The organism is Roseibium sp. TrichSKD4, assembly GCF_000148725.1.
Taxonomy (GTDB): Bacteria; Pseudomonadota; Alphaproteobacteria; order Rhizobiales; family Stappiaceae; genus Roseibium.
Window position 1 is genome coordinate 60275 of record NZ_GL476301.1, and the last position, 57671, is coordinate 117945.

50 protein-coding genes and 2 pseudogenes (2 of these 52 running past the window's edge) are annotated in these 57671 nt (G+C 54.0%); 31 read left to right on the top strand and 21 right to left on the bottom strand.

The window, feature by feature from the left end; translation table 11 throughout:
* A protein-coding gene (locus TRICHSKD4_RS01960; protein WP_009465708.1) for a MarR family winged helix-turn-helix transcriptional regulator crosses the window boundary here: on the top strand, window positions 1-72 show its final stretch. The gene continues 405 nt to the left of window position 1, outside the view; only the last 72 of its 477 coding nucleotides appear in the window; the start codon falls outside the window, past its left edge; it ends in the stop codon at window positions 70-72.
* Window positions 73-77: 5 nt separating this feature from the next.
* On the opposite strand, the gene TRICHSKD4_RS01965 is transcribed toward TRICHSKD4_RS01960, so the two are convergent.
* The 6 genes from TRICHSKD4_RS01965 to TRICHSKD4_RS01990 form a co-directional block, all read right to left on the bottom strand.
* Window positions 78-950, bottom strand: a complete 873-nt coding sequence (locus TRICHSKD4_RS01965) for an oxaloacetate decarboxylase (protein ID WP_009465709.1) — start codon at window positions 948-950, stop codon at window positions 78-80.
* Window positions 951-959: 9 nt separating this feature from the next.
* Window positions 960-2234 (bottom strand): TRAP transporter large permease, encoded by a 1275-nt coding sequence (locus TRICHSKD4_RS01970; RefSeq protein WP_009465710.1) that lies wholly within the window; start codon window positions 2232-2234, stop codon window positions 960-962.
* Window positions 2231-2731 carry a TRAP transporter small permease gene (locus TRICHSKD4_RS01975; RefSeq protein ID WP_009465711.1) on the bottom strand — a complete coding sequence of 167 codons (501 nt, stop codon included), beginning with the start codon at window positions 2729-2731 and terminating at the stop codon, window positions 2231-2233. The genes TRICHSKD4_RS01970 and TRICHSKD4_RS01975 overlap by 4 nt, the downstream gene beginning before the upstream one ends.
* Window positions 2732-2843: 112 nt before the next feature.
* Entirely contained in the window at window positions 2844-3836 is a 993-nt protein-coding gene (gene dctP / locus TRICHSKD4_RS01980) for a TRAP transporter substrate-binding protein DctP (RefSeq protein WP_009465712.1), read from the bottom strand.
* Window positions 3837-3927: 91 nt separating this feature from the next.
* Complete coding sequence (locus tag TRICHSKD4_RS01985) at window positions 3928-4221, bottom strand: DUF1330 domain-containing protein (RefSeq protein WP_009465713.1); 294 nt, start codon at window positions 4219-4221, stop codon at window positions 3928-3930.
* Window positions 4222-4356: 135 nt separating this feature from the next.
* Complete coding sequence (locus tag TRICHSKD4_RS01990; protein ID WP_009465714.1) at window positions 4357-4905, bottom strand: PAS and helix-turn-helix domain-containing protein; 549 nt, start codon at window positions 4903-4905, stop codon at window positions 4357-4359.
* Between the two features lie 84 nt (window positions 4906-4989).
* Between TRICHSKD4_RS01990 and TRICHSKD4_RS01995 the strand changes: the two genes are divergently transcribed.
* Genes TRICHSKD4_RS01995 through TRICHSKD4_RS02025 form a run of 7 tightly spaced genes read left to right on the top strand, consistent with a single transcriptional unit; the run spans window position 4990 to window position 13367 of the window.
* Complete coding sequence (locus tag TRICHSKD4_RS01995; RefSeq protein WP_009465715.1) at window positions 4990-6300, top strand: acetylornithine deacetylase/succinyl-diaminopimelate desuccinylase family protein; 1311 nt, start codon at window positions 4990-4992, stop codon at window positions 6298-6300.
* Window positions 6297-7769, top strand: coding sequence for an ABC transporter substrate-binding protein (locus TRICHSKD4_RS02000; protein WP_009465716.1), 1473 nt, complete (start codon window positions 6297-6299; stop codon window positions 7767-7769). Before TRICHSKD4_RS01995 ends, TRICHSKD4_RS02000 begins: the two co-directional genes overlap by 4 nt.
* Window positions 7770-7794: 25 nt before the next feature.
* Complete coding sequence (locus TRICHSKD4_RS02005) at window positions 7795-8742, top strand: ABC transporter permease (RefSeq protein WP_009465717.1); 948 nt, start codon at window positions 7795-7797, stop codon at window positions 8740-8742.
* Window positions 8739-9566: an ABC transporter permease gene (locus TRICHSKD4_RS02010; protein WP_009465718.1), complete on the top strand. Its 828-nt coding sequence runs from the start codon at window positions 8739-8741 to the stop codon at window positions 9564-9566. Before TRICHSKD4_RS02005 ends, TRICHSKD4_RS02010 begins: the two co-directional genes overlap by 4 nt.
* Entirely contained in the window at window positions 9563-11176 is a 1614-nt protein-coding gene (locus TRICHSKD4_RS02015) for an ABC transporter ATP-binding protein (RefSeq protein WP_009465719.1), read from the top strand. Before TRICHSKD4_RS02010 ends, TRICHSKD4_RS02015 begins: the two co-directional genes overlap by 4 nt.
* Window positions 11157-12608: an aldehyde dehydrogenase family protein gene (locus TRICHSKD4_RS02020; protein ID WP_009465720.1), complete on the top strand. Its 1452-nt coding sequence runs from the start codon at window positions 11157-11159 to the stop codon at window positions 12606-12608. The genes TRICHSKD4_RS02015 and TRICHSKD4_RS02020 overlap by 20 nt, the downstream gene beginning before the upstream one ends.
* A gap of 15 nt (window positions 12609-12623) precedes the next feature.
* Entirely contained in the window at window positions 12624-13367 is a 744-nt protein-coding gene (locus tag TRICHSKD4_RS02025; protein ID WP_009465721.1) for a glucose 1-dehydrogenase, read from the top strand.
* A gap of 7 nt (window positions 13368-13374) precedes the next feature.
* On the opposite strand, the gene TRICHSKD4_RS02030 is transcribed toward TRICHSKD4_RS02025, so the two are convergent.
* Window positions 13375-14301 (bottom strand): MurR/RpiR family transcriptional regulator, encoded by a 927-nt coding sequence (locus TRICHSKD4_RS02030; RefSeq protein ID WP_009465722.1) that lies wholly within the window; start codon window positions 14299-14301, stop codon window positions 13375-13377.
* A gap of 176 nt (window positions 14302-14477) precedes the next feature.
* Between TRICHSKD4_RS02030 and TRICHSKD4_RS02035 the strand changes: the two genes are divergently transcribed.
* From TRICHSKD4_RS02035 to TRICHSKD4_RS02045, 3 genes are read left to right on the top strand one after another with little or no spacing between them, the layout of a single operon-like run.
* Entirely contained in the window at window positions 14478-14984 is a 507-nt protein-coding gene (locus TRICHSKD4_RS02035) for a TRAP transporter small permease (protein ID WP_009465723.1), read from the top strand.
* On the top strand, window positions 14984-16264 hold the full coding sequence (locus TRICHSKD4_RS02040) for a TRAP transporter large permease (protein WP_009465724.1): 1281 nt from the start codon (window positions 14984-14986) through the stop codon (window positions 16262-16264). Before TRICHSKD4_RS02035 ends, TRICHSKD4_RS02040 begins: the two co-directional genes overlap by 1 nt.
* A gap of 32 nt (window positions 16265-16296) precedes the next feature.
* Window positions 16297-17334, top strand: coding sequence for a DctP family TRAP transporter solute-binding subunit (locus TRICHSKD4_RS02045; protein ID WP_009465725.1), 1038 nt, complete (start codon window positions 16297-16299; stop codon window positions 17332-17334).
* Window positions 17335-17424: 90 nt separating this feature from the next.
* Here the strand turns inward: TRICHSKD4_RS02045 and TRICHSKD4_RS02050 are convergent, their stop codons facing one another.
* Window positions 17425-18609, bottom strand: coding sequence for a HAMP domain-containing histidine kinase (locus TRICHSKD4_RS02050; RefSeq protein WP_009465726.1), 1185 nt, complete (start codon window positions 18607-18609; stop codon window positions 17425-17427).
* Between the two features lie 603 nt (window positions 18610-19212).
* On the opposite strand from TRICHSKD4_RS02050, the pseudogene TRICHSKD4_RS32135 reads away from it, so the two are divergent.
* Window positions 19213-19446 (top strand): annotated as a pseudogene (locus TRICHSKD4_RS32135) (AbrB family transcriptional regulator); the annotation flags it as partial.
* A gap of 79 nt (window positions 19447-19525) precedes the next feature.
* Window positions 19526-20182, top strand: coding sequence for an AbrB family transcriptional regulator (locus tag TRICHSKD4_RS31475; RefSeq protein ID WP_009465727.1), 657 nt, complete (start codon window positions 19526-19528; stop codon window positions 20180-20182).
* A 59-nt stretch (window positions 20183-20241) separates the two neighbouring features.
* Here TRICHSKD4_RS31475 and TRICHSKD4_RS02060 read toward each other — a convergent pair whose 3' ends face one another.
* Genes TRICHSKD4_RS02060 through TRICHSKD4_RS02070 form a run of 3 tightly spaced genes read right to left on the bottom strand, consistent with a single transcriptional unit; the run spans window position 20242 to window position 24717 of the window.
* Entirely contained in the window at window positions 20242-23661 is a 3420-nt protein-coding gene (locus tag TRICHSKD4_RS02060) for an acyl-[ACP]--phospholipid O-acyltransferase (protein ID WP_009465728.1), read from the bottom strand.
* A gap of 56 nt (window positions 23662-23717) precedes the next feature.
* Complete coding sequence (locus TRICHSKD4_RS02065; protein ID WP_009465729.1) at window positions 23718-23999, bottom strand: YiaA/YiaB family inner membrane protein; 282 nt, start codon at window positions 23997-23999, stop codon at window positions 23718-23720.
* A gap of 13 nt (window positions 24000-24012) precedes the next feature.
* Complete coding sequence (locus tag TRICHSKD4_RS02070) at window positions 24013-24717, bottom strand: PspA/IM30 family protein (protein ID WP_009465730.1); 705 nt, start codon at window positions 24715-24717, stop codon at window positions 24013-24015.
* A gap of 102 nt (window positions 24718-24819) precedes the next feature.
* On the opposite strand from TRICHSKD4_RS02070, the gene TRICHSKD4_RS02075 reads away from it, so the two are divergent.
* A complete protein-coding gene (locus tag TRICHSKD4_RS02075; RefSeq protein ID WP_009465731.1) occupies window positions 24820-25410 on the top strand; it encodes a TetR/AcrR family transcriptional regulator in 591 nt (196 codons plus the stop codon).
* Window positions 25411-25489: 79 nt separating this feature from the next.
* Here TRICHSKD4_RS02075 and TRICHSKD4_RS02080 read toward each other — a convergent pair whose 3' ends face one another.
* The 3 genes from TRICHSKD4_RS02080 to TRICHSKD4_RS02090 form a co-directional block, all read right to left on the bottom strand.
* Window positions 25490-26284, bottom strand: coding sequence for an ATP-binding cassette domain-containing protein (locus TRICHSKD4_RS02080; protein ID WP_009465732.1), 795 nt, complete (start codon window positions 26282-26284; stop codon window positions 25490-25492).
* A 1-nt stretch (window position 26285) separates the two neighbouring features.
* A complete protein-coding gene (locus TRICHSKD4_RS02085) occupies window positions 26286-27398 on the bottom strand; it encodes an ABC transporter permease (protein ID WP_009465733.1) in 1113 nt (370 codons plus the stop codon).
* A gap of 173 nt (window positions 27399-27571) precedes the next feature.
* Complete coding sequence (locus TRICHSKD4_RS02090) at window positions 27572-28522, bottom strand: sugar ABC transporter substrate-binding protein (RefSeq protein ID WP_009465734.1); 951 nt, start codon at window positions 28520-28522, stop codon at window positions 27572-27574.
* Between the two features lie 186 nt (window positions 28523-28708).
* Between TRICHSKD4_RS02090 and TRICHSKD4_RS02095 the strand changes: the two genes are divergently transcribed.
* Window positions 28709-29725 carry a LacI family DNA-binding transcriptional regulator gene (locus TRICHSKD4_RS02095; RefSeq protein ID WP_009465735.1) on the top strand — a complete coding sequence of 339 codons (1017 nt, stop codon included), beginning with the start codon at window positions 28709-28711 and terminating at the stop codon, window positions 29723-29725.
* 6 nt (window positions 29726-29731) lie between these two features.
* Here TRICHSKD4_RS02095 and TRICHSKD4_RS02100 read toward each other — a convergent pair whose 3' ends face one another.
* Genes TRICHSKD4_RS02100 through TRICHSKD4_RS02110 form a run of 3 tightly spaced genes read right to left on the bottom strand, consistent with a single transcriptional unit; the run spans window position 29732 to window position 32932 of the window.
* Window positions 29732-30889, bottom strand: a complete 1158-nt coding sequence (locus TRICHSKD4_RS02100; protein WP_009465736.1) for a Gfo/Idh/MocA family protein — start codon at window positions 30887-30889, stop codon at window positions 29732-29734.
* 11 nt (window positions 30890-30900) lie between these two features.
* Entirely contained in the window at window positions 30901-31794 is an 894-nt protein-coding gene (locus TRICHSKD4_RS02105) for a TIM barrel protein (RefSeq protein ID WP_009465737.1), read from the bottom strand.
* Window positions 31795-31837: 43 nt separating this feature from the next.
* Window positions 31838-32932, bottom strand: a complete 1095-nt coding sequence (locus TRICHSKD4_RS02110) for a Gfo/Idh/MocA family protein (protein ID WP_040616021.1) — start codon at window positions 32930-32932, stop codon at window positions 31838-31840.
* Window positions 32933-33053: 121 nt separating this feature from the next.
* Here TRICHSKD4_RS02110 and iolD point away from each other — a divergent pair, with 121 nt between their 5' ends.
* Genes iolD through iolG form a run of 5 tightly spaced genes read left to right on the top strand, consistent with a single transcriptional unit; the run spans window position 33054 to window position 38576 of the window.
* Window positions 33054-34922 carry a 3D-(3,5/4)-trihydroxycyclohexane-1,2-dione acylhydrolase (decyclizing) gene (gene iolD / locus TRICHSKD4_RS02115; protein WP_009465739.1) on the top strand — a complete coding sequence of 623 codons (1869 nt, stop codon included), beginning with the start codon at window positions 33054-33056 and terminating at the stop codon, window positions 34920-34922.
* Window positions 34922-35896, top strand: a complete 975-nt coding sequence (iolC, locus tag TRICHSKD4_RS02120) for a 5-dehydro-2-deoxygluconokinase (protein WP_009465740.1) — start codon at window positions 34922-34924, stop codon at window positions 35894-35896. Before iolD ends, iolC begins: the two co-directional genes overlap by 1 nt.
* Window positions 35897-35907: 11 nt before the next feature.
* The gene (locus TRICHSKD4_RS02125; protein WP_009465741.1) at window positions 35908-36750 is read left to right on the top strand and encodes a 5-deoxy-glucuronate isomerase; all 843 of its coding nucleotides are present in this window, start codon (window positions 35908-35910) and stop codon (window positions 36748-36750) included.
* Window positions 36747-37586 (top strand): class II fructose-bisphosphate aldolase, encoded by an 840-nt coding sequence (locus TRICHSKD4_RS02130; RefSeq protein ID WP_009465742.1) that lies wholly within the window; start codon window positions 36747-36749, stop codon window positions 37584-37586. Before TRICHSKD4_RS02125 ends, TRICHSKD4_RS02130 begins: the two co-directional genes overlap by 4 nt.
* Before the next feature lie 3 nt (window positions 37587-37589).
* Window positions 37590-38576 (top strand): inositol 2-dehydrogenase, encoded by a 987-nt coding sequence (iolG, locus tag TRICHSKD4_RS02135; RefSeq protein WP_040616023.1) that lies wholly within the window; start codon window positions 37590-37592, stop codon window positions 38574-38576.
* Window positions 38577-38609: 33 nt separating this feature from the next.
* Here the strand turns inward: iolG and TRICHSKD4_RS02140 are convergent, their stop codons facing one another.
* Entirely contained in the window at window positions 38610-38735 is a 126-nt protein-coding gene (locus TRICHSKD4_RS02140) for an Lrp/AsnC ligand binding domain-containing protein (RefSeq protein WP_247642766.1), read from the bottom strand.
* Window positions 38736-38866: 131 nt separating this feature from the next.
* Between TRICHSKD4_RS02140 and TRICHSKD4_RS02145 the strand changes: the two genes are divergently transcribed.
* Window positions 38867-40216, top strand: a complete 1350-nt coding sequence (locus TRICHSKD4_RS02145) for an IS5 family transposase (protein WP_009465529.1) — start codon at window positions 38867-38869, stop codon at window positions 40214-40216.
* On the opposite strand, the gene TRICHSKD4_RS02150 is transcribed toward TRICHSKD4_RS02145, so the two are convergent.
* On the bottom strand, window positions 40205-40561 hold the full coding sequence (locus TRICHSKD4_RS02150) for an Lrp/AsnC family transcriptional regulator (RefSeq protein ID WP_009465745.1): 357 nt from the start codon (window positions 40559-40561) through the stop codon (window positions 40205-40207). The genes TRICHSKD4_RS02145 and TRICHSKD4_RS02150 overlap by 12 nt on opposite strands.
* Before the next feature lie 131 nt (window positions 40562-40692).
* Here TRICHSKD4_RS02150 and TRICHSKD4_RS02155 point away from each other — a divergent pair, with 131 nt between their 5' ends.
* Window positions 40693-43068, top strand: a complete 2376-nt coding sequence (locus tag TRICHSKD4_RS02155) for a 1-deoxy-D-xylulose-5-phosphate synthase N-terminal domain-containing protein (RefSeq protein ID WP_009465746.1) — start codon at window positions 40693-40695, stop codon at window positions 43066-43068.
* 18 nt (window positions 43069-43086) lie between these two features.
* Here TRICHSKD4_RS02155 and TRICHSKD4_RS02160 read toward each other — a convergent pair whose 3' ends face one another.
* Entirely contained in the window at window positions 43087-44127 is a 1041-nt protein-coding gene (locus TRICHSKD4_RS02160) for a hypothetical protein (protein WP_009465747.1), read from the bottom strand.
* A gap of 604 nt (window positions 44128-44731) precedes the next feature.
* Between TRICHSKD4_RS02160 and TRICHSKD4_RS32140 the strand changes: the two are divergent.
* The 9 genes and pseudogenes from TRICHSKD4_RS32140 (at window position 44732) to TRICHSKD4_RS02210 (ending at window position 57144) form a co-directional block, all read left to right on the top strand.
* Window positions 44732-46219, top strand: a pseudogene (locus tag TRICHSKD4_RS32140) (ABC transporter substrate-binding protein).
* Between the two features lies 1 nt (window position 46220).
* Window positions 46221-48155: a bifunctional diguanylate cyclase/phosphodiesterase gene (locus TRICHSKD4_RS32095; RefSeq protein ID WP_009465750.1), complete on the top strand. Its 1935-nt coding sequence runs from the start codon at window positions 46221-46223 to the stop codon at window positions 48153-48155.
* Window positions 48156-48243: 88 nt separating this feature from the next.
* Window positions 48244-49485, top strand: coding sequence for an FAD-binding oxidoreductase (locus tag TRICHSKD4_RS02180; protein ID WP_009465751.1), 1242 nt, complete (start codon window positions 48244-48246; stop codon window positions 49483-49485).
* 43 nt (window positions 49486-49528) lie between these two features.
* On the top strand, window positions 49529-50506 hold the full coding sequence (locus tag TRICHSKD4_RS02185) for a TRAP transporter substrate-binding protein (RefSeq protein ID WP_009465752.1): 978 nt from the start codon (window positions 49529-49531) through the stop codon (window positions 50504-50506).
* Window positions 50507-50577: 71 nt separating this feature from the next.
* The gene (locus tag TRICHSKD4_RS02190) at window positions 50578-51291 is read left to right on the top strand and encodes a TRAP transporter small permease (protein ID WP_009465753.1); all 714 of its coding nucleotides are present in this window, start codon (window positions 50578-50580) and stop codon (window positions 51289-51291) included.
* Window positions 51288-52601 (top strand): TRAP transporter large permease, encoded by a 1314-nt coding sequence (locus TRICHSKD4_RS02195; RefSeq protein WP_009465754.1) that lies wholly within the window; start codon window positions 51288-51290, stop codon window positions 52599-52601. Before TRICHSKD4_RS02190 ends, TRICHSKD4_RS02195 begins: the two co-directional genes overlap by 4 nt.
* A 16-nt stretch (window positions 52602-52617) precedes the next feature.
* On the top strand, window positions 52618-53316 hold the full coding sequence (locus TRICHSKD4_RS02200) for an aspartate/glutamate racemase family protein (RefSeq protein ID WP_009465755.1): 699 nt from the start codon (window positions 52618-52620) through the stop codon (window positions 53314-53316).
* An 83-nt stretch (window positions 53317-53399) separates the two neighbouring features.
* The gene (locus TRICHSKD4_RS27835) at window positions 53400-53849 is read left to right on the top strand and encodes a MarR family winged helix-turn-helix transcriptional regulator (RefSeq protein WP_009465756.1); all 450 of its coding nucleotides are present in this window, start codon (window positions 53400-53402) and stop codon (window positions 53847-53849) included.
* A gap of 85 nt (window positions 53850-53934) precedes the next feature.
* Window positions 53935-57144, top strand: a complete 3210-nt coding sequence (locus TRICHSKD4_RS02210) for a 2Fe-2S iron-sulfur cluster-binding protein (protein WP_040615979.1) — start codon at window positions 53935-53937, stop codon at window positions 57142-57144.
* A 21-nt stretch (window positions 57145-57165) separates the two neighbouring features.
* Here the strand turns inward: TRICHSKD4_RS02210 and TRICHSKD4_RS02215 are convergent, their stop codons facing one another.
* Window positions 57166-57671, bottom strand: the 3' portion of a protein-coding gene (locus TRICHSKD4_RS02215; RefSeq protein ID WP_009465759.1) for a GlxA family transcriptional regulator. The gene runs 472 nt beyond the window's last position; 506 of the gene's 978 nt are visible here — the last part of the coding sequence; the start codon falls outside the window, past its right edge — the gene reads right to left on this strand; the stop codon is at window positions 57166-57168.

Genomic DNA, 57671 nt, shown 5'->3' on the forward strand with positions numbered 1-57671 from the left:
TATTCGCCGGAGGAAGTAGCGCTTCTGAAAAATGTCTTGCGCACGCTTATCAGTCGGCTGGAAAAGGCTTGAGTGTTTCAGTCACGACGGGACGTGTCATATTTGGCCGAGGCCTCATAGTAATCGAAGAAGCCAATCCTCTCGCGCAGTTCCTTGAAATCCATGAGTTGATCGGAGCGGTCAGTGTCGCTCTTGAGCGCTTGAAGGGTTGCCATCATCGCTTTCATGGCGCTTGCCATGAGTGTCAGAGGATAGGCTGCGATGGCATAACCGAGGTCTTCTAACTCCTTGTGGGAGAGGTCCGGGGTTTCTCCACCTTCCACGATGTTTGCCATCTTAGGTCCCGGCAATTCCTTGCAGATGGTCTCCATCTCTTCAACGGATTTGGGGGCTTCAACAAACAGGATGTCTGCGCCGAGCTCTTTGAATTTGGCCGCGCGGTCGATGGCTTCGCTCAAGCCGTGTTCATGACGTGCATCGGTGCGTGCAAGTATGAGAATGTCGGCACCTGCTTGCTTGGCATCGTTCGCAGCGCGGATGCGGTCGAAGGCCTCTTCGCGAGACACCACGGCTTTTCCAGGCGTGTGTCCGCAACGCTTTGGAGCGACCTGATCTTCGATCATGGCCGCCGCCGTGCCCGCCTTCGCGAAACCTGAAACGGTACGACGGACATTCATCGCGTTGCCATAGCCGGTATCACCATCTGCAATGAGGGGAATGGAAATCGCATCGGTTATGTTGCGCGCTTGATCCAGAACTTCTGAATAGGACATCAACCCAAGATCCGGCTGGCCAATCCGTGATGCAGATGTGGCAAAGCCGGACATGAAGGTGAGCGGAAAATCCGCCTGTTCGATCAGTTTTGCCGACAGCGCATCAAAGCAGCAGGGCATCACTAAAAGATCTTGGTTTGCCAACAGCGTGCGAAGGGTGGCAGCGGGGCTTGGCATAGGGATGTCCTAGAGTTTGAAGGGAATGTAGAGCGCAAGGTCGGTCCAAAGATAGAGGATGACAACCGATGCCAGCATCAACAAGAGGAAGGGCATCACACCCTTAGAGATTTCAGTCAGCCTCGCCCTTGCCACCGACTGTATGACGTAAAGGTTCAGCCCGACGGGCGGTGTGATGAGTGCACACTCCACCATGATAACCATATAAACACCGAACCAGATCGGGTCGAAGCCGAGGGCCATGGCCGCTGGCAGCAAGACGGGTGTCATGATCAAGACCATGGAAAGGGCTTCAAACACCAGTCCCATGATCAAGAGAACGACCGAAACCACAAGGATGAAGACCAAAGGTGTGTCGATGTTCTGGCCAATGAACATGGAGATGTCTTGTGGGATCCGGTAGAGCGTAATGGCTTTGCCGAAGACCTTTGCGCCCGCGACAATCAGCAGAATCGCAACGGTCGTCACCATGGATTCAAAAGCGGCTTCCTTGAAGGCCTTCCACGTGAGCGTGCGCAAGTAGAGCGTGGTGATTCCGAGCGCAGCTGCAAAGCCAATGGCTGCAGCTTCCGTCGGCGTTGCAATCCCGGTGTAGATCACGCCGATAACAATTGCTGCCAATGCCATGGAAGGTAGGGCGCGCAAACTTGCTGCCAGACGCTCACTTGCAGATGATGCCGGTTCTGGTGTGTAGCCACCAAACCAGCGCGCGTAGATCATTGAAAACACGATGAAGAAGGCAACGAGCAAGAGCCCGGGGCCAATGCCTGCCAAAAACAGGGCGATGACTGATTGTTCGGTCACAAACCCATAAACAATCATTGGGATGGAGGGCGGGATAAGGATGCCGAGTGTTCCCCCTGCTGCCAGCAGTCCATAGACAAATTTACGCTCATAACCGCGATTGATCATTTCCGGGATTGCGACTGTGCCAATCGTTGCAGCGGTTGCGACAGACGAACCGGAAATGGCCGCAAAAATGGCACAAGACAGAATCGTTGCGACTGCAAGGCCGCCGGGCCAGTGCCCCACCCATGCGTGAACGGCAGCAAAAAGGTCTTTGCCGACACCTGCTTTTAACAGGATGTTGGACATCAACAGGAACAACGGGACCGCAAGCAGAATAAAGCCGTCGAGCGTGTCGAGAATGGCTTGCGGGGCCATGAGCGGAGAGAACCCACCCAAGATGAGGAGCATCAACCCAAGGCCGCCAAGTGTGAAGGCGACGGGGACACGGAGTAAAAGCAGCGTGAAGAGAACGCCTAGGATGGCAATTGTTGTCACGGATGCATCCCTCCACTGGGTGTATCCATCTGACCGGAAACGGCTTTTCCAAGCTCTATGACGGCCTGCGCCAACAAAAGGGCAAAGCCAACAGGAATTGCGAGCTCGGACACCCATGTTGGCAGGTCGAGCATGGACCCTGTCGTGCGGCCGCGTTCAAAAGAATCCCAAAATATGCCCCACCCCTTCCAGGTTACAACTGCGCTGAAAAAGGCGACGAAGCCCATGGCGATAATCTGAGCTATCCGCTTGCCTGTGGGTGACAGAGAATCTGTCAGCACATCAACAGCCACATGGCGGTTGGCCTTCATGATCCAGGACATGCTGATCATCGCTCCCCAAATCAAGCACAGCTGCGAAAGTTCAGCGGCCCAAATGGTCGGAGCCGTAAAAAGGTATCGCGCCAGAACTTCATAGGTGAGCATGCAGCCGGCAGCGACAAACATTATCGCGGCCACCCAGGCGAACAAGGTGATGGTGCGGGCGTATAAAGCCATGGATGAGGTGCATCCTTAGTCTGTCAGAAAACGTGCCCCGCACTTAGGGTGCGGGGACTGAGGGCGTTATGTCCCTCTCGTTTGAAACCAAGCGGGAGGGGCAAAACGTTTCTTACAGCTTTTCGGCAGCGTCCAGGATTTGTGCTCCCAGATCTCCGGCCTTTTCGCGATAGGTGTCATAAACCGGCTGGCTAACAGCCTTCCAAGCACTGATTTCTTCTGCCGTTGGACGGTAGATGGTCATGCCGTTTTCTTCAGCCGCTGCATAGGCAGCAGTCTCGATTTCGGACATCCGATTACGCACATCCGCTTCTGCTTTGGCCGCAGCTGCGGAGATCAGCTTGCGGTGTTCTTCCGGCAGACCATTCCAGAAGTCCGTGTTTACGACCACGATGAATTCAATGTCTGCATGGTTGGTCACCGTGATGGTGTCCATGACCTCCCACAGCTTGCGGGATTTAACACCGGACACGCCGGTCATGCCGATGTCAACCGTGCCACGCTGATAGGCAAGATACTGCTCGGACCCGGAAATCAGGGTTGGCGCGCCGCCAGCAGCGGTCACGAAGTCACCGAGTGTTTTTCCGAACACCCGGGCTTTTTTGCCCTTCATGTCTTCCGGGGTTTTGATCGGTCCACCTTTGGAGAGCATGATGGCTCCGCCATAGGCCTGCCACCAGAGTACGGTTGAGCCTGTGTCCTTGATGGCTTCGTCAATCGGGCCACGAACTGGAGACCCTTGGGCAACAGCAGCACGAACCTTGTCTTCAGTGTCGAACAGGAACGGCTGATAAAAAATATCAACAGCCGGAATATCGCCTACATAGCGGGTCAGCGATGCAACACCCATTTCGATGGAACCAGAACCCACAGCAGATGGCACCTGCTTGTCTTTATAAAGCTGGGCTGAATCGTAGATCTCCACGGCGATATCGCCGTTGGAGGTCTTTTCAACCTCTTCCTTGAAAAGGGAGAGATTCTGACCAAGGTGGCTGGTGAGGGGAAGTTGGAGCGAAATGCGAAGCGTGGTGTCTGCTGCAAAGGATGTCGCGGTCGACAGGCCAAAAGCAACGGCTGCTCCAAGAACCCATTTTAAGGTTTTCATATTGTCCTCCCAATGATGTTTTGAAACTTTTTTATTTTATTGCCGCCAAGCGGAGACTTTAAGCGGATCTGGTCTTTGCAGGAATGTAGACTTAGATCCCGTCGAGCATCACAATTTCGACTTCTCCGGCTCCATCGGTTCGGCGGAATTTCGCGGCTGACTGATAAGCCTCGGAGTTGAAGCAAGCGATCCCTTGCTCCATCGTTGGAAACTCAATGATCACGAAGCGCTGAAAATGATCCGTGCCTTCCATGATCTTGAAATCACCGCCACGGGCGAGCACTTTTCCGCCGTGATTTTTAAGGATTGCGGGCACTTGTTCCGCGTATTTCTTGTATTCATCGGGCGTGTTGACCCGTGCACGGGCCATCCAATAGGCGGGCATTTTTCCTCCCAGTCCGCGCTGAAGGCGCGGGTTGTATGCTTCACCAAGTGCACTAAATTTGGCCAATTGGTAAAATTGTGCAAGCTCTGTTTTGTTACAATCGTTACTTTTTAAAGGTAGCGCAAAGGGGCAGGATCAATTGAAAAGGCTCACTTTGGCCAAAAGCTCTGCCGTGTTGTGAGCGGATAAGAGTTTCAAAAGTCGTGCTCGCACATCCTCCACAGTTCGGGGGGAAAGCCCGAGTTCTCTGGCAATTTCCTTGCTGGTCAATCCGCGGCGCAGTCCGGCCAAAACGTCTTTCTGACGGGGTGTCAGGGTGACGTTGCCCGGTAGGTCGAAAACCTGCGCAAATGACATGACCACCCTCTTGAGAGGCTCATCAGCAACAAGAGAGCGCGCGCGAAAACGGCACCAGATATGTGTGCCATCCTTTCTCTGCAGTAATCGTTGATCTGTGTATTGGCCGGTTTCACGGATCACTTCCAAACCGATGTCACGAACCCGTTCAAATTCCTCATCGGAGGCATAAAAAATTCGGAAAGACTGCCCAATCAGGTCTTCCCTTGGATACCCGCTCAAAGCCGCAAAACGCGCGTTGCAGGTTTGAATGTGTCTGTTTTCTGCCAACACGATCCCGATCGGGGCTTCTTCAAAGGAAAGTCTTACCGCTTCGTCTGGTGCCATGATCTCGATCCCGTATTCCTACGGTATTGATACCGTAATTCGCCTTGTTGGAAACTGCCTCGTTGACAGGGATGGGATCGGGCCATGGATGCCGGACTAAATATCGCGGACCGCATTTCGAACGAGCTTGTAGACAGGCGAGAGGATCTCATCCGTCTGACGCAGGATCTGATCCGCATCCCGACACTCAATCCCCCCGGGTCTCACTATCGCGATATCTGCGTGTATTTGAACCAGCGACTAAGCAAATCCGGGTTCCAGATTGAGCTGGTTCGGGCGGAAGGAGCGCCCGGAGATAGTGAGCAGTTTCCGCGTTGGAATATCATCGCGCGAAGGGAGGGCAAATCTTCTGGCGACTGCGTCCATTTCAATTCCCACATAGATGTTGTGGAGGCGGGTGAGGGCTGGACAGAAGACCCGTTTGGCGGGGCCTTGAAGGACGGCAAGATATTCGGGCGTGGGGCATGTGATATGAAAGGCGGCCTGGCGGCCTCCATCCTGGCTGCGGAGGTTTTTATTGATCTGGTGCCGGATTTCGCCGGTTCCATCGAAATATCCGGTACGGCGGATGAAGAATCTGGCGGTTACGGCGGCGTCGCTTACCTTGCTGGAAAAGGTTACTTCGCCCCTGAGCGGGTACAGCATGTCATTATTCCAGAGCCCTTGCACAAGGATCGAATTTGCCTTGGCCACCGCGGTGGCTGGTGGGCCGAAATCGAAACGAAGGGTGAAATCGCCCACGGGTCCATGCCGTTCTTGGGCGATTGTGCGGTTCGTCATATGGGGGCTGTTCTGGATGCATTTGAAAGCGACCTTTACCCGGCTTTGTCGGCCCGCCATACCGCCATGCCCGTGGTGCCAGAGGGCGCGCGGGTTTCGACCATGAATATCAATTCCATTCACGGTGGACAGGAAGAACTCCCTGCCGATACCACGGCTTTGCCGTCGCACTGTGTGCCGGACAGCTGCCGGATTGTGATTGACCGGCGGTACCTGATTGAGGAAACGCATGAAGAGGTAAAGGCCGAAGTGGAGCACCTTTTGGACGACCTCAAAGAAAAACGTCCAAAATTCGAGTATTCCATGCGTGAGCTTAATCACGTTGCTCCTTCCATGACCGATAAATCAGCCCCTGTTGTTGCTACGGTTGCAGACGCAATCCAGTCGGTGATGGGTAAAGTTCCGGATTATGTCGCGTCGCCCGGAAGTTATGACCAAAAACACATTGACCGTATCGGGAAGTTGAAAAACTGTATTGCATATGGACCCGGGCTACTGGAACTTGCACACAAGCCTGATGAATATGTCGAAGTTGACGATATGATTGACAGTGCAAAGGTCATGGCGCTCAGCCTGTTGAAGCTGCTTGGCCCGGACAAGGGAGGGAAGGAATGAAACGGTTTTTAACAGTTGTCAGCGCGTTGGCTTTGTCACTGCCGGTATCAGCTTGGGCAAACGACACGCTTACCATTGGAATTCAGTTGGAGCCTCCGCATCTTGATCCAACCAGCGCGGCTGCGGGCGCAATTGATGACGTCACTTACGCCAATATTTTTGAAGGTCTAACCCGTTTTACTGAAGATGGTTCGGTTATTCCAAGTCTCGCCGAAAGCTGGGATATTTCAAAAGACGGTTTGACCTATACCTTCAAGCTTCACGACGGCGTCAAGTTCCATGATGGAACCACGATGGATGCAGAAGACGTCAAATTCTCGCTGGATCGGGCGAGGGGTGAAGATTCCACCAATGCGCAAAAAGGGCTGTTTGCCGGTATTGCAGAGGTCAATGTGCTCGACCCTCGGACGGTTGAAGTGAAGCTGTCGGAAACCGACGGGAACTTCCTCTTCAACATGGCTTGGGGCGATGCGGCAATTGTTGCGCCCGAAAGCATTGAAAACATCAAGATCAAGCCGGTCGGCACAGGTGCGTTCAAGTTCGACAAATGGGTTCAGGGTGATCGGGTTGAGTTGGTTCGCAACGAAGACTATTGGGGGCAACCAGCTGATCTGAGATCTGCGACCTTCAAGTTCATTTCCGATCCGACAGCTGCCTTCTCGGCCATGATGGCCGGTGATCTGGATGCGTTTTCAGCCTTTCCTGCGCCTGAAAACCTGATCCAGTTTGAAGCTGATGATCGGTTCAAGGTGGTGATCGGCTCAACGGAAGGCGAGACAATCCTTTCCACCAACAATAAGCTTCCGCCCTTTGATAACGTGAAGGTGCGCAAGGCGCTGGCGCATGCGATCAACCGGCAGGAAATCATCGATGGTGCCCAGTTTGGTTATGGCACCCCGATTGGGGCACATTTGGCCCCGCATCATGCGGCCTATGTCGATCTGACCGGCAACTCTCAATACGACCCGGAGCTTGCCAAATCACTCTTGAAGGAAGCGGGCGTCGAAGAGGGTGTCACCGTTTCCCTGAAACTCCCGCCCCCTTCCTACGCCCGTCGCGGCGGCGAGATCATCGCTGCCCAACTTCGTGCCGTTGGGATCAATGCGGAAATTTCAAATTTGGAATGGGCGCAGTGGCTGGAGCAGGTGTTCCGCGGCAAGGACTATAATCTGACCATCGTGTCGCACACAGAGCCGATGGATATCGGGATCTACGCCAATCCAGACTATTACTTCCAGTATGACAATGCCGACTTCCAGGCTTTGATCAAGGAGCTGCGCGGGACAACCGATCCTGAAAAGCGCAATGACCTCTTGAAGCAAGCACAGACCATCATTTCGGAAGATTATGTCAACGGCTATCTCTTCCAGTTGCCGCGCCTGTCGGTCGCCAAAAAGGAAGTTGAGGGGCTGTGGGCCAATGCTCCCACGCAGGCAGTCGATCTGACCGGTGTGCGCTGGGCACAGTAGGACATGATGGCGCAAGGCGAGTGATATGATCAGCTATCTGACCAAACGCCTTGCGTCGCTTTTCGCCAGCTTGCTGGTTGCCTCCATCGTGATCTTTACGGTGATCGAGGTGATCCCCGGTGATCCGGCCGCATATATGCTGGGTATGAATGCCCGCGCGGACACGATTGCCGCCTTGCGGTCTGAGCTTGGTCTGGATGGCGGTGTACTGGAGCGATACCTCGCTTGGGTTGGCGGTATGCTGGTGGGTGACTTTGGAACATCCTACACCTACAGAACGCCGGTTGCGGACATGATTGCCGACCGGCTCTGGATTTCCCTCCCGCTTGCGCTTTATGCGCTCTGCCTGACGATCGTGATCGCGATTCCGACAGGGGTGTTTGCGGCCAGTCGCCGGGGGCAAGCTGGAGACTATGGCATCGTTGGCGCGACCCAGATCGGAGTAGCCATTCCCAATTTCTGGTTTGCGATGATCCTCATCCTGATCTTTGCCATTCAGCTGCGCTGGTTTTCGGCAGGTGGTTTTCCCGGATGGGAGAAGGGGTTCTGGCTGTCGGTCAAAGCGCTGACACTACCTGCCATCGCGCTTGCTCTTCCCCAAGCTGCGATTTTGACACGCGTCATGCGCTCGTCCCTCATTGAAGTTCTTGGTGAAGATTTCATGCGAACGGCCCGCGCAAAGGGGCTAACCAGTTGGCAGACAATCCTTCATCACGGCTTGCGCAATGCCCTGATCCCCGTGCTTACAATCATCGGGCTTCAGTTCGCCTTCCTGCTGGCGGGCGGCATCATCATCGAGCAGGTCTTCGCCCTGCCGGGCCTTGGTCGACTGGTATTTCAATCCATCTCTCAGCGTGATCTCATTGTGGTAGAGAGCGTTGTGATGTTGCTGGTGTTTGCCGTGATCATGACCAACTTTCTGGTTGATCTTGCTTATGCCGTTGTTGACCCTCGATTGCGGGTGGCACGATGAACCGCTCTCGCCTTAACTGGTCGCTCCTCATAGGCGCGTTGTTGGTCAGTATTTTTGCGGTTGCTGCGGTCATCTCGCTGTTCTGGACGCCTTATGACGTTACAGGCATGAATATCTCTGCCCGGCTTAAAGTGCCGGGCGATGGGTATTTTTTGGGAACAGATCATTTTGGCCGCGATCTTTTGTCCATGATCATGGCCGGAGCCCAGACGTCCATTGCGGTCGCGGTTATTGCAGTGGGGATCGGGATGGGGCTGGGTGTCCCTTTGGGCCTTGCGGCGGCCGGAAGCCGAGGGTGGCTCGATGAAGTGATCATGCGCGGCAATGATCTTGCTTTCGCCTTCCCCGCTTTGGTGATCGCGATCCTGATTACAGCGGTTTTTGGCGCAAGTGCAGTCAACGCGATCATTGCGATCGGCATCTTCAACATTCCTGTCTTCGCGCGGTTGACAAGAGGAGCCGCGCTCAGCCTTTGGAGCCGAGAATTTATTCTCGCTGCGCGGGTCGCAGGCAAGGGGGCTGCTCGGATCTCTGTCGAGCATATTCTGCCCAACATCGCGAATCTGTTGATCGTGCAGGGCACCATTCAGTTCTCGCTCGGCATTCTGGCTGAAGCGGGTCTTTCCTATGTGGGGCTTGGGGCCCAACCGCCGACCCCAAGCTGGGGGCGTATGCTGGCGGATTCTCAAACGCTTGTGGGGCTCGCTCCGCATCTGGCATTGGTGCCCGGTCTGGCCATTATTCTGACCGTTCTGGGGTTGAATTTGTTGGGCGACGGTCTGAGAGACCTTCTTGACCCGAAACTCAGGATGGTGCGCAGATGAGCGTCCTGAGTGTCGAAAAACTCTCTCTGGAAGTGCCGGGCAAACCGATCCTGAGCAATGTCAGCTTTGATGTTGGTGCAGGCGAAACGGTTGCGATCACGGGTGAGACCGGCTCTGGAAAATCAATGACCGCGCTGGCCATCATGCGGCTCTTGCCAAATGCGGTTCGGAAAACCGGCGGATCAATTGCTCTTGCAGGACGTTGTCTGGAGGATCTGAGCGAGCGGGAGATGTGCAAAGTCCGCGGTGGGCGCGTCGGGATGGTGTTTCAGGAGCCGATGACGGCGCTCAACCCTGTAAAAACGATTGGTGACCAGGTTGCTGAGGCTGTGCGCATTCATTCTGGCGCAAGCCGAACAGAGGCTTTAAATCGTGCTCGAGAGGTGCTCAACCGCGTCGGACTGGATGAGACGCAGTTTCCTCTTGGTCGATACCCACATCAACTGTCTGGAGGGCAGCGCCAGCGCGTTGTCATCGCTCTGGCGATTGCTGAACGGCCTGCGCTTTTGATTGCCGATGAACCGACGACGGCCCTTGATGTGACCACACAGGCGCAGATCCTTGAGCTTTTGAAGGGGCTCGTGGATGAATTTGGTATGGGGCTTCTCATCGTCACCCATGATCTGGCCGTGGTGGCGGAGATATCCGACAAGCTGGTCGTGTTGCGGTCTGGCGAAGTGGTCGAAAGCGGCAAGACAGGGGACGTTCTAAGGTACCAACGTCATCCATATACCCGAGCACTTCTGGAAGCTTCTGCTCATCAGGCGCATCTCCCTGAATGGCAAGCTTCAGACACGGAAGTGCCTTTGTTGTCAGTTGACGCAGTTACCTGTGCCTATCCTGTTCCAAAGACATCGCTGTTTGCAAGACGGGACCATTTTACTGCTGTTGATCGGGTGACGTTTGAGATACAGTCAGGGGAACGGGTTGGTCTCGTGGGTGAGAGCGGATGCGGTAAATCCACGCTGACCCGTGCGATCCTTGGGCTGGAACCCATTCAGTCTGGTTCAATCAAGATAGACGGCCAGCCACCGCATGAAGTGCGCGGACGAGTACAAGTAGTCTTTCAAGACCCCTATGGCTCCTTCAACCCACGCCATCGGGTCTCCAGACTCATTACGGAACCTTTTCATCTCTTGAAAGACCCGCCCAAGGGCGATGACCGTGCTGCGCGCATTTCAGAAGCGCTGACAGCAGTCGGGTTAGAGCCAAATGTGGCAGATCGCTTCATTCATGAGTTTTCCGGCGGGCAGCGCCAAAGATTGGCGATTGCTCGGGCCTTGATCCTGAAGCCGGAGCTGATTGTTCTGGATGAGGCCGTTTCAGCTTTGGATGTTTCTGTCCGGGCGAAGATCCTCGATCTGTTGGCTGACCTTTCGGCCAAATATCATCTGGCCTACCTCTTTATCTCCCATGACTTGTCTGTGGTGCGTAGTATCACGGACCGGGTCCTTGTGATGAAGTCTGGCCAGATTGTGGAGGCGGGGGTGACTGACCAAGTGCTGGCAGAGCCAAACCATCCCTACACCCGAACCCTTCTGGAAGCAGCACCAGTACTTCCTGATTTCTCGTCCATTCAAGAGGTTTCCAATGACACTAAACCTGTCTGATCTCTGGTTTGATCCGGGCTTGTGCCTCGTAGGTGGTGAAGCTGTACCGGCAACAGAAGGTCGTTTGCTTCTGGAAAATCCGTCCGATGGGTCGGGATTGACGGAAATCGCCCGCGGCGGGGAAGGTGAGATTGATCAGGCGGTGGAGGCAGCGCATTCGGCCATGCAAGGCGAGTGGGGCAGTACCACCGCAGTCGAGCGAGGCCGGTTGCTGATGCGGCTCAGCCGTCTTGTGCAGGAGAATGCCAAGAAGCTTGCCGAACTGGAGGCGCTGGACGTTGGCAAACCCTTACGGCAGGCACAGGCGGACGTGACTGCACTGGCTCGCTATCTGGAGTTTTATGGCGGGGCGGCTGACAAGGTGCACGGGGCGACTATCCCGTTTCAGGAAGGCTATACGGTTTACACTCTTCGGGAACCGCATGGTGTTACCGGCCACATCGTGCCCTGGAATTATCCAATGCAGATCATTGGTCGCTCTGTCGGCGCGGCTCTTGCGATGGGCAATGCCTGTGTGTTGAAACCGGCAGAAGAAGCCTGCCTGACGGCGCTGGGCCTCGGCGCGTTGGCCGCAGAAGCAGGGTTTCCTGACGGGGCGCTGAATGTAGTGCCGGGAATAGGGGCGGAAGCTGGAGCTGCCCTAGCCGAGCATCCCGGCGTTGATCATCTCTCGTTCACCGGGTCTGTTGCAACAGGAAGCCGTGTGCAGGCCGCGGCTGCGGAGAACGTGGTTCCGGTCACACTGGAACTTGGAGGTAAATCACCGCAGATCGTGTTTGCAGATGCCAATCTGGATCGCGCTTTGCCGTTTCTGGTCAATGCAGGCATCCAAAATGCCGGGCAAACCTGCTCGGCGTCTTCGCGCATTCTCGTTGAGCGGTCCGTGTTCGATCAGGTCGTAGGGCGGATGGCTGCTGCCTATCGCGGTTTGAGGCTTGGGCCTGCTTTGAGCGATCCTGATGTGGGGCCGCTGATATCAGCGCGCCAGAAAGCTCTGGTCTCTGGCTATCTCGATCAGGCGGTTGATGTGGTGGCGTCTGCCGTTGTGCCGGATGATTTGCCGATGGGCGGGCACTATGTGGCCCCGCATCTTCTGTCCGGCGTCTCTCCTGACCATCCGCTTGCACAGGAAGAGATATTTGGACCGGTTCAGGTTCTCATTCCATTCGACAGTGAAGATGAAGCGATCGCGATTGCCAACGGGACGGACTATGGCCTGGTGGCATCAGTCTGGAGCCGGGATGGAGGGCGGCAGATGCGTCTGGCCAAGGCCCTTCGTACCGGGCAGGTCTTTTTGAACAATTATGGTGCTGGCGGCGGCGTTGAGTTGCCGTTTGGGGGACGCGGTAAATCCGGCCATGGCCGTGAGAAGGGGTTTGAAGCGCTCTTCGGGTTTTCGGCTTTGAAAACCGTCACCGCATTTCACGGATAAGGTTTGGGAGGACATATGAGACTGGATGGGAAGATGGCCATCGTCACCGGGGGAGCTTCCGGCTTTGGCGCGGGGATTGCGGAAAAATTCGCAGCCGAAGGTGCGCGCGTTCTGGTGGCGGACCTCAATCTCTCGGGTGCGCAGGAGATCGCCAGCAGAATTGGCGGCTTTGCCTTTGAGACAAATGTGGCTGACAGGTCGTCAGTTGCGGCGCTTGCGGCGTTTGCCGAAACCGAATTTGGCGGGGTGCCCGATATTCTGGTCAACAATGCGGGTGTCACCCACTTGCCAACGTCCTTGGAAGACGTCAGCGAAGATGATTTTGACAAAGTTCTCGCCGTCAATGTGAAGTCAGTCTACCTGACTGCAAGGGCATTTGTTCCGGGCATGAAGGCGCGGGGAAGCGGTGCGATTTGCAATATTGCTTCAACGGCAGGCGTAAGTCCGCGTCCGCGCCTGTCCTGGTATAATGCCTCCAAGGGCTGGATGATTACCGCAACCAAAGCCATGGCCGTGGAGTTGGCGCCCTCCGGTATTCGAGTCAATGCTGTCAATCCGGTTGCTGGGGAAACGCCCTTGCTTAAAAGCTTCATGGGGGAAGACACCCCGGAAGTGCGGGTGAAGTTCCTGTCGACCATCCCGATTGGTCGCTTCTCCCAACCTTCCGACATTGCAAATGCTGCTTGTTATCTGTGCTCTGATGAAGCCTCAATGGTGACGGGTGTTGCCATGGAGGTTGACGGCGGTCGCTGCATTTAGGACGTGATCAGTCACCCAATGGCTGAGGGCCGGTACGTCCATGATAGGCTGTGAGCGAGGCCCGGATCTTGCGCAGGTTTTCACGTGTCGCTTCCGGGTTTTCCGTTGCGACCATCATGGCCAGAGTGTCCAGAAGGGCCAGAAACGCGTAGCGTGATGCCGTTGGTTTAAAGATGTCCGGGTCTTCCGGCAATTCAATTGCTATCGGGTGGGTCACAATATTGGCCAGCTTTGACCCCGGGCAAGTGAGAGCAATGGTGTTCGCCTCATAGCTTTGGGCCACTTGAGCTGCCCCTACAATTGCCTCGGTTTCTCCGCTGGATGAAAACAGGAGCAATACATCGTTTGGTCCCAGCGTGGCAGCGCGCATCTGTAGGACGTAGCTGTCGTTGGTCGAAGACGTCGGAATTCCAAGGCGGAAGAAGCGGTTCGCTGCCTCGTCTGCCAGCATGGATGATCCACCGCCGATACCTGCCACCAACATCTGCCGGCAATTGACAATCGTGTTAACGACCCCCTCAAGAGTCCCAGCATCAATTTGCTGGCGCATGGCTTTTGTGGTCCCGTAGATCCCAGTCAGCACTCTGTCCAGCGCTTGATCGACAGATGGCGGATCCTGCACTGCTGTGTCGTGCAAATACTGCAGGCTCACAGCAAGGTTTTGAGCAAGCCGCAGTTTGAACTCCTTGAAACCGCTGCATCCAAGCGACCTGCAAAAGCGAATGACGGTTGGTGTTGAAACATCCGCACCAGACGCCAAATCCGCAATCGACATGGTGCTGATTTGCGCGATGTTGTCTTTCACGTAATTGGCGACGCGTTGCTCACGTGAAGCCAGTTGGCCATCCATTCTATTGAGGGCGGAAATAACATCAGGAACCTTTGCCTGACCGTGTGTTGGCGGCAGCCCATCATTTGCCAAGGTGTGGTTCACGTCTGCCCCCCCTTCAAACTCGAAATGTAATTAAAGTATATTTTTTTCGTAATTTCTATTCTAGAAATACGTGATATTAGACTAAATTTACACTATTTTGTAATTTTGTAATATTTTTTGCTTGATTTCACGATCTTTCTGATCAAATTTGTAAAAAAATTACATCAGGAGGAGTAATGCGGGAGTGGGTCGGAATTGCATCTGATCGCCTCAACAGGGCTGTTGAGGCAACGGTTGCGCTGCTCATGCTGTTGCTGTTGCTCGACGTTTGGTTGGGGGTGCTCGATCGTTACTATTTCGGGTGGCAATTGCCATGGCCGGAGGTTCTTGCGCGCTACCTGATGATTTGGGCGGCCATGCTCGCAGTGTCCTGCGGGATAGCCCATCGTGAGCACATTGGTTTGACGGCCTTCATCTCACTGCTTCCTCGCCCGATCCGTCGCACGGTACTGATCGCGATGGATGTGATCGCGTTGGGTCTTTTCACATACGTAGCCTATTTCGGTTTTGGGTTTGCCGAAGGTGGTGGGCGTCGGCAGGCGATGATTTTCGGGATGAGCCTGGCACCTTTTTATGCGGCCATTCCGGTGGCAGCCACGCTGTGCTCTATTCAGATGGTGCTGGTCCTGTTGCGGGATCTTGGAACGCATCTTGAGCCTGAAGCGATTGAGGAGGCGGTCTGATGATTGTCGCACTCGCTTTTGTCGGTTTCATCATTCTGGGTATGCCAATCGGGTTTGCAATCGGCGCAGCCGGGGTAATTGGCTTGATTGATATGGGCGGAACACAATTCCTGGCCGTTGGACCCAGCAAGATCTTTAACGGGCTGAACATCTTCCCGTTCCTTGCCATGCCGTTCTTCATTCTGGCCGGCGAGATCATGAACGAGATTGGTATCACCAACCGGCTGGTTAAGCTTGCTCAGGTTCTGGTTGGACGATTTCGTGGCGGTTTGGCCCATACCAACATGCTGGCCTCAGTCTTCTTTGCTGGCTTGACGGGGTCTGCGACCGCTGATGCGGCGGCCTTTGGGCGCACACTGGTTCCGGCCATGGTCAAGGAAGGGTATCGCCGCGACTATGCCTGCGCAGTGACCGCGGCTGGATCTATTATCGGGCCGACCATTCCACCCTCCGGATTGATGGTTGTTTATGGCTCTTTGATGGGTGTTTCCATTGCGGGGTTGTTTGCAGCGGGTATTCTGCCGGGGCTGGTGATCTGCCTTGTATGCATGGCTGTGATTTTCCTGGGCGGAAACCGAGAGAACCTGCCCAAGGCTGCCCGCGGTGCGACACTTCGCGAAGTGTGGCAGACCTTTGTAAGCTCGCTGACAGCCCTTGCCATGCCAGCCATCATTTTGGGCGGTATTCTGGGCGGCATTGTTACACCGACTGAAGCGGCCTCCATTGCCGTGGCGTATGCGCTCTTCATTGGCGTGTTCGTTTATCGTTCCTTGTCGGTTAAAGCGTTCTACCGGATGCTGGTGCGCACGGCCCGCATCACAGGGGTTATCTTCGTCATCATTGCTTTCGCTGGCATTCTTGGCTGGTGGATGAGCTTTGAACAGATCCCTCAGCTGATCGCTGAAACGGTGTTGAGCTTGAGCGACAATCGCTATGCGGTCATCGCCATCATCATCGGCTTGCTGCTGATTGTTGGTATGGTGATGGATATCACTGCCATCCTCATCATTCTGGCACCGGTTCTTGTGCCGTTGACGGCACAGGTGGGCCTTGAGCCCATTCATGCTGGCATCATCTTCATTCTGGCTCTCAATATTTCGCTCATGACCCCACCGGTCGGAGCCTGTCTGTTCGTCCTGTCATCGGTGACAGGCGAAAAACTGGAACGAATATCAATCAAGTTGATGCCGTTCCTTCTGGCTGAAGTCGCCATCCTGTTCATCTTTGCGTTCTGGGAGGACGCAGCCCTTTTGATCCCGAGATTGCTCGGGTTCGCTTGACAGCTTTTCATTTAACCTCGGAGGAGACCTTCATGAAACTGAAGACACTTGGCCTTGCACTTGGTGCATCCTTGATCGCAACATCTGCGCTTGCAGGTGGGGTCATCAAATTCGGCCACGATAACAAGACCGACCCGTTTGAAAACCCGGCTCACGCCTGTACTGCTGTGTTCTCAAACATTCTGGAATCCGGCACCAATGGCAGCGTGTCTGTTGAAGTTTACGGCTCGAACCAACTTGGTTCTGCTGCAGAGCACGTTCAGCAGGTTCGCGATGGCATCATTCAGGCTACTTTGACGTCAACCGGCGCTCTTGCAAGCTACTATCCGCGCGTCGATGTGCTGAACTTGCCGTTTGCTTTCAATGGCAATGCAGCCACCTATGAGGTCTTTGACGGGCCGTTTGGTGAAGCTTTGGCAGAAGACATTGAAGCAACGCTCGGTGATGTGGTTGTGCTCGGCTTCCCGGACACAGGCGGTTTCTTCGCTGTCACCAACTCCAAGCGCCCAATCGCTTCGCTGGAGGACTTTGACGGCATCCGTGTTCGCACAATGACGCTTCCATCCCACCAAACGATCATTCAAGCTCTTGGTGCTGAGGCTTATCCGCTGTCTTGGGGCGAAGTTTATTCCGGTCTTCAAACAGGCGTGATCGATGGCCAGATGAACCCTGTGCCGATCATCTCCTTTGCGAATTTCTCTGAAGTTCAGCAATACATGACCCTGACCAATCACCTGTTCTCGCCGTACACTTTCATGCTGAACCGCGATTTTTATGAGGGGTTGAGCGATTCTGAGCGTGCCGCAGTCCACACTGCTGCTGAAAACTGCGTGGCTGCCAGCCGTGGCCTGTCGCGGATCATCGAAGCCTCTGACCGTGGTTTGGCCGGCCTGATGGACAAGATGGAAGTTACTGCACTTTCAGACGAGCAGCGCAAGGAAATGGCAGCAGCTACACAGCCGGCGTTTGAAAACCATGTTGTTGAGAACCTTGATCCAAAGGCAGTAGAGCTCCTTGAAATGTTCAAGGCTGAAGTTGCCAAGGCAAACGATCAAACTTATCTCGACTAAAAGATAAGAGTAGTTTCAAAGCAATTCGGGCCGCGACATGTCGCGGCCCGTTTTTGTCTGCATTGCCTGTTCGGGGATTAGCCCGTTGTTTTATTGTACTGTCATATTGAAGGGGCGAAAGACGCGCGGGATCGTTGCGACGATGACCCGTTCTCCATCTGCCAGACCGTCAATATCTATGGTGCCACCAAGAAGCGTGGCAATTCGAATGGCGAGATCAAGCCGGGATCCCTTGGGTGTGTTCATCAGCTCCTGGAAGTTCCGGACGGGATTGTCGTAGCCATCCATTCCACCGCTGTCGTTCATTCGCTCGTAAGTTCCCACCTTCCCAATGATGATGGAGACTTCATCGTCATCATATTCAATGACAACGGCATAGTCTTTGCCAGCTGGCGAGACCTCCAGTTCGTAGAGAACGAGTGAGGCCAGAAGTTCTTCCACGAGCGATTGGTCCTGGCACATCTGGCAATGTTCGTGCTCATTGGAAATGAACGTTGCCTGACAGGCTGCGATTTCAGCCGAATATTCTGACAATGTCTCGGAGATAACTTCGGGCAGGTGGAAAAGCTCCTGCTTGTCCAAACCTCCGGGAGCAACATCGTCGAACCGGTCTATCCGCAGGATCAGTTCATGCTTGAGAAGTTCGACGCCCTTTTTGATGTCCTGAATGGTGCGTTCATCGGCAGCGCTTGCGTCGGTTTTCTTTGCTTGTGCCTCGAACAGCAAGGTGGTGGATCGTTCGACTTTTTCGAGCTGAAGCAGCATCGATGCCATCCACGGGCGCAGAATGCTGTTCTTTTTTGTGTCGAATGTCCCAATCTTCTCGCGGACATCAACACTGTATTGTGTTTCTTCCAGTGCCCTTTCGACAGTCTTGTCGAGGGTCACTGTGTTGATGTCTCTGCGAGATAACAGGGTCAGGGTTCCGGTACGTGCACTAAACGCTTCCAGGTTTTTGATCTCGTGGTCGCTTGCCAGAACAACCGGCAAATAGTCTGCGCTGAAGATCTTGTTTATTGTCGTTAAGCCTCCGTCTGCACTTGGCAGTAGGGAAATAATGCAAAGGTCAGGTTTCTCAGACGGGATCAACTGATTTGCTTCTGCAGCTGAATGGCAAAGGCGCGTCTCGAAGTGGTACTTGTGAGAATCTGAAAGACACTTGCTGATTTTTGCAGTATCCGCTGGATCCTCGGTAACAACAAGAACCTTGAGCGGTTGCCGTGCTTGAACAGCAAATTCGCTGACACCGATAAGGGAACTGTCACTCCTCGCCATGCTCGGCCTCCCGTGTAAGATCCTTTGTATTAACAAGGGTCATATTTGCTACTGCAATTGTTATTACTAACTATAGATTAGAAATAACTTTATTCAACGAAATATATGTCGTCGATCTTGGTGGTATCTGGTGATAGTTATATTACTGGTTAACTTTTTCTTTTAGTCACTGGCGGTTGTAAAATATGGTTTTTTAAGGATTTTCCGCGCAACTTTGCATAAAGGTTAACTGGGAAATATTACCACGGTTAACAGTGTAATTAGTTTCAATGGTGCTGAGGGTAAGTGGTAACTTTCAGTAATATGAAAGCTTAGATTTGAAATTTTCGCCACTTTGAGGGCGAAAAATTGAATATTTGATACTGTCCGAATAATTCATGACGGGCATTTTTGATCCGCCAAACAACGAATCTCAATAAATCCAAGTACAACTGTTAGCCAGAATGATGTAGGCGCACAAGGTCAAAACTGTTCGAATTGGATATTCTGGCTGTCATGTGGACATCTACGCACACTCAGGTTCTTGGTACCTTCGCGATTGCCGGCTTCGGTGCGCTGGTCTTTAATGTCTTGGGTCTGCCTTTGCCATTCTTGTTTGGCCCCATGTTTGCCAGTCTATTGGCGGCTCTTTTTGGAGCGCCATTGAAAGGCGGCGGGCAGATTTCGGTTGCTGCCCGAACGATCCTTGGTGTTGCTGTTGGAGCGTCGATTACACCTGCGGTTTTGGCCGACGTACCTAATATGGCTCTTTCAGTCGCTTTGGTGCCCGTCTATCTCATTTGTATAGCGGCCGTCGGAATTCCCTTTTTTGTGCGTGTGTGTGGGTTTGATCTTGTCACCGCCTATTATTCCGCCATGCCGGGCGGACTGATGGATATGGTTATCTTCGGGCAGGAGGCAGGGGGCAGGGGGCAACGTGCGCGCACTTTCTCTGGTGCATGCAACGCGTGTTCTGGTCATCGTGACACTGGCCCCCTTTATTCTGTCTTGGGGAATGGGGGTGAACCTCAACAATCCTGTCGGAGCGCCTGCTTCCGAGCTTCCGGTGCACGAAATGGTGCTTATGTGCACCGCGGCCTTGATTGGTTGGCGGGGCGGCGTTCGGATAGGTCTTTTTGGCGCGGCCATTCTCGGGCCGATGATTGTTGCAGCCATATTGTCACTCACAGATGTTCTGCATTTCCGGCCACCTGCTGAAGCGATCAATGCCGCCCAGTTTTTCATCGGGATGGGCATTGGCGTGGGATATGCCGGGGTCACTGTTACGGAGTTGCGCCGTTTTGTCGCCGCCGGTATTGCTTATGTCTTGATGCTGGCGACGCTGGCGGTGGTGTTTGGTGAGATCGTCGTCTTGTCTGGTCTAGCCGATCCATTGGAAGGCTTCCTTGCCTTTTCACCCGGCGGTCAGGCGGAGATGACAGTGCTGGCCATCATTGCGGGGGCGGACTTGGGGTTTGTGGTGGTCCATCACCTGACACGACTGATTTTAGTGATCACCGGCGCGCCCTTCTTTGCCAAAGCGCTGAAGATTGGAGCGGAAAAGATCGATGAGAGCGATGAAGGCAAAGTGTAACCCTGCTGTCGCCGTCAATGAGAGAAAGGAAGCTCGCCAAGGGCGAGCTTCCGAGCTTGCTAAGCGGCTTTGCAGTCGGTTTCACCTTCTGCGACCATCTTGTTGATGGCACCGAAGTCAAGCTTGCCAGACCCGAGCACCGGGACCTTAGTAACCACGCGGACGTCTGACGGTATCATCAGGTCTTGAGCGCCACGCTGTTTGGCCTCTTTGACAAAAGATGATCGATCCGCGTCAGGATTGTCGGTGATCATGATCAGCTTTTCACCTTTGCGTGGGTCTTTCACGGCTGCGACGGCAGACAGATACTCGGGCCAGATTTGACCTGCGAGACTTTCCACGGCTGCCAGCGAGACCATTTCGCCTCCGATTTTTGCAAAGCGTTTTGCTCGGCCCTTGATGATGATGAAGCCATCTTCATCAATCTCGACGATATCGCCTGTGTCGTGCCAGCCATCGACCAACGGCTGCAACACACCTGGCTTGTCTGTTTTCAGATAGCCGATCATGACATTCGGACCAGAGACCAGAAGACGTCCACCTGTTTCAACTCCAGGAACCGGTTCCAGCTGAGCTTTCATTCCTGGCATCAGTTTTCCGACGCTGCCCGGCTTGTTGAATATTGGTGTGTTGATGGCAATCACCGGAGCCGTTTCTGTCACGCCGTAGCCTTCGAGGATGCGAACACCAAACCGTTCCATATAGGTTTCCCGTGTGGATGGTTTGACCGGTTCAGCCCCGGCAAAGCAATAACGAAGCGAGCGGAAGTCATAAGCGTGCGCCACGCGAGCATAACCGTTGAGGAACGTATCCGTCCCAAAAAGGATCGTGGCGTTTGAGGCGTAGATGAGTTCTGGAATAATCCGATAATGCAGCGGAGACGGGTAGAGAAAGGTCTTTACTCCCGAAATCAACGGCAGGATTGTTCCGGTGGTGAGGCCAAAGGAATGGAACATCGGCAGGACATTGAAAACCTTGTCCGACGGTGTGAAGTCAATCCGGGCTGCAGCCTGAGTGGCATTGGCCAAAATGTTCTTGTGGGTCAGAACAACGCCTTTGGGAGTTCCTTCCGAGCCTGACGTGAACAGGATTACGGCGCGGTCATCCGCGGAAGATTGAACAAGTGGGCGTGTCTTGGTCAGCAATCCGACCATCTTGTCGATGGTGCCGATGGTCTTGCGCACCTCGTCGAGCCAGATGAACCGGACTTTCTCTTCGACGGCCTCGACCAACGGCTCCAGTTTTGCCTGTTTGATGAATGCCTGAGACGAGAAGATTGTTTTGACACCGGCTGCAGTGCAAGCCGCCAGAATGTTCTCCGGACCAGCGGTGAAGTTGATCATGGCTGGCACTTTGCCGGCAGACATGGTGCCAAGCACGGTGACGACGGAGCCATTGGCGTTTGGCAGCATGACCCCAACCGTGTCTTCACCCGGTGCCAGTTTGGTAATCTTGCGGGCCAAAACTGAAGCACCTGTCAGGATCTTGGAATAGGTCAGCTTGCCGGTAACCGGATCTTCAAGGGCTTCGCTTGACATGCCGTGCTCCCGGCCTGCCTCAATGACCTTGTCCAAAATGGTCTTGTCTTCTGACAAACTGGTTTGGAACATCAGGTCGGACATCAGGCTATAGAGGGCGCTCCCAGCTGCGGCGCGGCGTTTGCGACCTTTCAGTTCTTCAGGAAGTTCAAGTTTGCGCGGTTCCATGATCGTGACCTTCACTTTCGGGAACAGTTTCTTACTGATCTGACTTGGGCTGAGATAAGAAAATGGCGTTTTTTCAAGGCCGTCGATCCGAATGGGGACGATTTGTGCTCCGGTCTTGTCGGCAACCATGGCGGCTCCGTCATAGACCTTCATCAGGCCACCGGTGACCGTCAGGCGGCCTTCCGGGAAAATCGCCATTGGCTCGCCGGATTTCACCACATTGATGAGTGAACGTGTGGCCATTGGCTTCGCCGGGTTGATTGGCAGGGCATTTGCCAGCCGCAGGAACGGGCGCACCCACCAACGTTGAGCAACGTCATAGTCAATTGCAAAGGTCGGGGCTTTATCAGTCAGGGTCAGGGCAAGGCCTGCGTCCAGATAACTGACGTGGTTCATGGCGAGGATGGGTGCTTCACCTGCCTTTTCAAGGTTCTCCAGTCCTTTGACTTCCATGCGGAAAAAGGCCCGGTAGAGAATGGAGATGAAATCGCGCATTGGATTGGTCCGCAGTGTTTTGAACATCACGATTGCAGCGATCAGGTTAAGGCCCGCCAGAACAATCATCACGCTTGAGACTGTGACGCCGTAGGACTGCGCAATGGCAAGTCCAATACCGCCAACCGTCATGATGCCGGCACCTAGCGCATTTGAACCAGCGATCACACGGGCCCGGTTTTCAGGTTTCGACCAAGTTTGCAATGCCGTGAAGGTTGGAACGACCAACATGGCACCAGAGATAGCCAGTCCGGCCATATCCACTGTCAATCGGAGGACGTCCGGGTTTCGTGCGAGATCCAGAACGCCGGATGTGGCCGAGATCGGAGATGCACCTGACAGGACAAAGGCTGTGTCCAAACAGAAGAGTGCGATCAAGAGTGTTCCGACAGGGGCCGGCAGCAAAACAACGCGGCCAGCGGAAAACCAGGCAGCAAGAGCCGACCCAATGCCGATGGAAACCGCAAAGACAGTCAGAAAGTAAGTGACGGCCACTTCTCCGCCGCCAAGGATATCTTTCACCATGACAGGAAGCAGAGACATGACGAGCGCGCCAGACAGCCAGAACCATGCGTTCATCATAGCAATGCGAACAAGGCGGTTATCAGACCCGAGGTCTTTCAGGATGTGCCATGTCGAGGCTGCAATGTTCCAGCGTACTTTCAGGTTGGGAGAAGCTGGTGTGGTCTTGGGGATGAACCGGCTAAAGGCATAACATCCTCCAGCAAGCGCGATCATGACGGGTGCAAAGGTCAGTGCTGCTTGGCCAGTTGCATAGAGAAAGCCCGCAGAAATCGTGCCGCCAAGGATCGCCAGAAACGTGCCTGCTTCCACCCATGCATTGGCTTTGGGCAGGTCGCTCGTTTCAAGATGTTCAGGCAGAAGGCTGTATTTGACAGGGCTGAAAAGCGCTGACATTGCGCCAAACAGAAACAGGGTAACAAACAAGACGGGTATGGAGGATATGGCCATCCCGACAATCGCAAGTCCGGCGCCGCCGACCTCAACGAGTTTATAACGGCGCGCGAGTTTTGACTTGTCGTATTTATCGGCAAGTTCTCCGCCAAGAGCGGACAGAAACAGAAATGGGGAGATGAAAATGGCGCCGGCCAATGCAATCAGACTGCTGGCAGTCGTTGCGTCTTGTCCCGTTGTACCCACCTGAAACAGGATGAGGAACACCAGAACGTTTTTCAGAAAGTTGTCATTGAAGGCGGACAGGAACTGCGTCCAAAACAGCGGGGCAAACCGTCTGGTTGCCATGAGCGACGTTGTCATCTTTTCCTCCGGGGCAGGGGGAGCGCTTGATTAGCGTTCCCCGACTGGTGTTCTGGTTAGCCTTGTTCCGGATTGCTGATATCCATCAACAATTTTTCGGTTTTGGCGTCTTCCAGACGGTTGTGGAACTTTGTCGCTTCCTCACGGTCGCGCATGGTTTTGGTGAGTGTGACAGCGGTATGAACCAGCATTATGGCTGCCATTGTGTAGAAGCCCTTGGCTGAGAAGCTGGCTTCCAGATTATAAATTCCGAGGCCCATCATCAGGGCTGCTACGGCAAAGCTTGCGCCGGTAAATGCTATCCAGGATTGGGAATGTTTGATCTGATTATCTTGCATTGGTCTTTTCCTTTCAGGCTTGGTTTTCAATCATCAGTTTTGGTTCAATTTCGGCCTTGAGGCGGTCAAGGACCGCGTCTGCCGTGGTGTGTGTCGGGGCCCCGCATCCAGCGTTGGCCAGTTTTTCAACGACAGATTTTGGATTGTCTTGGGGCGCCAGAGCGCGGAAGGCCTGATCTGCGAGAGCCGCACGCTCTTGACGGGCTTCAATTTCGTTGAGGCTGACTTCGGCGCTGGACAGGCTTGCTGTTTCCATGGTCGCGCCGTGGCTGGTGGCTTTCATCACCATTTCGCGAACCATTGCGGTTCGTTCGCCGCGTTTCAGGTTGCGAAGCCGAAATTCTGCCTTGTGCAGATTTTCAGTCAGCTGGGAGAGTTCTTTTTGAAAGGCTTCGACTGTTGCATCGAGGGCTGCTTTCTCATCTTGCAAAATGGCGATGGCCTCAGCTGCTTCCCTTGCCAACTGGGTCTCGCCTTTTTTCAAGGCTTCGCAGGCCCGTGTTTCCAGATCAGCAATGTTCTCCGCAATGCGCTTGCTTTGACGAATGTCCTGCTGGTGTTGAGCTTTTGCAAGGGCAACAGACTGGCGGGCTGCCAAGACAGCCGCACCTGCTTCTCGGATTTGGGAGGCGAGTTCGGAAAATGACTGTGTATTTTCTTCCCGCTCCAAAACCGCTGAAAACAGTTGTTTCATTTGATCGAACAAGCTCTGCGTCATCTCTTTCTCCAAAAGTGAACATTGTTCATTATTTGACAAAACCACAGCTGTCCTGCATCGTCAAGAAAAAAATGAACATCGTTCAATTTGCGTCGAGGTGAGATGAGCAAACGGCAGCAGGAAAAAAGTGAAGAAACCCGGCGACGGGTACTGCAAGCGGCATGTGAAGCGGTGGAGACGGGCGGTCTTGATGCGGTGAATATCCGCACCATTGCAAAAGACGCAGGGTATTCAATCGGCTCGGTCTACAAGCACTTTGCTGACGTGGATCAGCTCATCGTCGCGGTCAATCATCTCACGCTCATTCGAATTCGTGACGCTATGACGGAGACTTCTGAAGCGTATGCAGATCCGCTGGAGAGGCTTAAGGCGTTAGCCCAAACCTATTATCGCTTTGCACGGGGGAACACGAACCTGTGGCTTGCCTTGTTTGGGCATCATCTGCCGGATGACCAGCCTGCACCGGAAGGCCATAAGGACGAAAATGCAGCGTTGCTCACCTTGATTGGCATCGCCCTGAAAACGCTCCATCCAGAATTGGAAGGAGCGGAACTTGAAGCCCGTGTTCGAACCTGTTTTGCAGCGGTTCACGGCATTGTCGCGCTGGCGCTTGAAAACAGGTTTGTCAGTTTGAGCGATGAGGTTTTGGAGAAAGAGCTGGATTTTGCAGTCAGTAAATTGGTGGCCAAATAATATCAGCCTTCAAAGATAAGAACCCAATTGATGGTTGGAATACCAAGGGGCCGGAATGCCAGCCCCTTGTTTTGATCAGTTAAACGGTACCACCGAGTGAGCCTTCAAGCGCGACCATTTCCTGCCCGCCGGCCATCATGTCTTGCAGCTCCTCCGGGGTGATTTGTCCCCGTTGAGCTGTTCCCAAGGTCTGGCCACGGTTCAAAACCGTGAAGCGGTCGCCCACAGCCATTGCGTGGCGAACGTTGTGGGTGATGAACACAACAGCAATGTCTTGCTTGCGAACCTTGTCGATGGTTGCCAACACGTTGGCCGTCTGGCGCACACCAAGCGCAGAGGTTGGCTCATCAAGGATGAGCACCTTTGCTCCGAAATGAACGGCGCGGGCAATGGCGACCGTCTGGCGTTCACCGCCGGACAATGTTCCAACGGCTTGATCCGGGCCGCGCAAGTTAATGCCCATCTTGCGCATTTCTTCCATGGTGATCTTGTTGGCATAGTCATGATCGAATAAATTGAAGCCTAGGACCTTCTTCACCGGCTCATTGCCCATGAAGAAATTCCGGCTGACCGACATCAACGGGATCATGGCCAAATGCTGGTGCACCGTGGCAATCCCGGCATCCATCGCATCGCGTGGGCTTTCGAAGTTCATTGGGCGACCGCCGAACAGAATTTCTCCATTCGTAGGCTTGTGAACGCCTGACATGGTCTTAATGAACGTCGACTTTCCAGCGCCGTTGTCGCCAAGGAGACAATGACACTCACCCGGGTAAACCTCGATGGAGACACCTGCCAGTGCAATCACACTGCCAAAGTGCTTCTCGATGTTTTGCATCCGGATGATTGGTTCGTGGGTTGACCGCGTGTTCATCTTAGCGCTCCCCCGTAATGATGCGTCGGATATAGGTGTTCAGGATCACGGCAGCGAGAAGGATGATGCCGAGGAAGACCCGGAACAGGCTCGATTCCACGCCTGCAAAGAACAGTCCCTGCTGAACGACACCAAAGATGAGAGCCCCAAGAGCAGCCCCCAGGACGGAGCCATAGCCGCCGGTCAGCAATGCGCCGCCGATAACAACTGCGATGATCGCCTCAAATTCCTTCAACAGACCGCGGTCCGCACCGGCTGAGCCGAACTCCATGACCTGACAAGTGGCAAAGACCGTTGCGCAAAAGGCTGTGAAAACGAACATGAGGATCTTCACGCGGTTCACCGGAACACCGGAGTTGCGCGCTGCCTCTGCATCGCCGCCTGATGCGAAAATCCAGTTTCCGAAACGTGTTTTGGTCAAAAGGATATGACCAAAGATGACAAGTGCGATGGCCCATACAATGAGCATTGGAACGCCATCAACGACGGGTTGGCCAGCTCGCGAGCCACGCTCAAACACGTCAATCACACCGATATCGCCGAGCCATTGGAAAAGCGGTTGGCCGATCTTGCCGCCAAAAATCGGTGCGAGCCAATCACCTTCAGCAGCGTCGCGGATGCCGCCAATGATTGTTTTGCGCTCAATTGTCTGCGGGATGAAGATTGTGAAACCGCGCAGAATGAACAGAAACGCCAGTGTGACGATGAAGCTTGGGAGACCGGTTTTGACGACGATCCACCCATTCAGGGCGCCAATGGCCATGCAAATGGCGAAGGTGGTGAGAATTGTCAGCCACATCGGCCAACCCAGAACAACGCCGAAAACTGCGACCATCATTCCGGCAAAGCCGATCATCGAACCGACGGAGAGGTCAAACTCCCCGGCAATCATCAAAAGACAAGCACCAACAGCGATAATCATGAACTGCGCAGAAACAAGTGACCAGTTCAAGACACCTTGAGAGGCGAACATGCCGCTGTCAGATGCAAAAAGCAGAAAGAGAACAAAGACCGCAATCGTGCCGACGATGCCGCCGAGCTCCGGACGGATGAGCGCCTTTCTAAGCGGAGATATCTCCTTGATACGCTCGTCGGTTTGTGCCGTATCGACCATAATCCTCCCCATGGTCAGTGCACCGAAGGTCGCCGCGCATCAAGGCGCAGGGACTGCAGTCTCCGGGGCGTTTGAATTGATTGGGTTCGAACGTTGAGGCGGGATAAATCAAGCCTAAGTAGTTCGAATATAAAAGGCGGACGGTCAGGTTGACCGCCCGCTTTAAACTCAGCTTAGCGGTATTCGCCAGCGAATTTTTCAACTTTGGTCAAGCCGTCCTTGGTAACGAAGCCTGGGCCAGAGTTGATGTTGTTACCCGGAAGAACACCGTAGCGATCCCAGTTGGCGAGAATCACAACTGGCAGGTAAGCTTGCAGGAACGGTTGCTGGTCGATGCCCCAGTTGATGGTGCCGTCCTTGATGCCCTTTACGATTTCTTCGCCAAGGTCAAAAGTTCCGAAGTGAATGGAACCAGCCATGCCGTTTTCTTTCAGAGCCGCGATGGTCGGGTCTGCGGAAACCGGGCCGAGTGTCAGGATGCCATCAACGTCTTGATTGGCTGACAGGTAAGCCAGAACCTTGTTCTTGATTTCAGATGGATCTGTACCAGAATCCATCATTGCATCGCCAAGGTCAATGCCCAGACCGTCAGCGTAACCGCGGCAACGCTCACCAACGGTTGGCTGTTGGATGGCATGGTTGACACAAAGGAATTTCGTGACGCCTTCGCCCTTTGCACGCAGACCTGCGGCGAAACCTGCATCGTATTCAGGCTGGCCAACATACATCAGCGCGCCGACTTCACGAGCTTGATCCGGTGTGCCGGTGTTCATGATGATAACGTCGATGCCCTGATCAACAGCGTTTGTGATCGGGCCTTTCAGAACGTCATAATCTGCCAGCGTTGTGATGATCCCGTCCGGAGAAGAGGCGGCTGCCTGTTCAATGATACGAGCCATGTCGGCAATGTCGCCAGTCGGCGGGTTGCGATATTCAACTTCAGCGCCGACTTGTTCACCGGCAAGTGCGATGCCGTTCTTGATGGTGTTCCACCAAGTGTCGCTGTCCGGAGCGTGGCTAACCAGAATGTATTTTTCGCCTTCAGCTGATGCGGAAGATGTGGCCATCATTGGTGCTGCAACAACGACAGCTGCCATCAAAAGCGCCTTCAGTGTAGATTTCATTCGTTCCTCCCAGGAATCTTCCACTCTCATGGATAAAGAGGGCATGGCTGCTCTCTCCCCTAGAGGAAAACACGGACTCAGAAATTTTGCAACCGGTTGCAAAACTGTTTTTTCATTTTCATAATGCCAAGGGTGGAACAAAAGGGTATTGAAGGCGCCTTAGTGAAGCATAAGGGCAAGTGACAGATGGCAGCGACCTTGAAGGATGTGGCGGAACTTGCGGGCGTTTCACGCTCTGCAGTCTCGCGCACATTTACTGACGGCGCTTCTGTATCGGCCAAGACGCGCCGCAAGGTGGAAAAGGCAGCTCTGGAGCTCGGTTATCGCCCAAATTATCTCGCGAGGAGTCTGACGACACGGCGTACCAGCTTGATTGGCCTCGTATCGAACAACTTTCACAATCCCATTTTCCTGGAAGTGTTTGATCAATTCACGCGCAAACTTCAGGAAAGTGGCTTGCGGCCATTGCTGGTCAATCTGCCCGATGAGCTGGACCCAGAGCATTCCGTTCAGATGTTGCGCCAATATTCCGTCGATGGTGTGGTCGTGGCCTCGTCAACACTACCTCCCAGTTTCTCCAAGGCATTCAAGGACGCTGGGGTTCCTGTTGTGAACAGTTTTGGCCGGTATTCCACTGCGCCGGATGTGCATGTGGTTGGCATCGATAACGTGGAGTGTGGGAGGTTGGCAGCGCGCGAACTGCTGCAGCGCGGCTACAGGTCAGTTGCTTTTCTAGGCGGTCCGGAAAGCGCGACTTCGACACAGGATCGCTATAAGGGATTTGTCGAAATTCTTTCAAAAGAAGCGGACATAACGCTCAAGCATAGCTTTGCACGTGCTTATTCCTTTGAGGCGGGGCGTGAGGAAATGCAGCGCCTTATCGATGCTGGAGATTTGGCAGAAGCCTATTTTTGCGGCGATGATGTTCTCTCCATTGGCGTCATGAGTGCGATCTCTGACGCTGGCCTCAAGGTGCCGGCAGATGTTGGTATCATCGGTCTCAACGACATGGAGATGGCGGGCTGGCAAAACATAAATTTGACCACGATCCGCCAACCTGTTCAGCAGATTATCAACTCCTCTGTTGAGTTGATTGTGTCCATGCTGGATGAGCCGAACAGGTATCCAGAGACCCGGATCTTTCCCTGTCAAATTGTTGAAAGGGGAACCCTGCGCCCCCGCATCGAGAGCGCAGTGTCCTGATTTGATTTATCGGAACATGGGTGGTCTTGCGTCCACCCACTTGCCATCCATTTTGCCCGAATCAGCCACAGCGAATACAGCAGCCATGGAACGCAAGCCATCTTCCGCACGCGGATAAAGGTCAGCGGCAGGGTCCATCGCGCGGCCTTCCTTTTCAGCCCGTATGGCTTCAGCCAAGTCCTTGTAGATGTTGGCGAAAGCCAGCGGCATTCCTTCTGCGTGACCGATGGTGACACGAGTGGTCCGGTCAGCTTCCGGCGAGAGGTTTGCCTCGCCGCGCTCAATCGTTTGCAGGCGACCGTTGAGCGGCATCCAGAACAATTGGTTTGGTTGTTCCTGAGACCAACGCAAACCGCCCTTTTCACCGAAAACCTGTAAGGTCAGGCCATGCTGGCGTCCAATGGCGACAGAAGAGGTCCACAAACGACCAACAGCTCCGCCGTCCATGCGGAAGTTGACCATCGCATCGTCCTCCAGCTCCCGGCTGGCTATGCAGGATACAGTGTCGGCGCTCAGGCTTTCCACCTCTTGGCCGGTCACGAAGGACGCCATGTGCAGGGCATGAATTCCGCAATCAGCAAACTGTGCGGAGACACCAGCTTGCTTCGGATCATACCGCCAACGAACACGTGGGTTGTCGGCATCTGCTGCATCAGCATGGTGACCATGCGCAAATTCTGCTTTGACGAGGCGAATTTTTCCGAGATCGCCGCGTGTAACCATTGCCTTCATATGTCGGACCAGCGAGTAGCCTGAATAGCCATAGTTCACGGCGCAGATTGTGCCTGTGGACTTTGCAAGTTTGACGATTTCTTCGCCTTCTTCGACCGTCATGGTCATCGGCTTTTCGCAAAGCACATGAAATCCGGCTTCCAGGAAGGCCTTGGTGATTTCGAAATGCGTTGCATTGGGTGTGGCGACGGTTACGAGATCGACCCGGTCGTCACGACCCTTTTCACCTTCAAGCATTTCTTGCCAGTTGCCATAAGAACGGTCCGCAGAAAGGCCCAGTTTTTGGCCATAGGCGCGGCCTTCTTCCGGACGGTGGTCCAAAGCGCCAGCGGCGAAGGCGAATTCACCGTCGAGACCAGCTCCAAGTCGGTGCGCTGGGCCAATCTGGCTGCCTTCACCGCCGCCAATCATTCCCCAATTCAATCGAGACATACTGTGTGTTCCTATTTGAAGCCGATTGATTCCAGATAAAGCCGATTGGCCTTCGCATCATCCATGGGCGAAACATCAAGCGTTGGGTCGCAGTCCTGTTCGACCGTGCACCAGCCCTCAAAATTGTTGTCCAATAGGATTTGGCGGACTTGTGGGAAATCTACGTCGCCGTCTCCAAGGTTACAGAAAATCCCCTGACCACAAGCGTCATAGAAACCGGTGCGGTTTTCAATGACATCAGCTTTCACCTTCGGATCGATGTCCTTGAAATGCATGTAGGAGATGCGGCCAATGTGCTTTTTCATAAACGCGACAGGATCAAAACCTGCATAGGAATGGTGGCCTGTGTCGAAGCAGATTTTCAGGATTTTTTCGTCGATCTCATTAAGAAGGCGTTCCAATTCAGGTTCGAAATCCATGAAACCGGCCGCGTGAGCATGCATGCCAACGGTCAGGCCATATTCCTCTGCACCGATCCGTGCGGCCTCGGCAATACGATCGCGGTAAGCGGACCATTCGGCCTGATCCATCTGCTCGGCTTCATTGACCCGTCCTGCAGTTGGAGCGCGGCGGGGTGAAATGGAATCGATCAGAACCAAATGCTTCGCACCATGAGCCACGAGCGCCTTACAGGTGCGCACTGTGCCATCCAGTACATTGTCCCAAGCTTGCGGGTCATGGAACGGGCGGAAAACAACGCCTCCAATCAGTTCCAGATCATGTTCTGCCAAGGCATCACGCAAAACGGCAGGATCTTCGGGCATAAAACCGACCGGGCCAAGTTCAATGCCCTTATAGCCAGCTTCGGCGCACTCCTTCAAAACGGTTTTCCAAGCAGGGTTTCTCGGATCATCCGGAAACTCAACGCCCCAGGAACAGGGCGCATTACCGATGCGGATGCTCATGGTTTGAGCCTTTCAGACAGTCAGTTGGTTGTTCGCAACTTGGTTACAGGGTTTGCCACGACTTCGATTTGGAAGATGCCATGGCTGTTTCAACGATGCGCTTGACGTCAAGGCCATCGCGGAATGTCGGCCAAACCGGCTCGCCGGTTTCGATTGCGTTGAGGAAATCCTTGGCCTCTATGATGATTTGGTCCTGATAGCCGGTCCCGTGTCCTGGGCCCTGACAGAACGGTAGATAATCAGGGTGGGCAGGGCCTGTCAGGATCTTGCGGAAACCACGTTCGACTTCCAGGTCGCTCATCCGGTAGAGCCAAATGGCATTTTGGTCTTCTTGATCAAACCGGATTGCACCTTTTGTGCCAGTGATCTCGTAGGCGTAACCCATTTTCCGGCCCGTCGCGATGCGGCTGAAATACATCTGCCCCATTGCGCCTGACTTGAAACGCACCATCATTTGTCCATGGTCGTCATTGGTGACTTTCCCGCCGGGGCGGTCCTCGTGGACGCATTCGACTTCGGCGATCAGCTTGTCAATCGGCCCAATCAGGGCGAGGGCAGCGTTGATCATATGAGGTGCAAGATCACCCATTGTTCCATTCGCATCGCCATCTGTCCGCCAGGTGGCTGGGGCCTCGGGATCGGCATAGAAGTCTTCCGTGTGCTCGCCGCGAAACCAGGTGACATCCCCTATTTCACCATCGGCAATCAGTTGACGAGCGTATTGGCTGGCAGGCGTCCGTATGTAGTTATAAGCCACCATATTGGCGCAGCCGCTTTTCTCGGCGGCTTCTGTCATCGCTATGGCGTCTTCCAGTGTCGCGCCCAAGGGTTTTTCGCATAGGACGGGTTTGCCAAGCGCAAAGGCTGCCTCAGCAATGTCCCGATGCAGCGCCTGAGGTGTAGCAATGACAATGGCTTCCACTATCGGATCGTTGACCAACTCTTTCCAGTCATGCGTGGCGCGTTGAAAGCCGAAGGTAGTCCTGTAGCCTTCCGCGGACGCAGGGGAGCTGGCGCAGATCATTTCAAGGCGAGGGCGAAGTTTGGTGCCGAAGACGGCGCCAACGGAGGCCATGGCAACAGAGTGGGCCTTGCCCATATAGCCGCCACCAAGGATTCCAATGCCAATTTCAGTCATTTCCGCCCAATCCCGAATTTTGATTTGCAACCGGTTGCAAAATTTGTATCTTGAGAACCGAGATCGCGCAAGCGGCAATCGACAATGTCAAGCGTGACAAGCTTGAACGGGAGGCTTCAGGATGAACGACACGACGGTCCGTCTAACGACCGCGCAGGCCATCATTCGCTATCTTGAAAACCAGTATATCGAGATCGATGGCACTGAATATCGTGTATGCGGCGGTGGCTTTGGCATATTCGGCCACGGCAATGTGACCTGCCTTGGCGAGGCGCTTAACACTGTGCGCGAGGAACTGCCACTTTATCGTGGTCAGAACGAGCAGAGTATGGGCTTTGCGGCTGCTGCCTATGCCAAGCAATGGCTGCGCCAGCGCTTCATGTTTTGCACCGCAAGTGCGGGGCCGGGAACATCCAATCTTTTGACATCTGCGGCCCTTGCGCATGCCAACCGGCTGCCGATGCTGCTTTTGTGCGGGGATGCCTTCCTGACTCGCCTGCCGGACCCGGTTCTGCAGCAGTTGGAACACTACAACAATCCGACCCTCGGCGTGAATGATGCCTTCAAGGCCGTTAGCCGTTATTGGGATCGCATTACTCACCCAGCGCAAGTGATCCAGTCCCTTCCGGCGGCTCTTGCTACGATGCTTGATCCTGCTGATTGCGGTCCTGCATTCCTCGGTTTGCCGCAGGATGTTCAGGGTTGGACCTATGATTTTCCGGAAGCTTTCTTTGAGAAGAAGGTCCATCGCATCCGCCGTGTAACGCCGGATACGGACGAAGTTCTCGACGCGGTCAAGCTGCTTCGGACTGCCAAGCGTCCGATGATTATTGCAGGTGGCGGTGTGCAATACAGCCGAGCGGTGAAGGAAGTGCACGAGTTCGCCGAACAGCATGACATTCCGGTGGTGGAGACCATCGCAGGACGCGCCAACATGTTGGCTGGCCATTCGCTTAACATCGGGCCAATAGGCGTAACCGGGTCAAACAGCGCGAATGCGATTGCCGAAGAAGCGGATGTTATCTTGGCGGTCGGGACGCGTCTTCAGGATTTCACAACGGGATCGTGGACAGCGTTTTCCAAAGATGCCCGGTTCATTTCGCTCAATGCGGCCCGGCATGATGCTGGCAAACACATGTCTCTGCCGGTCGTGGGAGATGCAAAGCTGAGCCTTCTCGCTCTTGCCGACAAGATGTCGGAGTACAAAGCCCCGGCGGAGTGGGTGAACAAAGCCCAGGCAGAACGTAAGGCATGGGTTGCCTACGTGGCGGACAACGTTTCCCACGGCAACAATCGCCCTAACTCCTATGCGCAGGCGATTGGTGTCGTGAACGAGCTGTGTGATCCGCGCGACCGGGTTGTGGCTGCAGCAGGGGGGCTTCCAGCGGAAGTCACGGCCAACTGGCGGACGCTTGATATAGGCACAGTCGATGTCGAATTCGGCTTTTCCTGCATGGGCTATGAAATCGCTGGTGGCTGGGGCGCGCGTATCGCGCAGGCTGAACGTGAGCCGGGGTCTGACACGATCGTCTTCACCGGTGATGGCTCCTATCTGTTGATGAACTCCGACATTTATTCATCGGTTCTCTCGGCCAAAAAGCTGATCATTCTCGTTTTGGACAATGGCGGCTTTGCGGTCATCAATAAGCTGCAGAACAATACGGGCAACGAAAGCTTCAACAATCTGATTGCGGATTGCCCAACCGTTCCGGAGGCCTTTACGGTCGACTTTGAGGCTCACGCCCGGTCCATGGGGGCGATTGCCGAGACAGTTGCTAATCCCGCCGAGCTTGGAGAGGCGTTCAAGCGGGCAAAGGCAGCTGATCGCACCTATGTGATCTGCATGCAGGTCGATGCCTATGAAGGTTGGACCAAAGAAGGTCACACATGGTGGGAAGTTGGAACTCCGCACATCACCGATGATCCGAAGGTTCGTGAGGCTCATGAGGCCTGGGAAGCAACCCGTGAAAAACAGCGTCGGGGTGTCTGATGCTTCTCGACGCAATTGCCAAAAACAACTTCGTGATCGTCGGACGCGCCGGGATCGATTTTTACACGGATGCCGGAGTGCGCGCCGAAGACGCTGACACCGTCAGTGTGGGCCTTGGTGGCTCTGCGGCCAATATCGGAGCGGGAATTTGCAAGCTTGGTGGCAAGGCCGCGCTCGTAACCCGTGTCTCCGATGACAGCGTTGGCAGCTACTGCATCGGCCAGTTGAAGCGCTATGGCGTTGATGCAAACCACGTCACGCCGGTTGGCGGCGAGTATCGCAATTCGCTCGCCTTCTATGAATCTGTGGTCGAGGGGCACCGCAATGTCATTTACCGGAACGGCGCTGCCGATTTCCAGATGGATGAAGCGGATGTGTCCCGGGTCGATTACAGCCGCTATTCGGCGATGATCACGGCAGGCACCGTCTTTGCGGCAGAACCGTCGCGGTCCGCAACCTTCAAGGCGTTCGAGCTGGCAAAGGCGGCCAACCTTCCGATCATCTTTGACGTCGACTATCGCCCTTATTCCTGGCCTTCAGCGGAAGTTGCTGCCGAAGTTCTCTCCCGTGCCGCCAGCCAGTGCGACATGATTGTCGGCAATGACGTTGAGTTCGGTTTCATGGCCGGCGACTACGACAAGGGGCTGGAAAAGGCGCGCGAACTTGCTGCAACCACCGCAGCCCTTGTCATCTACAAGATGGGCGAAGAGGGCGCGATCACGATCATGGGCGGTGAGGAAATCCGCACCGGTATTTACTCGGTCGAAGCGCTCAAGCCCAACGGGGCAGGCGACAGCTTCATGAGCGGGCTTTTGACCTCCATCGCCGACGGGTTCAGCCTAAAGGAAGCTGTGCTTCGAGGGTCTGCCTGCGCGTCTATCGTAGTTGGTTCTGTCGGCTGCGCGCCAGCCATGCCCACCCGTCCCGAACTTGAGGCCTTTCTGGCTTCCCATCCCGGTCCCACCCATTCCTGAAAGGCAGCCCTATGCATATCGCTCCGCACGACAACCAGAACAAGCCGATCGTGGACGCCGAGAATGCCCTCGTCCCGCTCAATTACTTCAACATCGTCAAGCTGAAGAAGGGCGAAGCATTCGAATATCAGGTGCCGGGCTATGAGACCTGCGTTGTTCCGGCGACAGGAACCGTGTCAGTCGAGGTTGAGGGCGTTACCTTCGACAAGCTCGGCAATCGCGGTGTGGACGTGTGGGATGGGGAGCCGGAAGGCGTATATGTGCCGGTTGGCGCCAAGGTGACGATTGTCTGCCAGTCGGACGAGACTGAAACGTTTATTGCCGGGGCCAAGTACGACAAGGTTCTCGATCCGTTTGATGTTCGCGTGGCGGAAATCGATCTGGTCCAGTATGGCTCGGACGACACCAAGACCCACCGCAAGATCAAGCACATTCTCGGTCAAAAGCAGCATGGCAAGGTTGGTCGTCTTCTGGTCAGCGAGCTGTACACGGTCGGGCAGGGCGGCTGGTCGGGGTTTCCGGCGCATAAGCACGATACAGACCGCCTTCCAGATGAAACCCGGCATGACGAGACCTACAATTTCCGCTTCCGTCCGAAGCATGGCTCTGGTGTGCAGATCCTGCAGCGGGAAGAAGGCAAGCCGGGCGATGCCTACCAGCTGATGGATGGCTCCACGATCATGATCGACAAGGGGTACCACCCGTGTGCCGTGATGCCGGGCTATGAAATGTACTATTTCACCATTTTGGGCGGCCTTAGCCAGCGTTCGCTTGTTCAGTATTTTCAGCCGACCCACGCCTATCAGATCGAAACGATCCCGGGCATCAAGGACATGGTGGCGAAGTTCAAATGACCCTTGCGACGCTCTCGCAGGTTTTGCAGCCCGCTTTGACGAATGGCTATGCGGTAGCCGGGCTGGTAACACTGGGCTGGGAAGACATGCGGGCCTATGTGGCCGCAGCTGAGGCTGAAGGGGTGCCGGTCATTCTGCAGGCCGGGCCTAGCTGCCGCGAGCACACGCCGCTGCCAATACTCGGCAAGATGTTCCGCCATCTTGCCGACGGCGCAAGCGTGCCGGTCGTTGCTCACCTTGATCACGGCTACACGTTCGAGGAGTGCAAGGAAGCGCTCGACAGCGGCTTCACGTCGCTGATGTTTGACGGCTCTCGCAAACCGCTTTCGCAGAATATCGACGAAACGGCCCGGATTGCGGAAATGGCGCATTCGGCTGGCATTTCCTGCGAAGGTGAAATTGGTTTTGTCGGCTACGCGACAGGCGCAGCCTCGGAGGGAACCGATCCGGAAGAGGCCGCAAAATTTGCTGACGAGACCGGAGTGGACGCGATGGCGATTTCCGTCGGCAATGTCCACCTACAGGAAAACAAGGAGGGTGGTCTCGACGAGGTTCGCATTCGCGCGATTGAAGCCGTGACCAAGGTGCCGCTTGTCATTCATGGCGGGTCCGGTGTTCCTGTTGCGCAGCGACAGCACCTCGCGGCGACCTCGCGGATCTGCAAGTTCAATATCGGAACGGAACTCCGAAAGGCATTCGGATCGGCTCTGCGGGACGCGGTGAACCGTGATCCTGCCCGGTTTGACAGGGTGACGATCCTCAAGGAAACACATGATCCGCTGGTGGAGGCGACACGCCGTGTCCTTCAGGCTTTTGGCGGTTCGCAAAAGGGGTAGATGATGGTCAATATCGGTTTGCTAGGCTGCGGGCGTATCGGGCAGGTTCATGCCGGGTCTATTGCTTCCCTGCGCTCTGCGCGTCTCGTTGCCGTTGCAGATGCCTTTCCTGATCCGGCAGAAGCTTTGGCGGCTCAGCGCGGTGCTGAGGTCCGCTCCGCTGATGCCATCCTGACATCCACTGATATAGATGCGGTGATCATCGGAACTCCGACGGACACCCACTACGATCTCATCCACACGGCAGCGCAGAACGGCAAGGCGATCTTTTGCGAAAAGCCTGTCGATATGTCAGCAGATCGAATTCGCGATTGCATGAAGGCGGTCTCCGAGGCGGGCGTTGCCTTTTTAACCGCGTTCAATCGCCGGTTTGATCCCAACTTTGCCAATGTTCAAAATAGGATTGCAGGTGGCGAGATTGGTGATGTGGAAATCGTGACGATCCTGTCACGTGATCCGTCGCCTCCACCGGTCAGCTATATCAAGAGCTCCGGCGGCATCTTTCGGGATATGATGATCCATGATTTGGATATGGCGCGGTTCCTCCTCGGTGAAGAGCCAGTTCAGGTGTATGCGGTCGGATCTGCTCTGGTTGACCCGGAAATCGGCAAGGCTGGAGACGTTGATACGGCTGCAGTGACCTTGACCACTGCAAGTGGCAAGATCTGCCAGATTTCCAACTCGCGCCGTGCCTCCTATGGTTATGACCAGCGTCTCGAAGTTCATGGTTCTCAGGGCATGCTTCGTGCGGCCAATATGCTCGATAACACAGTTGAAATGGCTGGACCGAAGGGCTTTCAGGCAGCTCCCGCAAAGCACTTCTTTCTTGAGCGTTATGAGGCAGCCTATCTCGCCGAGATGCGCCATTTTGTGGAGTGTCTTGAGGCAGGTCGCACGCCGTCCCCGAGCATCGAGGATGGCTTGCGTGCCCAGTTGCTCGCGGATGCGGCAACCCTGTCCTATTCCAGCGGCAAGCCGGTTAGCGTCTGAAAAGACAAAAAGTAGCACGTCTTTCCTGTTTGATCAGGAAAGACGTGCCGGCTGATATTTCACCCGGCGGATCGGAATTGAAGATTCGATCGAGGCAACGCCGCGAATTTTCGTCAGGCGGCGTGTCAGAAAACTCTCATATTCATTGAGATCGCGCACAGCGACGCGCAATAGATAGTTCGCGCTGAAAAACCCCTTAACTGATTGAAGAGTATGGATACCCATTGGGTTTTGGATGTGTGAATATGCCGGTTAGTTGATCCGAAGCACGCATTTTCTGGCATATTCTCATGAGACCTTCAAAACGCAACAAACGGTGTGGCGATCTGTTCAAGGAACGCCTGGCCGCAATCATCGATATGAACCATTCGTTGGTGCGGCTGTCTGGTCTGATGCCTTGGGATGAATTTGATGCGGAGTTCGGCAGGCATTATCGCCCCTTGGGACGACCGGCCAAACCAACGCGTCTGATGGCCGGGCTGCACTTTCTCAAGCACATGTACGATCTTTCCGATGAAGAGACGGTTGAGCGTTGGGTTGAAAACCCCTACTGGCAGTCTTTCTGCGGTTTTGAGTTTTTCCAGCACCAATTCCCCATTGATCCCTCAACCATGACCCGCTGGCGCAAACGGATTGGTCCTGAGGGAATGGAAAAGCTTCTTTCTGCTACGGTAGGTGTTGCGATTGAGAGCGGGACGATCAAGAAGAGCAGCCTTGAGCGGGTCTTGGTTGATACGACCGTTCAACCCAAAGCCATTGCCCATCCCACCGATAGCCGTCTTTATCACAAGGCCTTGCAGCTTCTGGTGCGCCAGGCCAAGAGGGCCGGCATCATCTTGCGTCGCAGCCATACCAGAGTTGCCAAAAAGGCGGCCTTGATGGCGGGCCGTTATGCCCATGCCAAACAGTTCAAGCGGATGCGCCGGGAACTCAAAAAGCTGAAGACCTATCTGGGCCGGGTCTATCGCGACATCTCCCGCAAGATCGCAGGCAACGAAGGTCTTGAGCACCGGTTCTCCCGTCTGCTGGGACTGGTGGAGCGGCTTCTGGCCCAGACCCCCAAGGACAAAAACAAGATTTATTCCATGCATGCGCCGGAAGTGGCCTGTATTGCCAAGGGCAAGGCGCGAACACCTTACGAGTTCGGGGCCAAGGTTGGCATTGCCACGACCAATCGGGAAGGATTGGTTCTTGCGGCGAGGGCTTTTGAGGGCAATCCCTATGATGGGCACACCTTGAATGACACCATCAGTCAGGCTGAGAAAGTCTGCGGCACCAAAGCTGAGCGTGTCTATGTGGACCGTGGCTATCGGGGGCATGATTATGAGGGCGACGCCAAGGTCATGATCTCCGGCCAGAAGCGCGGGCTGACGGCACAGATGAAGCGTGAGCTGAAACGACGATCAGCGATCGAGGCCACCATCGGCCACATGAAAACAGATGGACGACTTGACCGGAACTTCCTCAATGGCAAAAATGGCGATGCCATCAACGCCCTGCTGGCCGCAGCCGGTCATAACCTGCGTCTGATCCTCAATGCACTGATCATTTTGCTGCTCTGGATCACAAACCCCATCCCCAAACCGGTCAAATCGAATATTTGCGTATTGCTTCGGCCACGCGCAACATCAATGGCTTAGACGTTGTTCAGGGCGGACTAGATAGTCGAAGCTGCCCGTCATGAGCCAGCAATCGACCACTTCCGGGCATTTCGAAAGTTCCTGCTCAAAGGTCACAAGCTTGTTGTCGACCTGCTGATCGAGCTTGACGGAAACGAAGATACTGACCCCGAACCCCATCGCCGCTTCGTCAATGCGTGCGCTGTAGCCGGTGATGTAACCGTCTGCTTCCAGCTTTCTGATCCGCCTCGCGCAGGGGGATGGCGACAGGCCGATCCGCTCGCTCAGTTGCTGATGAGTCAAACGGGCATCAGTTAGCAGCTCTTTCAGGATTTTGTGGTCGATAGTGTCAAGGCTCGTCGTCATTGTAATCGATATCGCTACAGATTTAAAATTTGACGCTGGAAATTTGCGCCAAGTGTATGGATGCCTAGCGGAATTGGGTGAAAAAACCAAGGTACCTGCGGTACTCTCATAAAAACTGAGGATCGCTGGCCATGACTGAAACCATTCACCACCTGAAGACCATTGAGCAACGGCTTTTGTGGCTGTCGCATTGGATGATTCATAACGCCAACCACATCCGCCCGAAGGTGGACGGGATCAAGATTGGCGGGCATCAAGCAAGTTCCGCTTCAATGGTGTCGATCATGACAGCGCTCTATTTTTCGGCGCTCCGGCCAGAAGACAGGGTTGCGGTGAAACCGCATGCGTCTCCGATCTTTCATGCCATGCAATATCTGATGGGCAACCTCAGCCGCGAGAAGATGGAAAACTTCCGCGGGTTCGGCGGTGTTCAATCCTATCCGTCGCGCACAAAGGATGTCGATGACGTGGATTTTTCGACCGGTTCCGTTGGTCTCGGTGTAGCGATCACGTCCTTTGCCTCGATCATTCAGGATTACATTCACGCCAAGTCATGGGGCGATGACATTCCGACAGGGCGAATGGTTGCTCTTGTCGGGGACGCAGAGCTGGACGAGGGCAACGTCTATGAGGCGTTGCAGGAAGGCTGGAAGAACGATCTGCGGAACTGCTGGTGGATCATCGACTATAACCGCCAATCTCTTGACGGGATCGTCCGCGAAGGTCTGTTTGATCGTGTCGAAAAGATCTTTGATGCCTTTGGCTGGGATGTAGTTCGGGTAAAACACGGTGTCCTGCAGCGTGCGGCCTTCAAGGAGCCGGGCGGGGATAAACTCCGTCAGTGGATCGATGCCTGTTCCAATCAGGATTACTCCGCCCTGACTTTCATGGGTGGTGCCGTTTGGCGTAAGCGACTGATGGATGATCTGGGCGATCAGGGTGATGTCACTGCGTTGTTGGATCGGCGCAGTGATGACGAACTGGCGGACCTCATGGAAAATCTTGGCGGCAATTGCACCGAGACCATGGCGGAAACCTTTGCTTCCATCGAGCATGACCGTCCGACCTGTTTCCTCGCCTATACGGTCAAGGGATGGGGCACGCCGATCGCCGGACACAAGGATAATCACGGCGGGCTGATGAACAGCACCCAGATGGCCGAATGGCAAAAGCATATGGGCGTTGCGGAAGGCGCGGAGTGGGAGCCCTTCGCAACGGTTGAAAATGTTGTGGCGCTCAAAACGTTTGTGGATCAGGTGCCGTTTTTCTCAAAAGGCGCGCGCCGTTATCACGATGCTGCGGTCGATGTTCCGGCCATTGCGGCGCCGAAGGGAACTGAGCTGTCGACACAGATGGCTTTCGGCAAAATCCTCGATGACCTGTCCAAGGGCTCAAGCACTTTGGCTGAGCGGATCGTGACGAGCTCGCCGGATGTGACCGGGACGACTAATCTCGGGCCGTGGGTCAACCGGCGGAAGCTTTTCGCACGGACCGAGCAGTCTGATGCCTTCATCGAAAATCGAATTCCTTCGACGGCTAAATGGGAGTTCACACCGCAAGGCCAGCATATCGAGCTTGGCATTGCGGAAATGAACCTGTTCCTGTTGCTCGGGGCGGCAGGCCTATCTCATTCCCTGTTTGGCAAACGGCTTATTCCGATCGGGACGGTCTATGATCCCTTTGTCTGTCGTGGTCTCGATGCCTTGAATTATGCCTGCTATCAGGACGCCCGTTTCATGATTGTTGGCACGCCGTCCGGCGTGACGCTGTCCCCGGAAGGGGGCGCGCATCAGTCAATCGGAACGCCGTTGATCGGGATGAGTCAGGACGGTCTTGCTGCCTTTGAGCCTGCTTTTGCCGATGAGCTGGCTGTTATCATGGAATGGGCTTTCGACTACCTACAGCGCGACGGGGAGGGGGATCCTGATGAGCGAACCTGGCTGCGGGATGAAACTGGCGGTTCGGTCTATCTTCGGTTGACCACCAATCCGATCGAGCAGCCGGGCACGCGGGCCGATGACGATTTCCGCCGAGGGGCCATTGATGGAGCCTACTGGCTGCGCAAACCCGGTCCAAACTGCGATGTGGTGCTTGCCTATCAGGGCGCAGTTGCGCCTGAGGTCATTCGCGCGGCGGGCCTGCTTTCTGACAGTCGCCGAGATGTTGGCGTGTTGGCGGTAACCTCTGCAGACCGGCTGAACGCCGGCTGGACGGCGGCCCAGCGGGCACGTTCAAGAGGCAACAAAACTGCCCTGTCGCATATTGAGCGCCTGCTTGGCGATTTGCCGACGCATTGCCAGATGATTACTGTGATCGACGGGCATCCGGCAACGCTTTCATGGCTGGGTGGGGTATGTGGCCATCGCACTATTCCGCTGGGCGTGGAGCATTTCGGCCAGACAGGCACGATCGGTGACCTCTACAGTCACTTCGGCATCGATACAGCTTCCATTTTGGAGAAAGTCAACGGACTAACGCTTGGGCGAACTGTCGGCACGCCACTTTGAGCACGCCGCATTGGATCATTAGGCGCTCATGTATTTGCGCTTGTGAACGGATCCTGTCTGGAAAAGGCGGGCAATGATAACAAGCATGAGCGCTGCTCCTGCAGCTATACCGGCTGCATATCCAAAGCCGAAAAGCATGGTTTGGCCGTTCAAGGTAAAACTGTATTCTCGGCTGACACCAAGGAACAAGAGATACCACCAGCTGATAAACAGCACGGCGAAGAGGCTGACTGCAAACGTACGCCTCAACAGGGAGGTACGGTCGAACAGCGGTCTGCCTGCATTTGCAAGGGTGCGGGGAATAGCGAAAACTTCAAAAAGTGCCGCGGTTACCATCACAGTTCCGAGCAGAGCAGCTTTGACCCATAACTTCGGATCAAAGACTTGCTCGGTGTTGGTTAGATGCAGATTGATCATCAGGCCCAGCCCGGAGACAAGGGCAAGAACGGTACCAAGCCACATCCATCGACCGAAGGCCCGGCAATGATGGGCTGCGTCAATGCTCAAGTTTCCACGTCTGACGGCTGTCAGATAAAACAGTGCTGCGAAGGAAATGGAGGCAAGGCCAAAAGTGCTGCCCAAAATGTGGGTTAAAGTCAGCAAGGTTTTCGCTGTCAACAGATTGGCCGCCATATCAAAGCCAGCCTGAATGGTTTCCGGGTTAACTTCGCAAATTTCTCCAAAAAGTGTAGCCAGACCTGTCATGCCACTTTCCATGGCAGCATCTGACTGTATGCCGGTTTGCAGGTTAGAAATGTTCGTCGGTGCAGGCACTTCAGTTCTCGGAGAAAGGCGAAGCTCCGCCAAGCCCGTTTGAGGTGCTGGTGAAGTCGCCAACCCGGCTATCTGGGGCATTCTTTCACTGCCTGGGCGAACAAAGAAACCTTGTTCCAGCCCAGTCTCCGCAACCACAGAAACGAACTGCTGTCCTAAGTGCTTCTGCCAAGTGCCATAAAGCGCAGAGACCCCACTAACCACGGCAATCAGGAGGCCGACGGCAAGCACAAATCCAAAAGCGCCCGAAAGTGAACGCTGAATTGGGGACTGCGTTGGGCGCATATGTCTTTTCTCTGCAGCCGTTAAGAACGTGGTTGACTAAATCTTAAACGCATTCTCGAGCGTAGATTTTGATATTATAAGTCAGTCAATTATTAGGGTTTTACTAAAAGTTACTCAAGGTAATTCTGTATTTAAAGTAAACGCATTTCACCTCGTGTGAGAGGTCGTAATTGGTGTGACCACGCTTCATATCGCAGCGTCAATGGGACCATTGTTGTTGTTCGAGGCTGAGAAGATCAAATATATAGGTGAGTTTATTGCGAATAATTCTAGAAATATAATAAATAATGACAATGTAAATTTTCTGAAAATATAACAAATGGTCAAATTTTTACTTTTCCATAATTAAGTTGGCGTCTTCTCGTGACCAAGGGTGAATTTAAGGTCATTTTGTAACTGGAAACGTAATAGCTGACAAAGGTCACTTTCCAGGAGTAAATCAATGCAGCGTCTAACTGGTTTGGTGAAGTTGAATTATTTTGCGCTCGTAATATTGCTAATGGCAAACATTCTGACGGGTGTGGCAAACGCGTCTGAGGACCAGTGTTCTATTACTCTGCCGTCTAGCCTTGTACTGAAAGACAGCAGTTTTACTCCGGTCAATATGTCGTTTACGCCGGTTCTCCGATTAGGTCGCGAATATCTTGGGACACTTTTGCGTTATGATGCTGATGCGAATTTGGTCCCATCATTGGCGAAGTCGTGGGCAATCGCCCCTGACAACCGGTCGATAACGTTTCAGCTTGATCGCACATGTCACTGGTCGGATGGCGCTCCGATTACAGCCAATCAGTTTAAGGCAGGATTTGAAACCCTTTTCGACCCAAGCACCTCATTCACAGCAAATGGTGGCTTTGCTCCGCTGTCGGAACTCATAAAAGGCGCGAATGCGGTCCGAAACAAGCAGGTAAGCCCGAAAATGATTGGTTTAAGGGCTTTGGATGAAGCGACGTTTGTGGTGGAGACGGAAGGGCCCGCTGACCTTTTCCTTCAAGCCCTGACTTCTCACAATTACACCCCTTTGCCGACACACTGGATCAATGCAGGGAAAATGAAATGGTCTGCTCCGGAGATCTGGCAAGTCGCAAGCGGGCCTTATGTTGTCCAAAAAGTTGACCCCAAGATGGTGGTCATGGGACGAAATCCTCACTTTTGTAAAGGTCAGGAAAAGCCACTCAAAGCTGTTCGCTATCTTCTTGATAGCCCGCGTCAGGCAACAATTGGAATGTTTCTGAACGGCGCAATCGATGGTGTGGACCGTTTCTCTCAGCGGATAGTGGCTCCGCTTTTGAAAAATGTTGATCAAATCCGCAAGTTCAAATTCACGGCCCCCGGAGGGTCACCGGATCGGGTTTATACCTATCTCTTTGTGAATTAGACTGTTCCTGAGCTGCAAGACCCTCGCATAAAGCAGGCAATTTCTCTTCTGATCGAGTATCAGTTTCTAGCCAGCGGTCCGATCATGGGAACCGAAACCCACATTCTCGATGGCTTTCTGTTGCCTGTTGAGGGGTATCGCAGTCCGGCACTCGAGTATCGTGCGACTTCCTATTCTGAGCGCGTGAAGAAAGCGCGAGTGCTGATGGAAGAAGCCGGATATAGCGAGAATAATCGACTGCAGTTAGATCTCCCATTACGTGAAAATCATGAGTTTTTCTCTTTGGGTCAGGCAATCGCCGGGATGCTCTCAAAGGGGCATTTCGATGTGCAGGCTCGCTTGGCCGGGGATGGGGAGGAGTACTACCGAAATCTGGATACACGCAACTTTGGAGTTGGGCTCTTCCTTTGGGGGACCATTTTACCCGACCCATCCATCGTGCTCAGAGGGGTGATTGATAAACGCATTACGTCACAGGATGTGCATGATGGTTATCACGACCTCTACAATCAATCTTTGCAGCAAGACACGCGAGACGATCGCTTTGCTCGCCTTTTAGAGCTTGAAAAGAAGCTTCAGGCAAACGGGCACATCATTCCGCTAACAGCTGTAACACGCACCTTCATTCTGGGAGAGGAGTACAAACTTACTGGTGGAGTGTTCCTTCAGGCTGCCAATCTTGAACCTGCAGATACAAAGGCGTGTGCTCCTTAATATGCCCAAAAAGCCGTCCCTCAGAAGGCAGATCGTTGCCAGTATTGCTTTCCAGACTGCGTTTTTGTTGACGCTGGTACTGATGATGACGGTCTATTTTGCGTCTTGGGCAACCCGCCAGGAAGTGGATGCAAACCGTGAAGTGGCGATTGAAGCGCTGAGTACCTTTGCCAAGTCACAGCTTTATTACTTCGATTACGATGCCTTGCGCGGCAGTATCGCTTCTGCGGTTCAGTCCAGTATGTTTGACGGGATCAAACTGACGGATCGCTATGATGTTCTACTCATCGAGGAAATGAAGCCAGGTGCAAATACGAAAGGAGATCCAGATCATTCAATCGCCATTTACCATGGGGATGAAACGCTCCTGGGGACGCTCAATTTCTGGAATGCACCGGTTGATTTTCATCTTGGATCCATATCCAGCATCTGGCTGTTAAACCTTCTCATCGTTTCACTGGTGTTTCTCATCAGTGTGATGCGGAGCCGACGCAAAATTGAAGACGTCATTATGGCTCCGATCAACAAATTCCTGTTTTCGATGAAGCATGAGCCGTCTGCGATTGTAGCGGACAGTTTTGAAAGTGAAGAATTTTCCGTCCTTGCCAATGGTTTCCACGAGCTTCACGTTGCACTGGAAAATGCAGCGTCGCGAGACAGCTTGACGGGTCTGCTCAATCGACGTGAATTGGATCTGGCGCTGGTTCGCGAAATTGCAATTGCCGAAAGGGAGCAGCAGAAGCTCTCTCTGCTCTTCATGGATGCTGACAAATTCAAGCTGATTAATGATACTTTTGGGCACAATATCGGTGATGAGTTTTTGCGTAATGTTACCAAACGCATTCGGGCGCTGGAGAGTGCTGACGTTTCGATCTTCAGATTTGGAGGCGATGAATTCGTTTTGCTCGTCAGGAACTGCGGCAAGCTTTGCGCTATTACTTTCGCTGAGCGCATCCACAACCTTTTTGCTCGACCCGTTTCCGTTTTAAATACACAACATGAAACAACCTTTTCGATCGGAACTGTTACCTATCCTGATGATGCCAAGACCGCGAGCTTACTGTTGGCACGGGCTGATATGGCGGTTTACGATGCCAAGCGTTCCGGGCGCCGTCGGACTATTGCCTATGATGTGGAGTTTGATCTCGCTTACTTGAAGGAAGCGCTTTTTGAACGTTCATTACGCAAGGCGTTGAAGTCGAAAAGCATATTTTTTCATAAACAACCAATCGCTCGTGTTTCCGATCTAAGCTTGTGGGCGCGAGAGGCGCTAATTCGTATCCCCTGTCTCGAAGACGGTAAGTTTGTCCCGCCGGATCAAGCGATCAACATTGCAAGCCAGTCCGGGTATCTCGGCGACTTGACTGACCTGACCTTGGCAATGGCACGTGGTCATGAAGCAGCGAAAGATGTGCCTGAATGTCTGTGTATCAATTTCTCTGCTGAACAACTCATCGATGCGTCTACATTCAAGAAGTTCTCCGATCTTGCCTCAGTCTTAAATGAGCGGGTCCGGCAAATTGTTCTCGAAGTGACAGAGGACCGTTTGATTGAGAAGCCGGAATTGATTGACCTGCTTCATGACCTGTCAAAACTCGGATACAGAATTTCTCTTGATGATTTTGGAACTGCATATTCGGCGCTTGCTTGCGTTCGGCTCTTGCCGCTTGAGATCATTAAAATCGACAAGTCGCTCTTATGGGGCGCTATGGAGGATGAGCGAGATCAACGCTTGTTCGAAGCGGCTATCAGCATCGCCAGAACGTTCGATTGTAAGGTGGTTGTAGAAGGTGTGGAGACACCAAAGCAACTGGAATACATCACAAAACTGGGTGTTGAGTTTGCGCAGGGCTATTACATTGACGACTTGTTGGCTCGGCCGACCGACACGGAAACAAAAACGCTTCCAAAACTCGCAGCTGGTGGACAGCTTTGATGGGAGCCGTTGGCTGCCCAGAATTTTATATTTGAAAACTTAGTCAAAAAATTTCAATCTGAATACCTATTCAGATTGGGTTACGTACATGTCATCGGCAAAAGTCGTCGTTGTTGGGGCCGGGATTGTCGGTGTATCTGCAGCTATCTGGTTAAGGCGCTCAGGGTTTGAGGTTACCTTGCTCGACAGAGGAGCTCCCGGAGAAGGAGCTTCTTATGGCAATGGCTGCATTCTGGCGAGTTGTTCAATCATTCCGGTCACTGGGCTGGGTCTTATACCCAATGCTCCAAAATACCTTCTTGATCCGGATTTTCCGCTTTTTTTGCGGTGGTCTTATCTGCCAAAGTTGATGCCCTGGCTTACTCGGTATTTGGCCCATGCCAATGCCGAAGATACGGCGCGTATCTCAAAAGGGTTGGTTCCAATTGTTGGTGACAGTCTGGAGCAACATCAGGCGCTGTCACGGGGGACCAGAGCAGAAAAATGGGTGCGCCCCAGCAAATACAGCTTCGTTTACAAAGACCGCGCTGCTTTTGAAAAAGACAGTTTTGCTTGGGATTTGCGCCGCGAGGCGGGTTTTAGTCCAGAGATCATTGAAGGACATGCTGTTCAAGATGCAGAGCCTATTCTGGCAAAGGACATGCAGTTCTTGGCGCGCCTCGACAATCATGGGTTCATCTTGAACCCCGGTGATTATGTCAAATCGCTTGTCACAGTTTTGGAAGACGAAGGTGGTGCCTTTGTTCAAGCTTTAGTGAAGGACTTTGATTTATCCGGCGGAGAGATTACCGCTGTCGAGACAGATCAGGGACGGTTTGAGTGCGCACGCGCGGTTCTGGCGGCGGGTGTCTGGTCTAAACAGTTGACTGACAAGCTTGGCCTCAACATTCCTCTCGAAGCAGAACGCGGCTATCACATTATCTTCAAATCGCCGAGTGAAACTCCGAACAATCCAATGATGCTGACAGCGGGCAAGTTCGTTGCAACTGCAATGGATCAAGGGCTTCGCTGTGCGGGTGTTGTGGAATTTGGAGGCTTGAGTGAGAAAAAGTCTCCTGCACCTTTGGCGCTGTTGCGCAAGAAGGTGAAATCGGTCTTTCCTAGTCTCGAAGCGGACAGTGAGGAGGAATGGCTCGGGTTTCGGCCTGCGCCAACGGACAGCTTGCCGCTGATTGGAGAGATTGGTTCATCCGGCGTCTACACCGCATTTGGCCACCATCATATTGGCCTGACAGGAGGGCCGAAGAGCGGACGCATGGTTGCTGATTTGATCGCAGATAGGCCGTCCAATCATGACATGAGTGTTTATGAACCCAAGCGGTTCATGTGAGGAGCGTGACGCTCCAAAGAAACAAAAAGTGGAGGAACTGAGTATGAAAACTGTCTACGCAAAACTGGGATTGGCTTTGGCCTGCACCGCTATGTTGTCGGGCGCTGCAATGGCTGAAAAATGGGATATGCCAATGGCATACTCGGCCACCAATTTCCATTCGGAAATGGGTGTGGTTTTTGCTGACAAGGTGCGTGAGTACACAAACGGAGATATTGATATCACCGTTCACCCGGGTGGTTCTCTGTTCAAGGGTGGTGAGATCAAGCGCGCGATCCAAACCGGTCAGGCCCCCATTGGCGAACGCTTTATGTCCGCGCACGCAAATGAAGCGCCGCTGCTTGGGTGGGATAATCTACCCTTTGTTGCCACGTCGTATGAAGCGAATGAAAAGCTCTGGCAAGCCGCCAAGGGTAAGGTCAATGACCAGCTGGCGGGCCTCAACCTCGTTACGCTTTATACTTGCCCATGGCCGGGGCAGGGTTTTTATTTCAACAAGCCGGTTGCGTCGTCCAAGGACACACAAGGCGTCAAGTTCCGCTCCTACAACACGGCAACAGCAACCTTTGCTGAAGCGCTGGGCATGATCCCGGTTCAAGTGGAAGCTGCCGAGTTGAGTCAGGCTTTGGCAACCGGTGTCGCGGAATCCTTCATCTCCTCAGGTTCCACTGGTTACGACCGGAAGGTCTGGGAGCACCTGACGCATTATTACAAGGTCAATGCGTGGCTGCCGCGCAACTATGTGATGGTGAACAAAGGGGTTTGGGAAGGCCTCGATGCTGGCACCCAAGCTGCGATCCAAAAGGCCGCGGACGAGACAGGCTCTGCTTGCGCCAAAAAGTCGGAAGAACTTGCCAACTGGTACTTCGAGCAACTCGCGTCTAACGGCATGAGTGTTGAAGACGCGTCCGATGAGTTCCGCGGTGAGCTGGAAACCATCGGAGCGAAGATGACTGCTGACTGGCTGGAAGACACCGGCGCAGACGGTCAGGCCATTCTGGATGCATATAAGGCCAACTAGTCTTCCCTGACCACTGACCCCGTCGATCTTCGACGGGGTCTTTTGACTTTCAAAAACTGGATGTGTGATTGATGAGAGACTGGCAACCGTTTCTTGGGCTGCCACTTTGGGTTTGGCTCTTTGTATTTCCAGCGGCGCTCGCCGTTTTTTGCCTTGTAAATCCGCAATTGGCCGGGAAGCTGTTGCGCCCCGTTTGGCGGGTACTTGACCGTGTCTATGTTGGTGCGGGAGTGATCGCTGCGGGCTTCATGGTCATGATCCTGCTCTTGATCGTGGGTCAGATGATCGCGCGTTGGTCGGCACTGACATTCCCCGGATCAACCGAGTATGCAGGCTATGCCATGGCGGCAACGTCCTTCTTCGCGCTTGCCTACACATTGACCCGTGGCGGGCATATTCGTGTGTCCATTTTCCTCAATCTCAATGCGCATACGCGGCTTTGGCTTGATGCCGTCGCCATGTTGCTGGCGGCCTGGATTGCCACCTATTTCGCCCGTTATGCAATCAAGACCAACATCCTTTCAGAGATGTTGAATGATCGTACGCAGGGACAAGATTATGTGCCGGAATGGCTGTTGACGTTCTTTACCATGTTTGCGAACTCGCCCGCCAAATGGGGAGAGATGTGGGCAAAGACCGGCAGTGAATGGGTCTTTACGCCGGTTTGGGTGCCTCAGCTTCCCATGTCGATTGGCACCGTGCTTCTGGCCATCGCCATTTGGGATTATCTTTATCGGCTGCTTGTTGATCGCAAGAGCCACATTGGCGGCGAGGTTGTGGAATGACCGAGATTTACGCAACACTCGTTTTTGTCTTTGTGCTGTTCGCTCTTTTGGGCGGATCGGTCTGGATTGGTCTGGCGCTGATGGGTGTCGCATGGGTGGGGATGGAGCTGTTCACCAGCCGTCCGGCAGGTGATGCCATGATTACCACCATCTGGACGGGGGCATCCAGCTGGACGCTCACAGCGCTGCCGCTGTTCATCTGGATGGGTGAGATCCTGTACCGAACGCGATTATCTGAAGACATGTTTCGAGGTCTGGCGCCGTGGATGCGATTCCTTCCTGGAGGGCTGCTTCATACAAATATCGCTGGCTGTACAATATTCGCGGCTGTTTCAGGGTCTTCAGCTGCGACCTTGAACATGGTGGGCAAGATGTCGATTCCGGAACTGCGATCGCGCGGATATCCGGAATTCATGATTATTGGAACGCTGGCGGGGGCTGCAACCCTCGGACTGATGATCCCGCCGTCGCTGACCCTGATTGTTTATGGTGTGACGGTGAATGAATCGATCACCAAACTGTTCATGGCTGGAATCTTTCCGGGGCTCGTCTTGTCCGGCTTGTTCATGACCTACATCATCGCTTGGCATTTCTTCGGTAAAGGTCAGAAGCCTGACCCTGAGCCGTCCATGTCCTTTGGAACCATGCTCAAGGAAAGTCGGTTTCTGGCGCCTGTGCTGGGGCTCGTGTTTGTCGTGATCGGGTCCATGTATATGGGCTACGCCACTGCAACAGAAGCTGCAGCCGTCGGGGTCATCGGGGCGCTGTGTTTGTCCGTCTTCCAAGGGTCTCTCAACTGGAAAACCTTCAGTGAGAGCCTCATGGGTGCAACGCGCACATCGGCCATGATTGCGTTGATCTTGATGGGGGCTGCCTTCCTCTCCTTGTCCATGGGGTTCACCGGTTTGCCGCGGGCTTTGGCGGAGCTGATTGAAGGGTTCAATTTGTCCCCAATCGCTCTGATCGCCGTTTTGACCGTGTTTTACCTGATCCTTGGCATGTTCATGGATGGACTGTCTTCGGTTGTTCTCACGATGGCGATTGTCGAGCCTATGATCCGTGCCGCCGGCATTGATGTGATCTGGTTCGGTATCTTCCTGGTTGTTGTCATTGAAACAGCGCAGGTGACACCACCGATCGGGTTCAACCTGTTCGTTTTGCAAGGCATGACGCGGCACGAGATTTCCTACATCGCCAAGACAGCCATTCCGATGGTTGGGTTGATGCTGTTGATGGTGGTGATCCTTGTGATTTGGCCAGAACTCGCAACCTGGCTTCCGGAGAACATCCGCACAGGACCCGGAGGTTAGGCCGGGTGAGGCTTGAATGAGAGCTTCCTCAAACCGAGCTGATAAAGCGAAGCTGGGTATCCTGATGCTGGATACCCAGTTTCCGCGCATTCTGGGGGATGTTGGGAACCCAGATACTTGGCCGTTTCCGGTCACCTACAAGATCGTTCACGGGGCAAGTCCTGATCGTGCGATCAAACAAGATCCGCGCAAGCTTATTGAGCCCTTTATTGAAGCGGGACAGGAACTCGTTGAGGCCGGGTGCAAGGGGATTGCAACCACCTGCGGGTTCTTGACCCTTTTGCAGGATGATCTTGCCCGTGCACTGGCCGTTCCGGTTGCCACATCTGCGCTTCAACAAATCCTGATGATCCAGGCGATACTGCCGCCTGACAAGCGGGTCGGTGTTATCACCATCTCAAAAGCGTCTCTGACACCTGCCCACTTTCAAGCGGTTGGGGTGGCCGCTCCGGAGGCAGTCCCGGTTGTTGGAACTGAAGGGGGGCGAGAATTCAGCGCTGCCATTCTGGAAAACCGCGACACACTTGATGTTGATGCGTCTCGACTGGACCTGCTGGATGCGGCCAGTAAGCTGGTCACCCGGTATCCTGATGTTGGGGCAATCTTACTGGAATGTACCAACATGCCCCCCTATGCGAACGACATTCGAAACGCCACAGGATTGCCCGTTTATTCCATCTACACGCATCTTTGCTGGTTTCACGCGGGATTATAAACAAAGCGCCTAAAAACCTAATCTGATTTACACAGGTAATTATCAATGGTAATTACCTGTGTGGCGATGGATATAAATGGCTGATGAGCGAAAGTTACACACTCCATAATCGGATCGGTTTCAAGGTGACGCGGTTGGCGCGGATTATGGAAACGCGGTTGGAAAAGCAACTCGCGGTTCATGACATTACTCGGTTGCAGTGGTGTGTCTTGCGCGGTGTTGGCCTTGAGAATGTGTCCTCTCCCTCGAAACTGGCAGACTATATTTGCGTGGCGCGCCCCGTTGTATCGCGCCTGTTGAAGTCCATGGAGGAGCAGGGGCTTATCAAGCGGGTCGATATCGATGACGACAAACGGTTTACCGACATCGCGCTTACGGAGCTTGGGAGCGAAAAACTACGGATTTGCCACGCTCTTGTGCAGGAGCTGAACCAGCATTTTTCAGGCAAGTTGGATGGCGAAACTTATGATCGGCTCATGGCTGCCATTGATCAGCTGACGGAGGGCGAAGACGTTCGGCTGACGAGATTGTAATGCAGATTGAATGGCGTCATTTGCTTGGTGCTGCCAATAAGAACCAAGAGCAGCCCACCCAAGGCGCTGCCGGGGGAGGAAATTTGTGAGGCTTTTTTCGGACCGACACCGACCCGTGCATCTTGGTCCGTTTCCATTAGAGCGACTTGCGAGACGTGATGTCGGCACAGAGTTGCCAGACGTTCCGGCCTTCACTCCCTTGACTTTTTCCCGGCCCGACAAGCCGGAGAGCATCCTCAACGCCATGACAGAAGCGCAGGCGATGCTGGATGCAGTTCGCGACGGCATCGTCAATGGCAACAGAGCGGAGATTCCGGGCTGTCTTAACGAGCGGCAAAATCATTTGAAGGCGTTCGGATTTTTTCAAGATGCCTCGATGATGGCGACCTGTGATGTCCCTGCCTCTGCCCTTCTGCGCAGTTCAGTCCGAAACCCGGACCTTGAACGTCTCGCCGATAAACTGCGCACCGAACAATGCAAATCCCTGGCCTCGGGGATTGATGCGATTATGGCTGATCTTCGAGATGCCGTGAACGCACCGCCCAAAACGGTCTCTCATCATCAACATGCGCTTGTCGTCATGATGCAAACGCCGCGCCCGGTGCGAGCTGACGAACCGGGATTTGAATGGCTCAACGGGGCGGAAGTCCATCGGTCGGCACTTCGCGCTATGGAAGTGGCAGTTGTTCTTGCTCAGTACATCCGCCTTCTTGGCTATGAAGCTTGTGCGCATAGCGCCTCGACATCCGATGTTGATCTCAATGTTCTGGCGGTGAAATCGGGTCTGGCAACAGTGGAGCAGGGTAAGGTCTCAAATCCATATCTTGGGACACGGTTTGCCCTAGCTGTTGTCACAACGGATTTGCCCATTGCGCATGACTTGCCGCTTAAGCAGATGGCGGAACAGCCAAAGAGCAGAACCCATGGCATTACCTGGAAGTTGGGATATCAGACTGCGAAGAGCGCAGGAAACCTCGATCCATATGCCAATCGAAGATACGTTGATGGCGCATATCCGTTTGAAACGCTCAAAAGGGTTGAAACGCCAACGACCTATATTGATGAAGACCGGGTTCCGAGGGTGCCAAAGCGTACGGACATGTTTGCGCGCGCCTTGTTCGGTGATCTTGGCAAGAAGGTGCAAACGGCTTCCACCGGAGGGCAATATGTCCGAAAGTCGGCGCCGTCGATGGCTCAACGTCGGGCGCTTGGGGCCTTTGTCCTGCTTCAGGACGGAGAGCCACGTCCCGATAAGCAAGAAAGTGATGCCCAGACCAATGCGGCCAATCTCAAGGCCACCTCCTATTTTCTCGGTGCAGATGCAGTAGGTCTGTCCCGGTGTCCGGATTGGACCTGGTATTCTCATGATGCAGGTGGGGTGCCGATAGACCCGCCGCATGATCAAGCGCTCTCAATGGTGATTGACCAGGGATATGAGACCACAGAGGGTACATCTGGGGATGATTGGATAGCCGTTTCCCAGTCAATGCGGGCGTATCTGCGTTTTTCCATTCTTGGCAGTATTGTTGCCCAGCAAATCCGCAATCTTGGATACGAGGCTAAAGCGCACACCGTGATCGACGGTGAGGTGTTGCAGCCGCCGTTGCTGCTCCTGTCCGGTTTGGGGGAAGTGAGCCGGATTGGAGAGGTCATTCTCAATCCGTTTTTGGGGCCGCGGCTCAAATCCGGTGCTGTAACAACCACTATACCGATTGCGCATGACAAGCCGATTTCCTTTGGCCTGCAAAGCTTCTGTGAGGCTTGCAACAAATGCGCGCGCGAATGTCCGTCTGGCGCGATCACTGCCGGGCCGAAAATGATGTTTAACGGCTATGAGATCTGGAAATCAGATAGCCAGAAGTGCACCACCTATCGGATCACCAATATGGGTGGGGCGATGTGTGGTCGTTGCATGAAAACCTGCCCTTGGAACCTTGAAGGAATATTTGCAGAAGCGCCGTTTCGATGGGCTGCAATGAATATACCCAAGGCGGCACCGGTGCTCGCCAAGCTGGATGACATGGTCGGCAATGGCGAGCAGAACCTCGTCAAGAAGTGGTGGTGGGATCTGGAGCTCTCAGAAGATGGTGCCTATCGTCCCACAAAGCACCCCGTTAATGAGCGTCCGCTGCAAAAAGATCTGAACCTGAAATATGAAGACCAGACGCTTGCCGTTTATCCAGCCAATCTGGCGCCACACCCTTGGCCATTTCCTTTCCCGATGGACCGTGAAAAGGGCATTGAGGCTTATCAGGCCTTGGTCACCGCCCGGGAATATAAGGCTAGAATTGCGCGAAACGAAATGGAAGGCCTGTTTCACACCTACAAGATTGATGGGGATGCGCCGGTTATCGCGGTGGAGATCTCCAAGGCTGAGCCCATGGTTGACGGCGTAACCAAGTATGAGTTTTCTGCCATTGATGGCGCATCTCTGCCCGAATGGACTGCCGGGGCGCATATCGACATTGTCGTCGCGCCTGAGTTTTTGCGCCAATATTCATTGTCTGGAAATCCGGCGGAACGTGGATCTTATCAGATCGGGGTCTTGCGTGAGGATAAAGGGCGAGGTGGCTCGCAGCTTTTGCATCGGATTTTCAGCAAGGGTCGCAGGATCTTCATCTCCAAACCCATCAATCATTTTCCGCTGGTCGAAAATGCCCGGCGCAGTTTCCTGATGGGTGGCGGTATTGGTATCACCCCGATGATAGCGATGGCGCATCGGCTTCATGCCATCGGGGCTGAGTTTGAGATGCACTACTCCTGCAGCATGCGCGCAAGGGCCGGTTTTCTGGAGGACCTTGAAACTATGCCATGGGCTGAGCGGGTACATCTTCATTTCAGTGATGAAGGAAGCCGCGCTGATCTGGATCATATCCTCGGGGGCTATCACCCCGGCGATCATGTTTATTGCTGCGGTCCCGTACCGTACATGGATACGGTGATGGCCGCTGCGGAGAGCAATGGTTTTTCTGAAGACGAGCGCCATGTTGAATATTTCAACGTGCCGGATATGCCCGACTATGAGAACCACCCCTTCATCTTGAAACTCGCTAAAAGTGGGCTGGAGTTAGAGGTGCCTACCTCAGAAACAGCAACCGACGTTCTTGCGGCGAATGGTATCCAGATCAATGTCAAATGCGCAGACGGGATTTGCGGGGTTTGTAAATGCGGGCTTGTCTCTGGCGACGTCGAGCATCGCGATTTTGTTTTGTCAAAAAAACAACGCGAAACAGCCGTAATCCTATGCCAGTCGCGAGCAGCGGAGAAGAACGGTGTTATTGAGGTCGATCTTTAAGCCTCAAGAGCGTTTGGCCGTTTACGCCATCAACCGCTCTTCCATTGTCCCTGCAATGTTGAGGCGCTGATTGTGCGGTGTAACCCCGAAACGGGACTGATACAGGCGGATGAAATGCGATGCGGAATCATATCCGCAGGCATGGGCTATTTCCGTGATTGACTTTTCGGTCTGCAAGAGCAGATTGCGCGCACGGGCCAGCTTCTGGTCGATCACATATTTTTTGGGTGACACCTTTAGGTGTTTTTGAAACAGGCGCTCCAGCTGCCGCGTTGAAATGCCGATACGGCGGGCAATCTCCGATGTTGGCAGGTAATTGGGAGCGCTTTCTTTCATTAATCGAATGGCTTCTGCAATATGCGGGTTGCGAATGCCATAACGTGCTTGAACGGATATCTGTTGCTGGACATTGCCCGACCGCACGCCGTTGTAAACCAGTTGATCTGCAACGGCGACTGCCAGATCTTCACCATGCGACTGACCTATCAAATGCAAGATCAAGTCCGTTGTAGCTGTGCCGCCTGATG

Bases quoted from the DNA above. Each gene is read 5' to 3' on its own strand.
- iolD (WP_009465739.1), top strand. From the start codon at position 33,054: ATGAACGACACGACGGTCCGTCTAACGACCGCGCAGGCCATCATTCGC.
- TRICHSKD4_RS02105 (WP_009465737.1), bottom strand. From the start codon at position 31,794: ATGAGCATCCGCATCGGTAATGCGCCCTGTTCCTGGGGCGTTGAGTTT.
- TRICHSKD4_RS02190 (WP_009465753.1), top strand. From the start codon at position 50,578: ATGAGAGACTGGCAACCGTTTCTTGGGCTGCCACTTTGGGTTTGGCTC.
- TRICHSKD4_RS02085 (WP_009465733.1), bottom strand. From the start codon at position 27,398: ATGGTCGATACGGCACAAACCGACGAGCGTATCAAGGAGATATCTCCG.
- TRICHSKD4_RS02150 (WP_009465745.1), bottom strand. From the start codon at position 40,561: ATGACGACGAGCCTTGACACTATCGACCACAAAATCCTGAAAGAGCTG.
- TRICHSKD4_RS02010 (WP_009465718.1), top strand. From the start codon at position 8,739: ATGAACCGCTCTCGCCTTAACTGGTCGCTCCTCATAGGCGCGTTGTTG.
- TRICHSKD4_RS02180 (WP_009465751.1), top strand. From the start codon at position 48,244: ATGTCATCGGCAAAAGTCGTCGTTGTTGGGGCCGGGATTGTCGGTGTA.
- TRICHSKD4_RS02035 (WP_009465723.1), top strand. From the start codon at position 14,478: ATGCGGGAGTGGGTCGGAATTGCATCTGATCGCCTCAACAGGGCTGTT.
- TRICHSKD4_RS02060 (WP_009465728.1), bottom strand. From the start codon at position 23,661: ATGACAACGTCGCTCATGGCAACCAGACGGTTTGCCCCGCTGTTTTGG.
- TRICHSKD4_RS01990 (WP_009465714.1), bottom strand. From the start codon at position 4,905: ATGGCACCAGACGAAGCGGTAAGACTTTCCTTTGAAGAAGCCCCGATC.
- TRICHSKD4_RS01995 (WP_009465715.1), top strand. From the start codon at position 4,990: ATGGATGCCGGACTAAATATCGCGGACCGCATTTCGAACGAGCTTGTA.
- TRICHSKD4_RS02090 (WP_009465734.1), bottom strand. From the start codon at position 28,522: ATGAAATCTACACTGAAGGCGCTTTTGATGGCAGCTGTCGTTGTTGCA.
- TRICHSKD4_RS02155 (WP_009465746.1), top strand. From the start codon at position 40,693: ATGACTGAAACCATTCACCACCTGAAGACCATTGAGCAACGGCTTTTG.
- TRICHSKD4_RS02075 (WP_009465731.1), top strand. From the start codon at position 24,820: ATGAGCAAACGGCAGCAGGAAAAAAGTGAAGAAACCCGGCGACGGGTA.
- TRICHSKD4_RS01985 (WP_009465713.1), bottom strand. From the start codon at position 4,221: ATGCCCGCCTATTGGATGGCCCGTGCACGGGTCAACACGCCCGATGAA.
- TRICHSKD4_RS02050 (WP_009465726.1), bottom strand. From the start codon at position 18,609: ATGGCGAGGAGTGACAGTTCCCTTATCGGTGTCAGCGAATTTGCTGTT.
- TRICHSKD4_RS02185 (WP_009465752.1), top strand. From the start codon at position 49,529: ATGAAAACTGTCTACGCAAAACTGGGATTGGCTTTGGCCTGCACCGCT.
- TRICHSKD4_RS02045 (WP_009465725.1), top strand. From the start codon at position 16,297: ATGAAACTGAAGACACTTGGCCTTGCACTTGGTGCATCCTTGATCGCA.
- TRICHSKD4_RS02195 (WP_009465754.1), top strand. From the start codon at position 51,288: ATGACCGAGATTTACGCAACACTCGTTTTTGTCTTTGTGCTGTTCGCT.
- TRICHSKD4_RS02000 (WP_009465716.1), top strand. From the start codon at position 6,297: ATGAAACGGTTTTTAACAGTTGTCAGCGCGTTGGCTTTGTCACTGCCG.
- TRICHSKD4_RS02015 (WP_009465719.1), top strand. From the start codon at position 9,563: ATGAGCGTCCTGAGTGTCGAAAAACTCTCTCTGGAAGTGCCGGGCAAA.
- TRICHSKD4_RS02125 (WP_009465741.1), top strand. From the start codon at position 35,908: ATGCATATCGCTCCGCACGACAACCAGAACAAGCCGATCGTGGACGCC.
- TRICHSKD4_RS02160 (WP_009465747.1), bottom strand. From the start codon at position 44,127: ATGCGCCCAACGCAGTCCCCAATTCAGCGTTCACTTTCGGGCGCTTTT.
- dctP (WP_009465712.1), bottom strand. From the start codon at position 3,836: ATGAAAACCTTAAAATGGGTTCTTGGAGCAGCCGTTGCTTTTGGCCTG.
- TRICHSKD4_RS02110 (WP_040616021.1), bottom strand. From the start codon at position 32,932: ATGACTGAAATTGGCATTGGAATCCTTGGTGGCGGCTATATGGGCAAG.
- TRICHSKD4_RS02020 (WP_009465720.1), top strand. From the start codon at position 11,157: ATGACACTAAACCTGTCTGATCTCTGGTTTGATCCGGGCTTGTGCCTC.
- iolG (WP_040616023.1), top strand. From the start codon at position 37,590: ATGGTCAATATCGGTTTGCTAGGCTGCGGGCGTATCGGGCAGGTTCAT.
- TRICHSKD4_RS02070 (WP_009465730.1), bottom strand. From the start codon at position 24,717: ATGACGCAGAGCTTGTTCGATCAAATGAAACAACTGTTTTCAGCGGTT.
- TRICHSKD4_RS02095 (WP_009465735.1), top strand. From the start codon at position 28,709: ATGGCAGCGACCTTGAAGGATGTGGCGGAACTTGCGGGCGTTTCACGC.
- TRICHSKD4_RS02040 (WP_009465724.1), top strand. From the start codon at position 14,984: ATGATTGTCGCACTCGCTTTTGTCGGTTTCATCATTCTGGGTATGCCA.
- TRICHSKD4_RS02080 (WP_009465732.1), bottom strand. From the start codon at position 26,284: ATGAACACGCGGTCAACCCACGAACCAATCATCCGGATGCAAAACATC.
- TRICHSKD4_RS02065 (WP_009465729.1), bottom strand. From the start codon at position 23,999: ATGCAAGATAATCAGATCAAACATTCCCAATCCTGGATAGCATTTACC.
- iolC (WP_009465740.1), top strand. From the start codon at position 34,922: ATGCTTCTCGACGCAATTGCCAAAAACAACTTCGTGATCGTCGGACGC.
- TRICHSKD4_RS32095 (WP_009465750.1), top strand. From the start codon at position 46,221: ATGCCCAAAAAGCCGTCCCTCAGAAGGCAGATCGTTGCCAGTATTGCT.
- TRICHSKD4_RS02130 (WP_009465742.1), top strand. From the start codon at position 36,747: ATGACCCTTGCGACGCTCTCGCAGGTTTTGCAGCCCGCTTTGACGAAT.
- TRICHSKD4_RS01975 (WP_009465711.1), bottom strand. From the start codon at position 2,731: ATGGCTTTATACGCCCGCACCATCACCTTGTTCGCCTGGGTGGCCGCG.
- TRICHSKD4_RS02025 (WP_009465721.1), top strand. From the start codon at position 12,624: ATGAGACTGGATGGGAAGATGGCCATCGTCACCGGGGGAGCTTCCGGC.
- TRICHSKD4_RS02200 (WP_009465755.1), top strand. From the start codon at position 52,618: ATGAGAGCTTCCTCAAACCGAGCTGATAAAGCGAAGCTGGGTATCCTG.
- TRICHSKD4_RS02005 (WP_009465717.1), top strand. From the start codon at position 7,795: ATGATCAGCTATCTGACCAAACGCCTTGCGTCGCTTTTCGCCAGCTTG.
- TRICHSKD4_RS02145 (WP_009465529.1), top strand. From the start codon at position 38,867: ATGAGACCTTCAAAACGCAACAAACGGTGTGGCGATCTGTTCAAGGAA.
- TRICHSKD4_RS02100 (WP_009465736.1), bottom strand. From the start codon at position 30,889: ATGTCTCGATTGAATTGGGGAATGATTGGCGGCGGTGAAGGCAGCCAG.
- TRICHSKD4_RS01965 (WP_009465709.1), bottom strand. From the start codon at position 950: ATGCCAAGCCCCGCTGCCACCCTTCGCACGCTGTTGGCAAACCAAGAT.
- TRICHSKD4_RS27835 (WP_009465756.1), top strand. From the start codon at position 53,400: ATGAGCGAAAGTTACACACTCCATAATCGGATCGGTTTCAAGGTGACG.